51 protein-coding genes, 3 tRNA genes and 1 pseudogene (2 of these 55 running past the window's edge) are annotated in these 56,270 nt (G+C 70.3%); 18 read left to right on the top strand and 37 right to left on the bottom strand.

Going from position 1 to position 56,270, the window contains the following annotated elements; all coding sequences use genetic code 11:
* From ACQEWB_RS15860 to ACQEWB_RS15845, 4 genes are all read right to left on the bottom strand, one after another.
* Positions 1–810, bottom strand: partial view of an ABC transporter ATP-binding protein gene (locus ACQEWB_RS15860; protein WP_432831338.1) — the 5' end (the start) only. 1,122 nt of this gene lie to the left of the window's left edge; 810 of the gene's 1,932 nt are visible here — the first part of the coding sequence; the start codon lies at positions 808–810; the stop codon falls past the left edge of the window.
* The gene (locus ACQEWB_RS15855) at positions 810–2,543 is read right to left on the bottom strand and encodes an ABC transporter ATP-binding protein (RefSeq protein WP_432831336.1); all 1,734 of its coding nucleotides are present in this window, start codon (positions 2,541–2,543) and stop codon (positions 810–812) included. Before ACQEWB_RS15855 ends, ACQEWB_RS15860 begins: the two co-directional genes overlap by 1 nt.
* Before the next feature lie 164 nt (positions 2,544–2,707).
* The gene (locus ACQEWB_RS15850) at positions 2,708–4,159 is read right to left on the bottom strand and encodes an FGGY family carbohydrate kinase (protein ID WP_432831334.1); all 1,452 of its coding nucleotides are present in this window, start codon (positions 4,157–4,159) and stop codon (positions 2,708–2,710) included.
* Positions 4,160–4,221: 62 nt separating this feature from the next.
* Positions 4,222–4,527, bottom strand: a complete 306-nt coding sequence (locus tag ACQEWB_RS15845; RefSeq protein ID WP_432831332.1) for a YtxH domain-containing protein — start codon at positions 4,525–4,527, stop codon at positions 4,222–4,224.
* Between the two features lie 143 nt (positions 4,528–4,670).
* On the opposite strand from ACQEWB_RS15845, the gene ACQEWB_RS15840 reads away from it, so the two are divergent.
* The 3 genes from ACQEWB_RS15840 (at position 4,671) to ACQEWB_RS15830 (ending at position 5,074) form a co-directional block, all read left to right on the top strand.
* Positions 4,671–4,743: transfer RNA gene (locus ACQEWB_RS15840), tRNA-Asn, on the top strand.
* Between the two features lie 5 nt (positions 4,744–4,748).
* Positions 4,749–4,821: transfer RNA gene (locus tag ACQEWB_RS15835), tRNA-Asn, on the top strand.
* Between the two features lie 179 nt (positions 4,822–5,000).
* Positions 5,001–5,074 (top strand) — tRNA-Ile (locus ACQEWB_RS15830).
* A 640-nt stretch (positions 5,075–5,714) separates the two neighbouring features.
* Here the strand turns inward: ACQEWB_RS15830 and ACQEWB_RS15825 are convergent.
* From ACQEWB_RS15825 to ACQEWB_RS15810, 4 genes are all read right to left on the bottom strand, one after another.
* The gene (locus ACQEWB_RS15825; protein ID WP_432831330.1) at positions 5,715–6,806 is read right to left on the bottom strand and encodes an FAD-binding oxidoreductase; all 1,092 of its coding nucleotides are present in this window, start codon (positions 6,804–6,806) and stop codon (positions 5,715–5,717) included.
* Complete coding sequence (locus ACQEWB_RS15820) at positions 6,803–8,056, bottom strand: aromatic ring-hydroxylating oxygenase subunit alpha (protein WP_432831328.1); 1,254 nt, start codon at positions 8,054–8,056, stop codon at positions 6,803–6,805. Before ACQEWB_RS15820 ends, ACQEWB_RS15825 begins: the two co-directional genes overlap by 4 nt.
* 64 nt (positions 8,057–8,120) lie before the next feature.
* Positions 8,121–10,175 (bottom strand): FAD-dependent oxidoreductase, encoded by a 2,055-nt coding sequence (locus ACQEWB_RS15815; RefSeq protein ID WP_432831326.1) that lies wholly within the window; start codon positions 10,173–10,175, stop codon positions 8,121–8,123.
* 168 nt (positions 10,176–10,343) lie between these two features.
* Positions 10,344–11,126 (bottom strand): IclR family transcriptional regulator, encoded by a 783-nt coding sequence (locus ACQEWB_RS15810; protein ID WP_432831324.1) that lies wholly within the window; start codon positions 11,124–11,126, stop codon positions 10,344–10,346.
* 210 nt (positions 11,127–11,336) lie between these two features.
* Between ACQEWB_RS15810 and ACQEWB_RS15805 the strand changes: the two genes are divergently transcribed.
* From ACQEWB_RS15805 to ACQEWB_RS15780, 6 genes are read left to right on the top strand one after another with little or no spacing between them, the layout of a single operon-like run.
* The gene (locus ACQEWB_RS15805; RefSeq protein ID WP_432831322.1) at positions 11,337–12,920 is read left to right on the top strand and encodes an ABC transporter substrate-binding protein; all 1,584 of its coding nucleotides are present in this window, start codon (positions 11,337–11,339) and stop codon (positions 12,918–12,920) included.
* A gap of 2 nt (positions 12,921–12,922) precedes the next feature.
* Positions 12,923–13,876: an ABC transporter permease gene (locus tag ACQEWB_RS15800; protein ID WP_432831320.1), complete on the top strand. Its 954-nt coding sequence runs from the start codon at positions 12,923–12,925 to the stop codon at positions 13,874–13,876.
* Positions 13,876–14,766 carry an ABC transporter permease gene (locus ACQEWB_RS15795; protein WP_432831318.1) on the top strand — a complete coding sequence of 297 codons (891 nt, stop codon included), beginning with the start codon at positions 13,876–13,878 and terminating at the stop codon, positions 14,764–14,766. Before ACQEWB_RS15800 ends, ACQEWB_RS15795 begins: the two co-directional genes overlap by 1 nt.
* Positions 14,766–16,508, top strand: coding sequence for a dipeptide ABC transporter ATP-binding protein (locus ACQEWB_RS15790; protein ID WP_432831316.1), 1,743 nt, complete (start codon positions 14,766–14,768; stop codon positions 16,506–16,508). Before ACQEWB_RS15795 ends, ACQEWB_RS15790 begins: the two co-directional genes overlap by 1 nt.
* Positions 16,505–18,523, top strand: coding sequence for a CocE/NonD family hydrolase (locus tag ACQEWB_RS15785; protein ID WP_432831314.1), 2,019 nt, complete (start codon positions 16,505–16,507; stop codon positions 18,521–18,523). The genes ACQEWB_RS15790 and ACQEWB_RS15785 overlap by 4 nt, the downstream gene beginning before the upstream one ends.
* Positions 18,520–19,167, top strand: a complete 648-nt coding sequence (locus tag ACQEWB_RS15780; RefSeq protein WP_432831312.1) for a TetR/AcrR family transcriptional regulator — start codon at positions 18,520–18,522, stop codon at positions 19,165–19,167. The genes ACQEWB_RS15785 and ACQEWB_RS15780 overlap by 4 nt, the downstream gene beginning before the upstream one ends.
* A gap of 81 nt (positions 19,168–19,248) precedes the next feature.
* On the opposite strand, the gene ACQEWB_RS15775 is transcribed toward ACQEWB_RS15780, so the two are convergent.
* From ACQEWB_RS15775 to ACQEWB_RS15745, 7 genes are all read right to left on the bottom strand, one after another.
* A complete protein-coding gene (locus ACQEWB_RS15775) occupies positions 19,249–19,863 on the bottom strand; it encodes a nucleoside deaminase (protein WP_432831310.1) in 615 nt (204 codons plus the stop codon).
* 32 nt (positions 19,864–19,895) lie between these two features.
* Positions 19,896–20,729, bottom strand: a complete 834-nt coding sequence (locus tag ACQEWB_RS15770) for an ABC transporter permease (RefSeq protein WP_432831308.1) — start codon at positions 20,727–20,729, stop codon at positions 19,896–19,898.
* Complete coding sequence (locus ACQEWB_RS15765; protein WP_432831306.1) at positions 20,726–21,505, bottom strand: ABC transporter permease; 780 nt, start codon at positions 21,503–21,505, stop codon at positions 20,726–20,728. The genes ACQEWB_RS15770 and ACQEWB_RS15765 overlap by 4 nt, the downstream gene beginning before the upstream one ends.
* Positions 21,502–22,362, bottom strand: coding sequence for an ABC transporter ATP-binding protein (locus ACQEWB_RS15760; RefSeq protein ID WP_432831304.1), 861 nt, complete (start codon positions 22,360–22,362; stop codon positions 21,502–21,504). Before ACQEWB_RS15760 ends, ACQEWB_RS15765 begins: the two co-directional genes overlap by 4 nt.
* A gap of 82 nt (positions 22,363–22,444) precedes the next feature.
* Complete coding sequence (locus tag ACQEWB_RS15755) at positions 22,445–23,551, bottom strand: ABC transporter substrate-binding protein (protein WP_432831302.1); 1,107 nt, start codon at positions 23,549–23,551, stop codon at positions 22,445–22,447.
* A 133-nt stretch (positions 23,552–23,684) separates the two neighbouring features.
* Positions 23,685–24,686: a PDR/VanB family oxidoreductase gene (locus ACQEWB_RS15750; protein ID WP_432831300.1), complete on the bottom strand. Its 1,002-nt coding sequence runs from the start codon at positions 24,684–24,686 to the stop codon at positions 23,685–23,687.
* A 10-nt stretch (positions 24,687–24,696) separates the two neighbouring features.
* Positions 24,697–25,737, bottom strand: a complete 1,041-nt coding sequence (locus ACQEWB_RS15745; protein ID WP_432831298.1) for a Rieske 2Fe-2S domain-containing protein — start codon at positions 25,735–25,737, stop codon at positions 24,697–24,699.
* A gap of 619 nt (positions 25,738–26,356) precedes the next feature.
* Between ACQEWB_RS15745 and ACQEWB_RS15740 the strand changes: the two genes are divergently transcribed.
* Positions 26,357–26,962, top strand: a complete 606-nt coding sequence (locus tag ACQEWB_RS15740) for a TetR/AcrR family transcriptional regulator (RefSeq protein WP_432831296.1) — start codon at positions 26,357–26,359, stop codon at positions 26,960–26,962.
* 33 nt (positions 26,963–26,995) lie between these two features.
* Here the strand turns inward: ACQEWB_RS15740 and ACQEWB_RS15735 are convergent, their stop codons facing one another.
* The 3 genes from ACQEWB_RS15735 to ACQEWB_RS15725 all read right to left on the bottom strand — a co-directional run bounded on the left by ACQEWB_RS15735 (position 26,996) and on the right by ACQEWB_RS15725 (position 30,437).
* Positions 26,996–27,832: a TauD/TfdA family dioxygenase gene (locus tag ACQEWB_RS15735; protein WP_432831294.1), complete on the bottom strand. Its 837-nt coding sequence runs from the start codon at positions 27,830–27,832 to the stop codon at positions 26,996–26,998.
* A 573-nt stretch (positions 27,833–28,405) separates the two neighbouring features.
* Entirely contained in the window at positions 28,406–29,374 is a 969-nt protein-coding gene (locus ACQEWB_RS15730; RefSeq protein WP_432831292.1) for an NAD(P)-dependent alcohol dehydrogenase, read from the bottom strand.
* 319 nt (positions 29,375–29,693) lie between these two features.
* Positions 29,694–30,437, bottom strand: coding sequence for an SDR family NAD(P)-dependent oxidoreductase (locus ACQEWB_RS15725; RefSeq protein ID WP_432831290.1), 744 nt, complete (start codon positions 30,435–30,437; stop codon positions 29,694–29,696).
* 96 nt (positions 30,438–30,533) lie between these two features.
* Here ACQEWB_RS15725 and ACQEWB_RS15720 point away from each other — a divergent pair, with 96 nt between their 5' ends.
* Together ACQEWB_RS15720 and ACQEWB_RS15715 are read left to right on the top strand one after the other, a co-directional pair.
* Positions 30,534–31,160: a TetR/AcrR family transcriptional regulator gene (locus ACQEWB_RS15720; protein ID WP_432831288.1), complete on the top strand. Its 627-nt coding sequence runs from the start codon at positions 30,534–30,536 to the stop codon at positions 31,158–31,160.
* A 309-nt stretch (positions 31,161–31,469) separates the two neighbouring features.
* On the top strand, positions 31,470–31,871 hold the full coding sequence (locus tag ACQEWB_RS15715) for a hypothetical protein (protein WP_432831286.1): 402 nt from the start codon (positions 31,470–31,472) through the stop codon (positions 31,869–31,871).
* Here ACQEWB_RS15715 and ACQEWB_RS15710 read toward each other — a convergent pair.
* The 7 genes from ACQEWB_RS15710 to ACQEWB_RS15680 all read right to left on the bottom strand — a co-directional run bounded on the left by ACQEWB_RS15710 (position 31,817) and on the right by ACQEWB_RS15680 (position 36,501).
* On the bottom strand, positions 31,817–32,458 hold the full coding sequence (locus ACQEWB_RS15710; RefSeq protein WP_432831284.1) for an O-methyltransferase: 642 nt from the start codon (positions 32,456–32,458) through the stop codon (positions 31,817–31,819). The genes ACQEWB_RS15715 and ACQEWB_RS15710 overlap by 55 nt on opposite strands.
* A 6-nt stretch (positions 32,459–32,464) precedes the next feature.
* Entirely contained in the window at positions 32,465–33,259 is a 795-nt protein-coding gene (locus ACQEWB_RS15705; RefSeq protein ID WP_432831282.1) for a siderophore-interacting protein, read from the bottom strand.
* Positions 33,260–33,327: 68 nt separating this feature from the next.
* Positions 33,328–34,041 (bottom strand): class II aldolase/adducin family protein, encoded by a 714-nt coding sequence (locus ACQEWB_RS15700; RefSeq protein ID WP_432831280.1) that lies wholly within the window; start codon positions 34,039–34,041, stop codon positions 33,328–33,330.
* 92 nt (positions 34,042–34,133) lie between these two features.
* Positions 34,134–34,925, bottom strand: a complete 792-nt coding sequence (locus tag ACQEWB_RS15695; protein ID WP_432831278.1) for an alpha/beta fold hydrolase — start codon at positions 34,923–34,925, stop codon at positions 34,134–34,136.
* A gap of 4 nt (positions 34,926–34,929) precedes the next feature.
* Positions 34,930–35,361, bottom strand: a complete 432-nt coding sequence (locus ACQEWB_RS15690) for a VOC family protein (protein WP_432831276.1) — start codon at positions 35,359–35,361, stop codon at positions 34,930–34,932.
* A 37-nt stretch (positions 35,362–35,398) separates the two neighbouring features.
* Positions 35,399–35,881 carry a pyridoxamine 5'-phosphate oxidase family protein gene (locus ACQEWB_RS15685; protein ID WP_432831274.1) on the bottom strand — a complete coding sequence of 161 codons (483 nt, stop codon included), beginning with the start codon at positions 35,879–35,881 and terminating at the stop codon, positions 35,399–35,401.
* Between the two features lie 41 nt (positions 35,882–35,922).
* Complete coding sequence (locus ACQEWB_RS15680; protein ID WP_432831272.1) at positions 35,923–36,501, bottom strand: hypothetical protein; 579 nt, start codon at positions 36,499–36,501, stop codon at positions 35,923–35,925.
* Positions 36,502–36,764: 263 nt separating this feature from the next.
* On the opposite strand from ACQEWB_RS15680, the gene ACQEWB_RS15675 reads away from it, so the two are divergent.
* Both ACQEWB_RS15675 and ACQEWB_RS15670 read left to right on the top strand, forming a co-directional pair.
* Positions 36,765–37,211, top strand: a complete 447-nt coding sequence (locus ACQEWB_RS15675; RefSeq protein WP_432831270.1) for a PadR family transcriptional regulator — start codon at positions 36,765–36,767, stop codon at positions 37,209–37,211.
* A gap of 189 nt (positions 37,212–37,400) precedes the next feature.
* The gene (locus tag ACQEWB_RS15670) at positions 37,401–39,932 is read left to right on the top strand and encodes a DUF6273 domain-containing protein (protein WP_432831268.1); all 2,532 of its coding nucleotides are present in this window, start codon (positions 37,401–37,403) and stop codon (positions 39,930–39,932) included.
* A 70-nt stretch (positions 39,933–40,002) separates the two neighbouring features.
* Here ACQEWB_RS15670 and ACQEWB_RS15665 read toward each other — a convergent pair whose 3' ends face one another.
* From ACQEWB_RS15665 to ACQEWB_RS15625, 9 genes are all read right to left on the bottom strand, one after another.
* Positions 40,003–41,019 (bottom strand): ABC transporter ATP-binding protein, encoded by a 1,017-nt coding sequence (locus tag ACQEWB_RS15665; RefSeq protein ID WP_432831266.1) that lies wholly within the window; start codon positions 41,017–41,019, stop codon positions 40,003–40,005.
* Positions 41,009–42,028, bottom strand: a complete 1,020-nt coding sequence (locus tag ACQEWB_RS15660) for an ABC transporter ATP-binding protein (protein ID WP_432831264.1) — start codon at positions 42,026–42,028, stop codon at positions 41,009–41,011. The genes ACQEWB_RS15665 and ACQEWB_RS15660 overlap by 11 nt, the downstream gene beginning before the upstream one ends.
* A gap of 17 nt (positions 42,029–42,045) precedes the next feature.
* Complete coding sequence (locus ACQEWB_RS15655; RefSeq protein ID WP_432831262.1) at positions 42,046–42,942, bottom strand: ABC transporter permease; 897 nt, start codon at positions 42,940–42,942, stop codon at positions 42,046–42,048.
* The gene (locus tag ACQEWB_RS15650) at positions 42,939–43,928 is read right to left on the bottom strand and encodes an ABC transporter permease (RefSeq protein ID WP_432831260.1); all 990 of its coding nucleotides are present in this window, start codon (positions 43,926–43,928) and stop codon (positions 42,939–42,941) included. The genes ACQEWB_RS15655 and ACQEWB_RS15650 overlap by 4 nt, the downstream gene beginning before the upstream one ends.
* Before the next feature lie 10 nt (positions 43,929–43,938).
* Entirely contained in the window at positions 43,939–45,498 is a 1,560-nt protein-coding gene (locus ACQEWB_RS15645; RefSeq protein WP_432831258.1) for an ABC transporter substrate-binding protein, read from the bottom strand.
* 516 nt (positions 45,499–46,014) lie between these two features.
* Positions 46,015–46,833, bottom strand: coding sequence for an ABC transporter ATP-binding protein (locus tag ACQEWB_RS15640; protein WP_432831256.1), 819 nt, complete (start codon positions 46,831–46,833; stop codon positions 46,015–46,017).
* Positions 46,834–46,846: 13 nt separating this feature from the next.
* Positions 46,847–47,629 carry an ABC transporter permease gene (locus tag ACQEWB_RS15635; RefSeq protein ID WP_432831254.1) on the bottom strand — a complete coding sequence of 261 codons (783 nt, stop codon included), beginning with the start codon at positions 47,627–47,629 and terminating at the stop codon, positions 46,847–46,849.
* A gap of 4 nt (positions 47,630–47,633) precedes the next feature.
* Complete coding sequence (locus ACQEWB_RS15630; protein ID WP_432843839.1) at positions 47,634–48,383, bottom strand: ABC transporter permease; 750 nt, start codon at positions 48,381–48,383, stop codon at positions 47,634–47,636.
* Positions 48,384–48,481: 98 nt separating this feature from the next.
* Positions 48,482–49,453, bottom strand: a complete 972-nt coding sequence (locus ACQEWB_RS15625) for an ABC transporter substrate-binding protein (protein ID WP_432831252.1) — start codon at positions 49,451–49,453, stop codon at positions 48,482–48,484.
* 233 nt (positions 49,454–49,686) lie between these two features.
* Between ACQEWB_RS15625 and ACQEWB_RS15620 the strand changes: the two genes are divergently transcribed.
* On the top strand, positions 49,687–51,066 hold the full coding sequence (locus tag ACQEWB_RS15620) for an alpha/beta hydrolase family protein (RefSeq protein WP_432843837.1): 1,380 nt from the start codon (positions 49,687–49,689) through the stop codon (positions 51,064–51,066).
* A gap of 130 nt (positions 51,067–51,196) precedes the next feature.
* Positions 51,197–52,000: a PaaX family transcriptional regulator gene (locus ACQEWB_RS15615; protein ID WP_432843835.1), complete on the top strand. Its 804-nt coding sequence runs from the start codon at positions 51,197–51,199 to the stop codon at positions 51,998–52,000.
* A gap of 7 nt (positions 52,001–52,007) precedes the next feature.
* Here the strand turns inward: ACQEWB_RS15615 and ACQEWB_RS15610 are convergent, their stop codons facing one another.
* Entirely contained in the window at positions 52,008–52,856 is an 849-nt protein-coding gene (locus ACQEWB_RS15610) for a PaaX family transcriptional regulator (protein WP_432831250.1), read from the bottom strand.
* A 116-nt stretch (positions 52,857–52,972) separates the two neighbouring features.
* Between ACQEWB_RS15610 and ACQEWB_RS15605 the strand changes: the two genes are divergently transcribed.
* Both ACQEWB_RS15605 and ACQEWB_RS15600 read left to right on the top strand, forming a co-directional pair.
* On the top strand, positions 52,973–54,121 hold the full coding sequence (locus tag ACQEWB_RS15605) for an acyl-CoA dehydrogenase family protein (protein WP_432831248.1): 1,149 nt from the start codon (positions 52,973–52,975) through the stop codon (positions 54,119–54,121).
* A gap of 50 nt (positions 54,122–54,171) precedes the next feature.
* A pseudogene (locus ACQEWB_RS15600) lies at positions 54,172–54,624 on the top strand (AbfB domain-containing protein); the annotation flags it as partial.
* 19 nt (positions 54,625–54,643) lie between these two features.
* On the opposite strand, the gene ACQEWB_RS15595 reads toward ACQEWB_RS15600, so the two are convergent.
* Both ACQEWB_RS15595 and ACQEWB_RS15590 read right to left on the bottom strand, forming a co-directional pair.
* Positions 54,644–55,675: a formylglycine-generating enzyme family protein gene (locus ACQEWB_RS15595; RefSeq protein WP_432831246.1), complete on the bottom strand. Its 1,032-nt coding sequence runs from the start codon at positions 55,673–55,675 to the stop codon at positions 54,644–54,646.
* 151 nt (positions 55,676–55,826) lie between these two features.
* Positions 55,827–56,270: the end of an FG-GAP repeat domain-containing protein gene (locus ACQEWB_RS15590; protein ID WP_432831244.1), read on the bottom strand. 720 nt of this gene lie beyond the right edge of the window; the window shows 444 of its 1,164 coding nt (coding positions 721–1,164); its start codon lies off the right edge, out of view; the stop codon is at positions 55,827–55,829.

Genomic DNA, 56,270 nt, shown 5'->3' with positions numbered 1-56,270 from the left:
CAGGGTGTGCCCGGTGTACATCTCCTCGATGTGGGCGTTCAGCTTGCCGGTGGAGCGCCACTGCTGCACGAAGTGCGGCTGCGAGCGCTTGCCGATCCGGGTGGCGACGACGAACGACAGCGGCACGGTCACCAGCGCCACGAGCGCCAGCAGCCACGACACCCAGAACATCACCGCGAGCACACCGATGATGGTCAGCACCGAGTTGATGAGCTGGCCCATCGACTGCTGGAGCGTCTGCCCGATGTTGTCGATGTCGTTGGTCGCGCGGGACAGCACCTCGCCGCGCTGGCGCTTGTCGAAGTAGGAGAGGGGGAGCCGCGAGAGCTTCGTCTGCACCTCTTCGCGCAGGCGGTACATCGTGCGGTTGACGGCCCGGTTGACCAGCCGGGTCGCCACCGCCATCAGCAGACCGGCGATCAGGAAGGTACAGAGCGCCAGCAGCAGTACGCGGCCCACCGCGTCGAAGTCGATGCCCTTGCCCGGCGTGAAGTCGGTGGAGCGCAGCATGTCGGCGACGCTGCCCTGCCCGTGCTCCCGCATGGAGGCGAGGACCTCGTCCTTGGTCTCCCCGGCCGGCATCTGCCGTCCGACGATCCCGGCGAACACCAGGTCGGTGGCCCTGCCGAGGATCTTCGGTCCGATCACGTTCAGGCCGACGCTGACGACCACGCAGAACAGCAGCGTGTAGATCGTCAGCCGTTCCGGCTTGAACTGGCCGATCAGCCGCTTGCCCGACACCTTGAAGTCCATCGAACGGCTGTCGGGGCCGCCGCCCTGGCCCATCATCCGCGCCATCGGCCCGGCCATCAGGCAGCCTCCGCTTCCGTCAGCTGGGAGAGCACGATCTCCCGGTAGGTCTCGTTCTCCGCCATCAGCTCGTGGTGCCGGCCCGTGCCGACCACCCGGCCCTCGTCGAGTACGACGATCCGGTCGGCGTCCCGGATGGTCGCCACCCGCTGGGCGACGATCACGACCGTCGCCTCCGAGGTCTCCTGTCCGAGCGCGGCCCGCAGCGCCGCGTCCGTCGCGTAGTCGAGCGCGGAGAAGGAGTCGTCGAAGAGGTAGATCTCGGGGCGCTGCACCAGCGTCCTCGCGATCGCGAGCCGCTGCCGCTGACCGCCGGAGACGTTCGTACCGCCCTGTGCGATGGGCGCGTTCAGCCCACCCTCCAGCCTGGTCACGAAGTCCTTGGCCTGCGCGACCTCCAGCGCGTGCCACAGCTCCTCGTCCGTGGCGTCCGGATTGCCGTAGCGCAGGTTGGTCGCGACGGTCCCCGCGAAGAGGTACGGCTTCTGCGGCACGAGGCTGACCGTCCTGGCGAGCAGCCTCGGCTCCAGCGTCGACACGTCCGTGCCGTCGACGAGCACCTCGCCGTCGGTCGCGTCGAACAGCCGCGGGACCAGCCCGAGCAGCGTCGACTTGCCGCTGCCGGTCGAGCCGATCACGGCGGTCACCTCACCGGGCCGGGCGACCAGGTCGATCGCCTTGAGCACCGGCTCCTCGGCACCGGGGTAGCGGAAGCCGGCGCCCCGGATCTCCAGATGCCCGTGCCGGCGCAGCTCGGTGACCGGTGCCACCGGCGGCACCACGCTGGAGGAGGTGTCCAGGACCTCCTCGATGCGCTCGGCGCAGACCTCCGCGCGCGGCACCATCATGAACATGAAGGTGGCCATCATCACGGACATCACGATCTGCATGAGGTAGGCGAGGAAGGCGGTCAGATCGCCGATCTGCATCCCGCCGCTGTCGATCCGGTGGGCGCCGAACCACACCACCGCGATCGACGACAGGTTCACGGTCGTCATCACCACGGGGAACATCAGGGCGAGCAGGTTGCCGGTCTTCAGCGACATCTCGGTGAGGTCGGCGTTGGACTTCGCGAACCGGCCCTGCTCGTACTCGTCCCGGACGAAGGCCCTGATCACACGGTTGCCGGAGATCTGCTCGCGCAGCACCCGGTTCACCGTGTCCAGCCGGGTCTGCATGGACCGGAACAGCGGCCGCAGCCGCCGTACGATCAAGGTCACGCAGATGCCCAGCGTCGGGACCACGGCCACCAGGACGCCCGACAGGGGCACGTCCAGGCCGAGCGCCAGGACGATGCCGCCCACGCACATGATCGGCGCCGACACCATCAGCGTGAACGTCATCAGGGCCAGCATCTGGACCTGCTGGACGTCGTTGGTGGTCCGGGTGATCAGCGAGGGCGCACCGAAGTGGCCCACCTCACGCGACGAGAACGACTGCACCCGGTCGAAGACGGCCGCCCGCACGTCCCGGCCGAGCGCGGCGGCGGTCCGGGCGCCGTAGTAGACGGCCCCGATGTTGCACACGACCTGGACCAGCGAGATGCCGATCATCAGGGCGCCGAAGGAGAGGATGTAGCCGGTGTCGCCCTTGACGACACCTTCGTCGATGATGTGCGCGTTCAGTGTGGGCAGGTAGAGGGTGGCGCAGGTCTGCAGGAACTGCAGCAGCACCAGCAGGGCGATCGGTTTCTTGTAGGGCCTGAGATAGGTCCGCAGAAGTCGTATGAGCACGCTACGTCTCTCGGAGTCGGCGGTAGGGCGGGGTTTCGTTGCCCCTGGCCCCTATCGTCGAACATTCCCCCCGCGTTACCTCAACCGATTAAGCCGAGAGCAGGCCTTCGTACGACCTTACGGGTGCCGCTCCTACCGGATCCTTACCTTCCGCAACAGCGTCTTTACGGCCGGAACGCCCCGGGATGCGTCTGCTCCCGTACCGACACGTACTGCTGCCGTACCGCCTGACCCACCGCCAGCTCCTCGCCGGGCTCCAGCACCTGCGCGGCCGCGCCCTGCCAGGCCGGCGGGGTGCGCGGGTCGAGCGTGCCCTGCGACGCACCGAGCGCCCAGGCCGCCTGGCGCGCCGCCCCGATCGCCGCGTAGTCCGCCGGCTGCGGCACGACGACCTGGACCCCGAACAGCGCCGGCGCCACCGCCTGCACGGCGGACAGCTCGGCGGCCGCCCCCAGCAGGAAGATCCGCCGCACGTCGACACCCCGGCCGCGCAGCACGTCCAGCGCGTCCCCGAGCCCGCACAGCATGCCCTCGAACGCGGCCCGCGCCAGATGCTCGGCCTTCATCGACTCCCGGCGCAGCCCGGCGATCGTCCCCGCGGTGTGCGGCAGATTCGGCGTCCGCTCACCCTCCAGATAGGGCAGCATCACCAGCCCGTGCGCCCCCGGCGTCGACTTCATCGCCAGATCCGACAGACTCTCCAGATCGGGCAGCCCGAGCAGCTCGGCGGTCCCACGCAGGGTCCGTACGGCATTCAGAGTCGTTACGACGGGCAGGTGCATGCCGGTCGCGTCGGCGAGGGACGTGATCATCCCGGAGCTGTCCACGAGCGCCTCGGGATGTACGGCCATCACGGACCCGGAGGCGCCGAGCGACACCACGGCATCGCCCAGGCCGATCCCGAGCCCGAAGGCGGCGGCCATGGTCTCGCCGGTCCCGGCGGAGATCAGCAGCCCCTCCGGGGTCGTACCGGCGGCCTCGGCCGGCCCGATCACCTCGGGCAGCATGGCCTGGTGACCGAGTGCCAGCTCGACGAGGTCGGAACGGTAGGCGCCGGTGGCCGCCGACCAGTACCCGGTGCCGGAGGCGCCGCCCCGGTCGGTGGTCCTTCTCACCGGCCGCCCGAGCAACTGCCACACCAGCCAGTCGTGGGCCTGCATGAGGATCGCGGCGCGCAGGGCGGCGTCCGGTTCGTTCTTCGCGAGCCAGCGCAGCTTGGTCACGGGCTGGGCGGCCTGCGGCACGCACCCCACGGCCTGTGCCCAGGCTTCCCTCCCGCCGAGCGCGTCGATCAGATCGGCCGCGGCGACCTGCGTCCGCTTGTCGCCGCCGACCATCGCCGGGCGCACGGTGCCGCCCTGGGCGTCCAGCGGCACCACGGCGTTCTGCTGCGCCGACACGCCGATGGCCTGCACGCCTTCGAGCAGGCCGCCGCCGGCCGCCTCGCCGAGGGACAGCAGCCAGGCCTGTGGATCGATGTCGGTGGGGCGGCCACCGTCCGGCGAGTCCACCGGATGGGGGGCGTACCCCTGCCTGAGCACGGCCCCTGTGTCCGCGTCACAGACGACGATGCGAGTGAAATCGGGCGCACTGTCCAGCCCGGCGACTATCCCCATGGCGAAAATTCTATGGGCGTAGCGCGGCAGCGGTGCGAGCGGTTCCGTCTGGTTCCGTCGGCCTAGGTGTTGCTCGTGCCCCAGTCGTCCTCGCCGGTGCCGTTCGTGTTGCGGTCCCGCAGGGAGCGGACCCGCTGGGCCACCGAGTCGGGGACCCGGTCGCCGACCTTGTCGCTCACCGCGTGGTACGCCTTGCCGGCGAACTGGCGGCCCTGCTGGGCGGCCGACTCGGCGGTGTTGCGGACCGCGGGGTTCTGGGCGACCTGGCGTGCGGACTTCTTCAGCTGCTCGTAGCGTTCGCGTCCGGCACGCGTGCCCAGCACGTAACCCAGTGCCAGTCCGACGACGAACGTGAGCTTGTAGCGCATGGAGGCCACCCTTCCCTCGTGTAGGCCGACGCCGGGGGAACCGATTGGCGGAGCACCCCCCTGCTTGCGCTAATGTATGTGTCGCAGCGAGCGCCCGCCCCCTGGCGAATACCCAGGTAGGTACGTTCGATGCAACGAGGCATTCCTCCGTAGCTCAATTGGCAGAGCAGCCGGCTGTTAACCGGCAGGTTACTGGTTCGAGTCCAGTCGGGGGAGCTCGGTCCTCCGTAGCTCAATTGGCAGAGCAGCCGGCTGTTAACCGGCAGGTTACTGGTTCGAGTCCAGTCGGGGGAGCATGCTGAACGAGGACCCCGATGGGGTCCTTTTTCATGTCCGCCCCCGGTGCGAGGGAACCGTGCAGGTCACGGCGGAGTCCTCAAGGGCGTGCGAAGTCGACCATACGAAGCAGGAGATCGTATGAGCGGCTATGCTGCGGCAGACGGCGCGCACACATGTACGCGACACGCCGCTATGGGGCGGTAGCTCAGCCGGTTAGAGCAGCGGACTCATAATCCGTCGGCCGTGGGTTCGAGTCCCACCCGCCCCACCTGTGCAGGTCCGTGACCTGCGGAAACGTTCATTTTTGGGTGTCGGAGCGTCAACTTTGCCTGAACGGACTGGATCCGCTGCTCGTAGATTTGGAGTCCGGCGATACTCGGGGGAGCTCCAACCCCTCTGACCTGCGGCGAAGCAGACGATCGACGTTGTTGCTCGCTGTCCGGGCGACTGGCCTGAGGCTCGATGCCAGGATTCAGGGGCCGTGCAGGGGCCAGGGTGGCGAAGACGGGTCCAGCTGAGGGTGTCTCCGGGCCGGTTCGTTGTCCGTACGTCTGGTGCGCAGGCCGGGGCGAGGAAACGGCCCGAAGAGGAAACGGTCCTACGGAGGCACGCCGCGCTCTCGTGGGGCGCCCCATGGTTCGGTTACGTAGGACGAGTCGGTGGGAGAACGAGCCCTGCGACGGCGATCATGGCCGGTCTTTGCTGGGATCCTGATCGCGGCCGCTGCCCGGTTCGACGACGAGTGAGGGCCGCTGCGCGGATCTGCTCCACGAGGTACAGCAGCGGATCCGGGGCTGCGGCCCAGCTGTCACCGGGCGGGACGGGGGCAGTGGGCTGGAGAGTCCGTTCCAGTCGCGCCAGGAGCTGTCCGTCTTCGGTCCGCACAGTGTTGCCCTCGTTCGGCGCCGTCAGGCGTCGACCACGAGATCCTCCCGTGGCTTGGCGCAGCACAGCAGGATCTTGTTCTGGGCGATCTCACGCGGCCGGATGCCCCCGTTGTGCCGCATGTCGACGGACCCGGACAGCAGGGTCGTCTTGCAGGTACCGCACATTCCCTGCGCGCAGGACGCCGGGAGGCTCAGGCCCGCTCGGGAGGCCGCCGCGAGGAGGGAGGTCTCCGCGTCGCAGGTGAGGGTGCGCCGGCTGCGGGTGAACTCGACGGTGTACGACAGGTTTTCGGCGGTGTCCGTCGGGTCGGCCGGGGGTTCGTCGGCCTGGGGCGGTTCGAAGCTGAAACTCTCCTCGTGGTGGTGGTCCATGGGGAACCCGGCCGCCGAGAGCAGGTCGCGCACCGCCGCCATGTAGCCGGCCGGGCCGCAGGTGAAGATCTCCCGGTGGCGGAAGTCGGGGGCGATCTGGCGGAGCATGTCGAGGGTCAGCCGACCACGGTGGCCGCCCCAGGGTTCGGTGGGGCCGTCCTCCTCGCAGACGTGCACCACCCGGGTGGTGGGCGCGGTGGCGGCGATGAGGTCGAGTTCGCGGCGGAAGAGGATGTCGTCGGGGGTGCGGGCGCTGTGCACGAACACCACGTCGGCCGGGTGCGCGAGGTCGTACAGGGTCCTGGTCATGGCCATCATGGGCGTCGCACCGCTGCCGCCGGACAGGAAGAGGTACTTCGGCGCGGGGTGCCGGGTGAGGGAGAAGTCCCCGAGCGGGCCCCGCGCCCGTACCGTGCGGCCGGGACGCAGATGGTCGTGGAGCCAGTTGGAGACCAGCCCGCCGGGCACCCGCTTCACGGTGATCGTGACCGAGTGGGGGCGGGTCGGTGGCGAGGAGACGGTGTAGAACCGCTCGACGGACCGGCCGTCGATGTCGACGCCGAGGGTGAGGAACTGCCCGGGGTCGTGGCGGAAGAGCCGGGGCTGCGGGGACTGGAGGACGAAGGTCCTGACGTCGGGGGTGAGGACGTGGACCTGTTTGCAGACGAGGAGCCCGTCGGTGGCCTCGTCGGTCCAGGGCAGGGCGTCGGTCCAGGCCGGGAGGGTGTGGGTGTCGGTCATCGTGCGAGGTGCGCCTTCAGTCGGGTCACGTACCAGTTGACGAACGCCTCGACCTGGTACTCGGTGGGGTTGTACGGCCCCGGGAGATAGGCGGGGCTGGAGATGCCCTGCTGGGCGCGGGCGACGAGGAGCGCGTCCTGGTCGTTGGTGGCCGTCCACACCCGGGTCAGGCCGTCGAGGTCGTAGTCGACGCCCTCCACCGCGTCGGCGTGCACCAGCCAGGTGGTGCGGACCAGGGTGCGGTCCGGGGCGAGCGGGATCACCGAGAAGGTGATGGCGTGGTCGGAGAGGAAGTGGAACCAGGCGTTGGGCTGCATGTGCATGGACAGGCGGCCCAGACGGGGCGTGGTGAAGTCGGACAGGAGTTTGCTACAGGCGGCCGTGCCGTCCTCGGTGAAGGACTCGCCCGCGCCGTCCAGCGGTTCGCGCTGGATGCGGAAACCCGTGGCGCGGGTGTCCAGTTCCTCGACCGCGGCGTACGGCAGGCCCAGCGACTCGTACGTCGTCCGGGATTCGGCGTCGGCCTGGAGGTAGCGGTCGTACGCCGGGCGCAGTACCGGCGGCACGTCCTCCTCCGCGTAGCCGTAGACGGGGAAGAGGGAGCACTGGAGCTCCGGGTGGCCGCCGCAGTGGTAGCACTCCCGGTTGTTCTCCATGGTGAGCTTCCAGTTGCCGTTCTCCACCAGGTCGATCTGCGTGGCCACCTTCGCCCGGCTCAGGCCGTGCGGCGCGATGTACGGCTCGATGCGGGCGGCCACCTCGTCGAAGTCGGCGGGCGGTTGATCGGCGAGGCAGATGAACACCAGGCCGGCGACGGCACGGGCGTGCACGGCGCGCAGCCCGAAGCAGGATCGGTCGAAGTCGGGCGGCAGCGACTCCGCGTGCAGCAGACGGCCGTCCACGCCGTACGTCCAACGGTGGTAACCGCAGACGATGTTGCCCACCGAGCCGCGCTTCTCGTCGAGGATGCGGGCGCCGCGGTGACGGCAGACGTTGTGGAAGGCCCGTACCTCCTCGTCGTCGTCGCGGAGCAGGATCATCGAGTACGGGCCGAGGGTCACGGTCACGTAGTCGCCGGGCTCGGGGAGTTCGGCCTCGGCGGCGACGAACAGCCAGCTCCGGGCGAAGACCGCCTCGATGTCGAGGTCGAAGAACTCCTGGCCGGTGTAGAAGGGGGCTTCGAGGCTCAGGCCGGGGGCGCGGCGGGCCACCAGGGCGGCCGGGTCCGAGACGGAGGTCACGGGGGTCACGGGGGCGAATGTCGTCAACTTCGTTTCTCCAGACGGTTGGTGACGGCCAGATGGTCGGTGACGGTCAGACCGGCAGGCACAGGCGCAGCGCGTCATAGACGGCAGCGTGGATGTTGCGGCTCGCGACCGCGTCGCCGATGCGGAACAGCTGGTAGCGGCCGGTGTCGTCGCGGACCACCGTCTGCGGTCGGTGGGCGAGCAGGGCGCGGTGGTCCACCTCGCCCAGGTTGCTGGATCCGGACAGGAGTTCGCGGTACAGCTCGTCCGCCGGGAGGGTGCCGTGTTCCACGATCACGTGGTCGACGGCGAGTTCGGTGCAGGTGTCGGCGTCGGTGTAGTCGCTGCTCAGGGCCGCGACCAGGCGGCCGTCCGGGGCGCGGCGCACGGCGCGCAGGCGGCGGGCGAGGGTGGTCGTGACGTCGTGTTCCGCGAAGACCCGGAGGTAGGCGGGGGAGTTCATGCTGCCGACGTCGGGGGCGAGGACGCGTTCCGGTGTCACGTAGTGCAGGCGGGCGCCGGAGGCGGCGAGCACCTCGACGGCGTCGAGGGCGGGGTAGCCGCCGTGGTCGTCGTAGACCAGCACCTCGCCCTTCGGGCGCAGCGAGCCGGTCAGTACGTCCCAGGTGTCGGCGACCAGGTCCGCGCCCACGTCCAGGAAGGTGCTGTTGGGCATGCCGCCGGTGGCGACGACGACCAGGTCGGGGTGCTCGGCGAGTACGTCGGCCGCCTCGGCGTATGTGCCCAGACGCAGGTCGACGCCGTGGTGCTTGCACTCGGCGACCCGCCAGTCGACGATGCCGAGCAGGTCGCGGCGGCGGGGGTTGGAGGCCGCGAGCCGGATCTGGCCGCCGGGCAGGTCCCCCGCCTCGAACAGCACCACGTCATGGCCGCGTTCGCCCAGGACGCGGGCGGCCTCCAGCCCTGCCGGACCGGCGCCGACGACAACTGCCTTCCTGCGGCGGCCCGTTGTGGCCGGGATGGTGTGGGGCAGGTGGAGCTCCCGCCCGGTCGACGGGTTGTGGACGCATTTCGTGTCGCCCGAGTCGTAGATCGCGTCGAGGCAGTAACTCGCGCCCACGCAGGGGCGGATACGGTCCTCCTGGCCCGCGGCGACCTTGGCGACCAGATGCGGGTCGGCGATCTGGGCGCGGGTCATGCCGACCAGGTCGAGCAGTCCCTCGCGCAGGGCGTACCGCGCGGTGGCGGGATCCGCGATGCGGGCCGCGTGCATCACCGGCACCCGCAGCCGGCGCCGGACCTCGCCGGTGAACTCCAGGAACGGTCCCAGCGGAGTGCCGATCGGCGGGATGGCACGTACCAGCGACGCGTCGCTCTCGATGGAGCCGCGGATGGTGCTGACGAAGTCGATGCCGTCCTCGGTGAAGCGCTCCGCGGCCACCAGCGCGTCGTCGAAGGTCAGCCCGCCGGGCCGGACCTCGTCCAGCATCAGCCGGATACCGACCACGAAGTCCGGGCCGACCGCCTCCCGCACCGCCCGGACCACCCGGCGCGGGAACGCCATGCGGTACGCCAGGCCGCCGCCGAACTCGTCGTCGCGGTGGTTGGTGGTGGGGGAGAGGAAGCTGTCGAGGAAGTGGCCGTACGCCTCCAACTCGATGCCGTCCAGGCCGCCTTCGTGGCAGCGCAGCGCGGCCGAGACGTAGTCGGCGGTGATCCGGTCGAGGTCCCACGGCTCGGCGGCCTTGGGGAACGCCCGGTGCGCGGGCTCGCGCAGCGGGGAGGCGGAGAGCACCGGCAGCCAGTCGCCGGTGTAGTTGCTGGTACGGCGGCCGAGATGGGTGACCTGGCACATCACCGCGGCCCCGGCCTCGTGCACCTCGTCGGTGAGCCGGCGCAGCCACGGCACGATGTCGTCCCGGTACAGCAGCAGGTTGCCGAAGGCGGGCGGGCTGTCCGGCGAGACCACGGCGGAGCCGCCGATCATGGTCAGGCCGACACCGCCGCGCGCCTTCTCGACGTGGTAGGCGCGGTAACGGTCCTTGGGCAGGCCGTTCTCGCCGAAGGCTGGTTCGTGGGAGGTGCTGACCACCCTGTTGCGCAGGGTGAGGTGTTTGAGGCGGAAGGGCTGGAGCAGGGGATCGAGGCTCTGGGAAGGCACAACCACTCCTCGGGAAGTGGGAGGCCGGCCGCTGCGTGAGGGCGCCGATGTCGCCACGCAACGAGCGCCGGTTGTCTCGTATTGCGAAACAAAATCGCGATGCGAGACAAATGGTGAAGGCGGCCGGCCGTAGCCGTCAAGAGGCGACCGGGATGCGGAAGAACCCTGTCAGACCTGCGGACGATGTCCCCGGCGCACGGAAATCCGCTCGCCCGCCTGCCTGACCTGCTCCGCGAGAGTCGGCACGGTCTCCTCGTCCACGCGGAAGGTCGGCCCGGAAACGGTGACGGCGGCGACGATCCGGCCGTCCGGGTCGTGGATCGGCGCGGCGATGGCGGCCAGCCCGATCTCGTGCTCCTGCGAGGTGGTGGCGTACCCGCGTTCGCGTACCGTCCGCAGCTCGGCCTTCAGCAGCGCCGGTTCGGTGATCGTGTGCGGGGTGTACCGCACGAGCCCGCGCCCCAGCACCTCGTCGGCCTGCTCCTCGGGCATGTATGCGAGGAAGAGCTTGCCGGCCGCGGTGGCGTGCAGGGGGCTGCGCTTGCCGACCCAGTCGACGCTGGAGATGGTCGCGCCCCCCATCTCCTGGTCGATGGTGATCACTTCGAGCCCGTCGTGGATCGCGAGGTTCACCGTCTCGCCCACCTCGGCGGCCAGCTCCCGGCAGACCGGGCGGCTCAGCAGAGACAGATCGCTCTGCCGTCCGGCGCCGGCGGCCAGCTGGACCATGCCGAAGCCGAGGCGGTAGCGACCGCGCTCGGCGTCCTGCTCGACCAGACCGCGCGACTCCAGGGTGGCCAGGAGCCGGAAGACCGTCGCCTTGTGCAGCCCCAGCGCCTCGGCGAGTTCGGTGACTCCGGACGGCCCGCGCCGGGACAGCGACTGGAGGATCGAGACGGCGCGGTCCACGGACTGCACCGAGGTGTCACGGGGCCTTCCGGTGCTGGTCATGGCGGAAAGGATAGCCAGCCGGGCGGCTACCACCGCTGCCGCCATCACTGTCGCCACCGCGGCCCCCATGGCCCGCCCCGCCGGTTACGGGTCCGTTTCGGCGGTTAATTCTCCGCGCCCGAGGGTTGGCGGGAAACCGTCCGCTGGCTATCGTTCACGCACTCCACTCAATCGTTCCGCTGAACGAATAGCGAGAAGGACGGTCGGCCCATGCCCGACACCCACCACCCAGGACGGCGGTCGTTCCTCACCGCTGGTGCCGCGGGCGCCGCCTGCCTCGGTGCGTCCTGGCTGCTGTCCGGATGCTCGGGCGCGGACGCCGGCACGGTGCTGCCGGCCGCGGCGCCCAAGGGCACCCCGGACCGCGGCGGCACCCTCCGCATCGCCCGGCCGCCCGCCTCGGACGCCGAGACCCTCGACCCGGCGAGCTCCCTGTCGGTGTACGAATACCTCGGAGCCCTCTACAACCGCCTCGTCCGGGTCGGCAGCGACGGCGAGCTCGCCCCCGACCTCGCCGAGTCCTGGGAGACCGACGCCAAGGCCCGCACCTGGACCTTCCGGCTCCGCAAGGGCGTCACCTTCCACGACGGCCGGGCCTTCACCTCGGCCGACGCCGCCTACACGCTGCGCCACATCATCGACAAGGCGACCGCGTCCCCGCAGGCCGCCGTACTCGCCCCGCTCGTCGACGCGAAGACGCTGCGCACCCCCGACGCCCACACGCTCGTCGTCCCGCTGAAGTCCCCGAACGCCGAGTTCCCGAGCCTGCTCACGCACTACAACTGCTACGTCGTCCCGGACGGCAGCGCGAAGTCCATCGGCCGCACCGGCATCGGCACCGGCCCCTTCAAGCTGGAGTCCTTCGCGCCCGCCGGCCCCGGCCGCGTCACCGCCTACGCCGACCACTGGGCCGGCCGCCCCGTCCTCGACGCGATCTCCTTCTACTCGGTCGCCGACATGTCGGCCCGCGCCAACGCCCTGCTGGCCGGCCAGGTCGACCTGCTCTCGCAGACCAACCTCGACTTCGCGACGGCCCGCGTGGTCGCCGCCTCCGACCGCGCGACCGTCGCCCGCGTGAAGAACGCCCAGTGGTACGTCCTCCCGATGCTCACCACCGACAAGCCCTTCACCGACGTACGCGTACGCCAGGCGATGAAGCTCGCCTACGACCCCGAGCACGTGGTGAAGGTCGCCCTGCAGGGCGCCGGCACCGCGGGCTGGGACAACCCGGTCCCGCCGGACGACCCGCTGCACATCGCCGCACATCCCGAGCACGACCCGGAGCGGGCGAAGTACCTGCTCAAGCAGGCGGGACAGGAAGGGCTGGCGATCGACCTCTACACCTCCGCCTACGACCCGCTGCTCACGCCGATGGCGCTCGCCTACCAGGAGTCCGCCAAGCGGGCCGGCATTCGCATCCGGGTCAAGACGGCCGCCGCGGACTCGTATTACACACAGATCTGGATGAAGAAGCCGCTGATGGCGACCTACTGGTACACGGGCCGGCCCGTCGACCAGCTCTTCACGCAGATCTTCCGCAGCGGCTCCTCGTACAACGAGACCGCCTGGTCCGACAAGGCCTTCGACACGCTCCTCGACCGCGCCCGCGCCGAGACCGATGACGCGTTGCGCCGCGAACTCTACGGTCAGGCGCAGACGATGGTGATCGAGAAGGGCGGGGCGATGACCCCGATGTTCGCCGACCGGCTCGTGGGGATCTCCCGCAAGGTGCGCGGATACGCCGAGCACGGCTTCGAGTTCGACTACCTCGGCATCGGCCTGAAGGGAGCCTGAGCATGCTCGTGTTCGCCGCCCGCCGACTGGCAGCCGCCCTCGGCACGCTGCTCCTCTCCTCCGTGCTGGTCTTCCTCGCCCTGCAGGCCCTGCCCGGTGACGTCGCCACCCAGGTCCTCGGCAAGGACGCCACCCCCGACGCCGTGGCCGCCCTGCGCAAGCAGCTGGGGCTCGACCAGCCCGCCTGGGAACGCTACTTCGACTGGATCAAGGGCGCCCTGCACGGCGACTTCGGTACGTCGCTGGTCTCCGGCAAGCCGGTGGGGAGCGAGGTCGCGCAGTACCTGGGCAACTCCGCGCTCATCGCCGTCGTCACCATCGTCTTCGCGGTGACCGGGTCCCTGGTGCTGGGCATCCTCGCCGGCCTGTACCGCGACCGCTGGGCCGACCACGTGATCTCGACCGCCAGCCTGGTCGGCATGAGCGTCCCGGAGTTCGTGGTCGCCACCGTGCTGGTGCTGTGCTTCTCGGTCGCGCTGCCGTGGTTCCCGGCGGTCGTCCTGTACGGCCCCGACGCGAGCGTCGGCCAACTCCTGCCCGCCGTATGGCTTCCCGCGCTCGCGCTCGCCATCGTGATGGCCGCCTACATCATCCGCATGGCCCGTACGTCGGTCATCGACGTCATGGCGAGCGAGTACGTCACCACGGCCCGGCTCAAGGGCCTGTCCACCTGGCACGTGGTCACCCGGCACGCCCTGCCGAGCGCGCTGCTGCCCACCCTGCACGTCATCGCCCTGAACGTGGCCTGGCTGGTGGGCGGTGTCGCCGTCGTCGAGAACGTCTTCAACTACCCCGGCATCGGCAAGCTGATGCTCAGCTCCGTGCAGAACCGGGACCTGCCCGTCGTCCAGGCCGTCGCCCTGATCAGCGCCGTCGTGTACGTCGTCTGCAACCTCGCCGCCGACCTCGGCGCCATGGCCCTCAACCCCAAGCTCCGTACGCGCGGGAGGACTTGATGACCACCCTCGACACCCCACCGGTGAGCGTGGCGACGGCGCCGGGGCGCGCAGCCCGCACCTGGCGCACCCTGCGCTCGTCCCGGACGGCCCTCGTCGGCCTCGCGATCGTCGGCGTCCACATGCTGATCGCCCTCCTCGCCCCCCTGCTCACCTCCTACGACCCCACCGCCAACGACCCCTCCCAGGCCCTTCTCGGATCGAGCTGGTCGCACTGGGCCGGCACCGACCAGTACGGCCGGGACGTCCTCACCCGGGTGCTGTACGGCGGCCGTTACGCGCTCGGCGTCTCCGTCGTCGCCACCGTCATCGCCCTCGCCCTCGGCACGGTCGTCGGCTGTGCGGCGGCGCTGCGCGGCGGCTGGTTCGACGACGTGCTGGGCCGGATCCTCGACGCGGTGCTGTCCGTGCCGTCCATCCTCGCGCTGCTCGTCGTCGTGACCGCGCTCGGCACCGGCCCGGTGGTCATCGTGATCGCCGTCGCCGTGGTGTTCGTGCCCCAGGTCGTGCGGGTGGTGCGCGGCGCGGCGCTGGCCGTCGTACCCGCCGACTACGTGACCGCGGCCCGCGCCCGCGGCGAGCGCACCTGGTCGATCCTGTGGCGGGAGGTCCTGCCGAACATCGCCGACGTGGTGTGCGTGGAGTTCGCCATGCGGGCCTCCTGGGTGGTCCTGCTGATCTCCTCGCTGTCCTTCCTCGGCTTCGGCGCCGACCCGCCGACCCCCGACTGGGGGCTCATGGTCGCCGAGAACCGCACCGCCATCACCGTCGTCCCGATGGCGAGCCTCGCGCCGATCATCGCCCTGGCCACGCTCGTGGTCGGGCTCAACCTCGCGGCCGACGGCCTGTCCAAGGCGTGGGGCGTGGACCGGATCAGGGAGGGCTCGTGATGACCTCTACCGCCGTGGTTTCCGTCGACTCCCTTCACGTGTCCTACCGTTCGGGCGGGCGTGACGTGCCCGTCGTGCACGACGTGTCCTTCGAGGTCGCCGAGGGCCGCACGCTCGCCCTCGTCGGCGAGTCCGGCAGCGGCAAGTCGACCGTCGCGGCAACTCTGCTCGGCCATCTGCGACACGGCTCGCGCCTGGACGGCGGGAGCGTGCGGGTGGACGGCAAGGACGTGTTCGCCCTGCCCGAGAAGGAGTTGCGGCGGCTGCGCGGCGGGACGGTGGCGATGGTCGGCCAGAACGCCGGGCACGCCCTCACCCCGTCCATGCGCGTCGGACGGCAGATCGCCGAGGCCGGCGGCGAGGTCCCGGTCCTCGACCTCCTCGAACAGGTACGGCTGCCCCGCCCCGCCGACCTCGCGCGCCGCTACCCGCACGAGCTCTCCGGCGGCCAGCAGCAGCGCGTCGCCATCGCCATGGCGCTCGCGGCCCGCCCCAAGGTCCTCGTCCTCGACGAGCCCACGACCGGCCTCGACGTCGTCACCCAGCGCGGCATCCTCGACCTCGTCACCGCCCTGCGCGACGAACTCGGCCTGGCCGCCGTGCTGGTGAGCCACGATCTCGGGGTGGTCGCGCGGATGGCCGACGAGGTGAGCGTGCTGCGGTCGGGCCGGGTCGTGGAGTCGGCAGCCACCCGTACCCTCTTCGCCGGAGCCCAGCACGCGTACACCAAGCGTCTGTTGGCGAGCGTGCCGCGCCTGACCGACGACGGGCTCGCCCTCGTCGGGGAGAACGGTGAGCGGGAGGTGCGGGCGAAGGCGGTGGTGGACGCGGACGCCCCGGTCGCGGTGTCGGCGACGGACGTCACCGTCGACTACGGCTCGTCGCGTGCCGTGCACGGCGTCTCCTTCGACGTCCGGCGCGGTGAGATCGTCGCCCTGGTCGGGGAGTCGGGCAGCGGGAAGTCCACGCTCGCCTGGTCCCTCGCCGGACTGCGCGCCCCCTCGGGCGGCACGATGACCCACGGCTCCGGCGACCTGGCCAAGCCCGCCCGAGGCCGCCCCACCGCGCTGCGGCGCCTGGTCCAGCTGGTGTTCCAGAACGCCGACACCTCCCTCAACCCGCGCCGCACGGTCGGCGACGCGATCCGCCGCCCGCTCCGCTTCTTCGGCACCGCCCCCGACCGGCGGCAGGCCTCCACCAGGGCCCTCGACCTCATCCGGGACGTACGCCTGGACCCGGCGCTCGCCGACCGGCTGCCCGCCCAGCTGTCCGGCGGCCAGCGCCAGCGCATCGGCATCGCACGGGCGTTGGCGGGCGAGCCGGACGTGCTGATCGCCGACGAGATCACCACCGCGCTGGACGTATCGGTCCAGGCCGAGGTGCTGCGCCTGCTCGACGACCTGCGCCGGGAACGGCAGTTGGCCTGCCTGTTCATCAGCCACGACCTGGCCGTCGTACGGGGCATCGCCGACCGCGTGCTGGTCCTGCGCCAGGGCGTGGTGGTCGAGGAGGGCCCGACCGAGGCCGTCTTCGCCGACCCGGCCCACCCCTACACCCGGGAACTGATGGCGGCGGCCCTCGAACCCGACCCCGACGCCGAGCCGTTCGTCACGGAGGCGCCGGACTGGCTCGACGCGGCGGAGCCGGGAGACGTGTGGACCGACCAAGGCGGTGGTCACCGCGTCCGCCGCTGGCGCCCGGCCGGCACCCCCCTCACCTCTGTCAGCGAAGGAGTTTCGTGAAGTACCGCGAGCGGTTCGAGCGCCAGGTCGTGCGCGAGGACGTCTGGATCCCCACCCGCGACGGCAGGGTCCGGCTGCACGCCCGTATCTGGCGCCCGGCCGACGCGGAGGCCGACCCGGTGCCCGCGCTGCTCGAATACCTCCCGTACCGCAAGAGCGACTGGACCGCCCCGCGCGACGCCCAGCGCCACCCCTGGTACGCGGGTCACGGCTACGCATCCGTCCGCGTCGACATCCGCGGCCACGGCGACAGCGAGGGCCTGCCTGGCGACGAGTACGACGCGCAGGAGCTGGCGGACGGCGTCGACGTCGTCAACTGGCTTGCCCGGCAGCCCTGGTGCACCGGCAAGGTCGGCATGTTCGGCATCTCCTGGGGCGGCTTCAACTCCCTCCAGATCGCCGCCCTCGCCCCCGAGCCCCTCAAGGCGATCGTCACCGTCTGCTCCACCGACGACCGCTACGACAACGACGTCCACTACATGGGCGGCGCGGTCCTCGGCATCGACATGCTCGCCTGGGCCGGCACCATGCTCGCCTTCGCCGCCCGCCCGCCGGACCCGGCGAACGTCGGCGCCGACCGCTGGCTGCCGATGTGGCGCGAACGTCTCGATGCCCTCGACCCGTTCCTGCACACGTGGCTCGCCCACCAGCAGCGGGACGAGTACTGGCGGCACGGGAGCGTGTGCGAGGACTACGGCGCGGTGCAGGCCGCGGTGTTGGCGGTGGGCGGTTGGAACGACCCCTACCGCGACACGGTGTTGCGGCTGGTCGAGCACCTCCCGGCCGACCGTGTCCGGGGGTTGATCGGCCCCTGGTCCCACCAGTACCCGGACCGCGGACTGCCCCCCGGCCCGGCGATCGGCTTCCTCCAGGAGACCCTGCGCTGGTGGGACCAGCACCTCAAGGACATCGACACGGGGGCCATGGAGGAGCCGCTGCTGCGCGCCTGGGTCAACGACCCGGTCCCGCCCGCGACTTCGTACGACGTGATGCCGGGACGGTGGGTCGGCGACAGGGAGTGGCCGTCGTCGCGCCTCACTTGGCAGGAGCGCCCGCTGGGCGTGGACGGCACCCCGCCCGTCCTCGTCCGCTCCCCTCACCACACCGGCATCGACGCGGGCCGCTTCTTCCCGTTCGGAAACGCGAGCGATCTGGCGCCCGACCAGCGGGAGGAGGACGGCCGTTCGGTCTGCCTGGACTCGGCGCCGCTGACCGAACGCGTCGAGATCCTCGGCCGCCCGCGCGTCCGACTCCGCCTGGACAGCGCCACTCCGCGCGCCCATGTGATCGCCCGGGTCTGCGACGTGGCCCCGGACGGCTCGTCGACCCTCGTCACCCGGGGCGTGCTCAACCTGCTTGCCCGGCACGGACGGGACAAGGCGGTGGAGTGGACGCCGGGCACGTGCGAGGACGTCGAGTTCGAGCTGAACGCGACCGGATACGCCTTCCCGCCCGGCCACCGCATCCGGGTCGCCGTATCGGACACGTACTGGCCGTGGGTGTGGCCGCACGGCGAGCGCGGCGAGCTGACCCTGCTGCCTGCGGACAGCGCCCTCCTGCTGCCGGTCCGTGCGGCCGGCGACGAGCCGCCGATCCGCTTCGAGGAGCCGGAACAGGCGCCCCCGCTCCCGGTGACGTACGACGTCGTGTCCGAGCCGCGCCCGGAACGCCTGGTCACCCATGACGTGGCGGCGGGGGAGTGGACCCTGGAGGTCGACCCGCGCTACGGCGGTTCCCGCACCTACCCCGACGGCCTGCGATACGAGGAGAACGCCCGGGAGACGTACCGTATCCGCAGCGACGACCCCCTCTCGGCCTCGGCCGTCTCCGAGTGGACGATCCGGCTGACCCGCGGCGAGGACGGGGACGAATGGGACGCCGAGGTCTTCGCACGGACGGAACTGCGGGCCACCGCGGCGGAGTTCGTCATGGACAGTCACCTCGAAGCACGGGCGAACGGAGAGACAGTGGCCAAGCGCGCATGGCACCGCACCACCCCGAGGACGTCGGGATGAAGGCCGAGAAGAGCCCGCGCCGCGCCGTCGCCGCCGCCGACCGCACCCGGCAGCCCACCGAGGTGCGTCGCAAGCTCATCGTCGAGGCGGCGGTCCCGCTGATCGCGGAGCGAGGCTACGCCTCGGTCGGGGTCCGGGACGTCGCCGCCGCGGCCGGGGTGTCCGTCGGCACGGTCACCTACCACTTCGGCAGCGTGCAGGAGATCCTCTCCGAGGCGATGGTGCTGCAGATCGAGCGGTACTACACGGGGCTGAGCGAGGCCGCGGACCGGGCCACCAGCGGGGCAGAGGGGCTGCGGCTGCTGGTCGACGCGCTGTTCACCGAGGACACCGACCGGCACTGGCGGATGTGGTTCGAGTACTGGAACGTCGGCGAGCACCACCCGGACCCGGCGTTCGCCCGCGGCCAGGACCGCCGCTACGAGAGCTGGCACCGGCAGATCCGAACCCTCGCCGAACGCGCCCTCGCCGAGGGCGACTTCTCCTCCGCCGATCTGGACGGCTTCACCGTCCGCTTTGCCGCCCTGGCCGACGGCCTGGCCCTGCAACGCCTGCGCCAGACACCGCCGTTGACGGTGGAGGACGCGCGGCGGCATCTGCGTCACTTCATCGAGACGGAGTTGGGCCGGGGACCGGGGTCCTGAGGTCGATCATGCGGACCGAGGTGCTTCCCCTTCGCGGTGAGCTGCTCCTGGTCTGCTGGTGGGGGACGCGATCCGGGCCGGCTACGAGGTGACGGTCACGGACCCGCGCGCGTTGTAGACGACGGCATCCTCGCGTTCGCCGTAGGCCCGGAAGACCTTGACTGCCTCGTCACGGAGCACGCCGGACACGACCTGGATGCCACGCTGCTCGAACTGCTCGGCCCAGTCCTCGCGCATGGGGCCCTCGTCGAAGCCGGTGAGGTGTTCGAGCTCGGGACCCTCTCCGGCGACGACCAGACGCCGGATTCCGGACCACATCGCGGCGCCGTAGCACATGGCGCAGGGGCGCCAGTTGACGACCAGCTCAAGGTCGGGGCCGCCCGGGGCGCCGAGGTCCCATGCGCCCAGACGGGTCTGCGCGAGGGAGAGGGCGACGACTTCGGCGTGGGTGGAGGAGAGCCCTGAGGACAGGACGAGGTTGACTCCGGCCGATACGAGCCGTCCGGTCCCCGTCTCCACGACGAGGGCGGCGAACGGCCCGCCGGTGTCCTCGCGGTGGTTGCGTTCAGCCAGACGGTTGGTGAGACGGACACGGTCTTCGTCGGTGGGCAGGGTCTCGGGCACGTCGGCCAGTTCGGTCAACACCCATGGGGGGAGTTGGGCGCCGAACGTGGTGGCGAAGGCGGAGGCATCCATCGAGCAGGTCTCCAGTTGCAGGCGGGACGGGGTCAGGCGCCCGGGCGGATGTTGGGCGCGAAGCGGGCCAGGGCGACCGTCTCGATGGCCGCGATGACGTTGTACGCCAGTGCGGACACGGCGGTGAGGACTGCGACCGAGGCCCAGAGGTGGTCGTAGTCGAAGGTGGAGGAGTCCTTGAGCATGGCGTAGCCGAGGCCTTGTCCGGTGGAGAGCCATTCGGCGAGCATCGCGCCGATCAGGGCTCCGGGGACGCCGACGCGGGCGCTGGCGAAGAACGCGGGGACCGCGCTGGGCAGCATGACCTTGCGGGCGATGGTCCAGCCTCCGGCGCCGTACGCGCGGCACAGGTCGGCGGCCTGGCGGGAGGCGGAGCGCAGGCCGAAGGTCATGGTGACCAGGGCGGGGAAGAAGACGATCAGGCCGCTGATGACGGTGGTGGCCATCAGGCCGCGGCCGAAGACGAGCGTGATGAGCGGGGTCATCGCCACCAGGGGCACGGAGCGTACGACGACCGCCATCGGCAGCAGGGCCTGCTCGACGCTCCGGAGGAGGACGAAGACGACCGCCACGCCCACCGCCGCCGCCAGCCCGGCGACGAAGCCGAACCCGGCGTCCAGCAGCGTGCGGCCCAGACCGGAGGAGACCAGGGAGCGGTGGGCGCCCGCGTCCGCGCCCGTGAACAGGTAGTGGAAGATGTCGACCGGCGACTTGGCCACCAGCGGGTCCAGGTCGTAGACCTGCAGGAAGACGATCCACAGGACGATGACGGCCGCCATCGTCACGACCACGTTCAGCAGCGGGCGCAGCACGCTCGCCGCGAAGCGCAGCGCGGGGGCCGTCTGCGTCTGGGGCGCGGTGCTCATGCGTGTCCGCCTTCCACTGTCGTCGTGCGCGACCATGGCAGGGCGTAGCGGGCGACGATCCCGACCGCGCCGTACGCGACGCCTGCCACCGCGCCCGAGACCAGGGCGATGCCCCAGGTGCGGGGCACGTCGAGCTGCTGCTGGGCGATGGTCATGGCGATGCCGAGGCCGCTGTCGACCCGGCCGAGGTACTCACCGATGATCGCGCCGAGCAGCGCCGCCGGTCCGGCGATCTTGAGCGCGGCGAGTGTGCTGGGCAGTGCGGCGATCAGGCGGACCCGCAGCATCTGCTGCCAGCGGCCGCCGCCGTAGGCGCGTACCAGGTCAAGGGTGGTGGGGTCGGCCGAGCGCAGCCCGAGCAGTGCGCCGATGAGGGTGGTGAAGAAGACCGACAGCCCGGCCATCGCGGACATCGGCTTGTCCCCGTCCAGGACGAGGGACAGGATCGGGCCGATCGCCACGATGGGCAGGCAGTAGGAGGCCACCGCGATCTGCGTGATCACCCGCTCCAGCACGGGCACCAGCAGCACCAGCACCGCCAGGCCCAGCGCCAGCCCGTTGCCGACCAGATACCCGGTCAGGGCCTCGCCCACGGTCTGCGTGACATGCGGGCTGTAGAAGGTCCAGCCGTCGTCGAACACGCTCGCCAGGACCGCCCATGGGGTGGGTACGCCGTCCCCGGTGCCGACGACCGTGGTGGACAGCAGCGCCCACGCTCCGATCAGAGCGGTGATGCCGATGGCCCCGCCGGTCCAGGCGGAACGCCGCGCACTCATGACACCACCGCCGCGGGACCGGGGGCGTCGGCGGCGGCGTCGGCACGGCCGAACAGGAGTTCCGACAACTGGTCGGCGTACGCGTGGAACTCGGGCGAGCGCATCATCTCCGGCGTGCGGGGACGGGGCAGGTCGATAGTGACCTTCTCCACGATCCGGCCCGGACGGGGCGACATGACCGCGACGGTGTCGCTCAGCAGCACGGCCTCGTTGATGGAGTGCGTGACGAGCAGGGTGGTCACCGCGCGGGCCTGCCAGATGCGCTGGAGTTCGAGGTTGAGCCGCTGCCGGGTCATGTCGTCCAGCGCACCGAACGGTTCGTCCAGCAGCAGTACTTTGGGGTCTACGACGAGGGAGCGGGCGATCGCGACGCGCTGCCGCATGCCGCCGGAGAGCTGGGCGGGGCGCGCCTTCTCGAAGCCTTCGAGGCCGACCAGCTTGATGAGGTCGGAGATCGCTGCCGGGTCGGGTTTGATGCCGCTGATCTCCAGCGGCAGCCGGATGTTGGCGGCGACCGAGCGCCACGGCAGCAGCGCGGCGTCCTGGAAGGCTATGCCCAGGTGGTGGCGTTTGCGGGCCGCCTCCGGGTCCTCCCCGTGTACGAGGGCCGTACCGGAGGTCGGGCTGTCGAGCCCGGCGAGGATCCGCAGAACGGTCGACTTGCCGCAGCCCGACGGCCCCAGCAGCGCGAGGAACTGGCCCTCGGCAGTGTCCAGATCGACGCCAGCCAGGGCGGGTACGCGCTGTCGGCCGAGCTTGAACTCCTTGCTCAGCCCGCGCAGGGACAGCCCGGTGCCGGTATCGGCTGATCCTCCGGAGTCGTCGGATGCCTCGGGAACGGCTGCTGCGTTACTCATCAGGTGACCTCTGTGTGCGGTGCGGGTACGGGGAGAGCCGGTACCGGCGGGCCGACATGGCCGCACCGGTACCGCCGGGGCCTCAGATCAGGCTGGGGTCTTCCTTGTAGACCTCTTCGAGGATCGAGAAGTCGAAGAGCTTGTCGGCGGTGATGTCGAGGCCGCCGTACTTCAGCGTCTTGAGGTTCTCGTCGATCAGCGTCTGCGTGACCGTGAACAGGCCGTTCTTCTTGGTGTCGGCGCTCACCATCAGCTCGCTCTCGTCCTTGGACTCGAGGGTCTGCTCCTTGGTCGTCAGCCCGAGCCCCTTGCCGTACGTCTCGGCCGCGAGCTTCGCGCCGAGCGCCGGGTCGGCGATGTTCGCCTTCCAGCCCTTGATCTCCGCGCGCAGGAACGCCTTGAGCAGGTCGCGCTGGTTGTCGATGGTGTCCTGGCGGACGCAGTACGTCTCCGAGACCAGCGGGTAGCCGGTGTCGGCGAGCAGCATCGTGGCGACCTTGAAGCCCTTCAGGCGCAGCGCGTTCGGCTCGTTCGTCACGAAGGAGAACCAGCCGTCGACGGTGCCCTGGGTCAGGGGCAGCGGGTCGAACTGCACCGGCACCTTCGTGATCTTCGACGCGTCCAGCCCGGTCGCCTTGATGTACGCCGCCCACACGGACTCGTTGCCCGCCTGGACGCCGATCTTCTTGCCGTACATGTCCTCCGGCTTGGCGATCGGGGCCTTGGCCATCGACATGATGCAGAACGGGTTCTTCTGGTATTGAGCACCGATGATCTTCAGCGGTGCGCCCTTGGCGACGGCCGCGCCGGTGATGTCGGGGGCGCTGATCGCCACGAGCGCCTTCTTGGTGACGACGTCCGTCTCCATCGGCGTCGCGGACGGGCCGCCGCCGATCAGCGTGACCTTCGAGAAGCCCTCGGCCTTGTAGTAGCCCTTGGTGTCGGCGATGTAGCTGCCCGCGAACTCGACGTTCTTGATCCAGGACAGCCGGAGCGTCAGCTCACCGAAACTCTTGGAACCGGAGGAGCTGGTGGAGGAGGCCGAGGACGACGAGTCGGAGTCGCCGCACGCGGCGAGCAGCGGGCCGCCGAGCAGCACGGCGCCGCCCAGCTGCAGTCCCCGCCTGAGGAAGAGACGGCGGTCGGTGGCGGCGAACGCTCTGCCGTCACTGTTCGTACTTCTGGTCATGGCGCGCTTTCCTTTCACTGACCGGTTGGGCACCGGCGCAGGGGGCGGATCTGAGGAACACGGGTGGGGCGTGGCCCGGACGGTGCCGGGCCGGTCTCCGGTCGAGCGGCGGCCCGGGATCAGGGATCCCGGGTCAGAGGTCGAGGAGGAGTTCGGGGGTGCGGGCGCGGGAGCAGCAGATGGTGATCCGGTCGCCCGCCGCGCGCTCGTCGGGGGTCTGGACCTCGTCGCGGTGGTCGGGTTCGCCGGCCAGGACGGGGGTGAGGCAGGCGCCGCAGATGCCCTGCTCGCAGGAGAGCTCGACCTCGACGCCGTGGGCGGTGAGGACCTCGGCGATGGTGCGGTCGGCGGGGACGGGATAGGCGGTGCCGGTGCTCGCGATCCGTACGGTGAACGCGGTGGCGACTTCGGCTTTCGCTCCGTCTCCCTCTCCGTCTCCCTCTCCGCCTCCGGTGGATGGTGGAGCCGCCGGGGCGAAGCGTTCGGTGTGAAGCTGGCCGGGCTGCCAGCCCGCAGCGGTCGCTTTGGCCACGACGTGGGTCATGAAGCCCTCGGGCCCGCAGACATAGACGGCCGTGTCCGGTTCCGGGACCAGGAGTTCGGCGGGCAGCCCCGCGCGGACGGTGTCCCCCTGGTCGCTGTGGTGGACCACTGTCCGCTCGCCGAGAGCGGAGGACTGGAGCCGCTCAAGGAGGGGGGCCTCCGCCGCGCTGGAGGTGTAGTGGTGCAGGACGAACGACGCTCCCCGAGCGGCCAGGGCTTCGGCCATCGACAGCAGGGGCGTGATGCCGATACCGCCCGCGACGAGCACATGATGCTCGGCCGCCACGAGTGGGAAGTGGTTGCGCGGGGGCGAGATCCGTAGCCGTCGGCCCACGGTGAGGTCACGGTGCAGGGTGCGGGAGCCGCCCCGGCCGGTGTCGTCGCGCCGTACGCAGATCAGGTAACGGCCTTTTTCCCGGGGGGAGTTGCACAGGGAGTACTGACGGACCAGGGAAGGCCCGAGATGAACGTCGATGTGGGCGCCGGCCTCGAAGGACGGCAGGGTCCCACCGTCCGCCGCCCGGAGTTCGTAACTGAGGCTGGTGCCGGAGGCGAGGGAGATCGTGTGGACGATGACGTCGAGTGTCTGCACGGTGGGGGCCCTACGCGGTGAAGAAGTGGCTCAGGCCCAGGTCGCACAGGCCGCGCCGGTAGGCGATGGAGCTGCGGTCGGCGGGGATGTGGACTTCGAGTTTCGGGTCGAGGGGGAGGTTCTCGGGTTTCTGGACCTCGACGATGGCGCGGTCCTCCTCGAAGACCGTGCGGTTGAAGTCGTATACGGCCTGGACGGGTTGGTCGGTGTCGAAGTTGCGCGCGATCGGGGCGAACATGCGGGTCTGGCGGGCGGAGACCGGGGAGGCCGCGTTCATGATGCTGAGCAGTCCGCCGTCCGGGAAGTGCACGACGAGGGTGGCAGTGAAGGGCAGGTGCACGTCGAAGCGGCGCAGCCACCGGTAGCCGGGCGGGGCCTGCTTGGTGCCGTGTGGGTAGTTGCTGACGGTGCTCCAGTAGTCGACGGAGTGGCCGTACTGGTGGCGGACGGGGGTGTAGTCGGGGACCTCGGTGTTGTCGGGGTCGCCGAAGGAGCCGAGGTGGACGAAGCCGAAGTGGGCGACGTCGAGGAAGCCCTCGACCTGGCGTCCGGCGAAGGCGGCGATGTCGATCCAGGGGCAGTTGATCTGCTGGAAGTCCTCCTCGTCCCAGTGGGCCATGGCCGGGATCACCGGGGCCGCGTCGGGCTCCGGGCGCAGGCAGGTCCACACCAGGCCGTACCGCTCGACGACCGGGTAGGTCCGCAGGTTCAGCCGGGACGGGATCTTCGACTCCGGATGAGCCGGCACCTGTACGCACCGGCCGCCCTCGCCGAACCGCAGCCCGTGATAGGCGCAGGTGATGCCGGTCCCGTCGCCGCCGCCGAGGCTCAGCGGCACCCCGCGGTGCGGGCAGATGTCGTGGGCCACGACCACGGTGCCCCGCGCTCGGTAGGCCACCAGGGTCTCGTCGAGCAGGCGCACGGCGGTCGGGGTGTCGCCGATCTCGCTCGACAGGGCGACCGGGTACCAGTGCTGGGCGAGGATCGCCCAGTCGTCGGCATCGAACGTGCAGTCCCGGGGCAGGACGGGCCGGGGCGGAGCAGTGGTCATGCACAAATCCTTCTGCGTAGCGCGGCTGGGAACGGCCGGACAGACACCTGTGAGGCACGCACGCCAGGACGACGGCGTGGGACAAGTGCGAGGCGAAAGAGTGCGGCGACAAGCCGATCCCGGGCCAGAGACACCGTGGAACCGCAGACCGGGCAGGGCACCGGCCGCGGTCGTCGGTATGAGGTCAGTTGTGAGAGCCCTCGGACTCCGGATGTGAACCGTGCGCCACGCGTCCGCGCGTCCAGGCCGACTGGTGGGCACGGCACCGGAGGTCTGTGCTGCACTCGCTGACAAAGCTCATCGCGCTTCCCTCCGTGCTCAGTGCCGACTGTCTGTTGCCGGACGACCAAGCCGAGACTGACGCACGGAGATTGCCCCGTCATTCCGTGTTTGTTACTTACGGATTCCATGCCCGGTTTTGGCTCGGGGCGCCGAAGCGAGCGCCCGCGCAGGAGACGGGCCGTCCATTCCGGGCAACCAGGTGAGCAAGCCGTGGGTGTATGTGATCAATCCCTGGCTGCCGGCCGAGGTGCTGCCGAAGACCGCCGTGTCCATGAACGTCCCGTCGAGCCCCGAGCCGCTCGGTCACGCCCGTTGAGCTGCGGGTAATGTGCCGGCCATGCCCGATACCCCGGCCCTGCCCGAGCGTGACCGCCTGCTGAGGCTGACCGCGGACTACGTCCTGGAGAACGGCGTCGCGGAGATGACCCTGCGCAAGCTCGGCAGTGCGATCGGCACCAACAATCGCATGCTGCTGTACTACTTCGGCTCCAAGGAGGAACTGATCACGGCTGCGCTGGCCGAGGCGAGCGGGCGCTTCCCGATCCTCGGCAAGGCGTTCGCGATCATGGACGACCAGCCGCGCCCGCTGCGCGAGCGGATCACCGCGGCCTGGGACGCAGTGGCGGCAGCCGAGAACCTGCCGTTCCACCGGACGTTCTTCGAGGTGTTGGGCCTGGCCGCGCATCAACGCGGCCGGTTCGACAGCTTCCTGGGGTCGGTAGGCAGGGACTGGCGCGAACAGCTCGCGGCCTCGCTGAGCGGCGGCGGCGTGCCGAAGGCCGCCGCGGACGATCTGGCCCGAGAACTGGTCGCGCTGTGGCGCGGCCTGCAACTGGACCTGATCACCTCGGGCGACCGGGCCGGGACCGATCGGGTGATCGCGTCCGCCGCCGAGTCGATCGCCCGGCGGGCGGCGACGGCCGCCGCCGCTCCTGGGTCCTGATGTCCCGTCACGTCTCCCTGGGCGATGGGGTCTTCAAGATGCCATCGGGATCCGGGGGACGACGATGTCCAGTGGGCCGTCCGGAACCGCGACCGCGTCCTGGCTCCAGCCCCAGATCGAACAGACCCTGCGCAGCGGGTCGCTGTACCCGTCCCTGCCGTGCAGCACCCGGTAGTTGTCGATACAGATCATCTCACCCGGGCCCACCCGGAACATCGGCCCGCTGTCACGGGCCGCGACGACCGCGTCCTGCCAGGCGCGCACATACGTCCAGTGCTCCGACTCCAACGGGCCCTCGATCGGCGCGAGATAGGGATGGTGACGGCCCTGGAAGCGGCCCGACGGGGTCCGCCGGACGATCGGCGAAAAGCCGCTCTGCGGGTAGTTGGGCTCGGAGTGGTCGATGTCGACAGTGCGGCAGAAGTCGGCAAGCGCGGTGCTGCCGGGATCGGTGGCCAGCAGGTCCAGCAGGCGGGCGGTGTCGATCAGGAAAGAGTCGCCGCCGCTGGCCGCGGGCCGCTCGCACCACAGGAACAGATGGTCGGGGGCGTAGTCACCGAAAGCGAAGCCGTCGTTGTGGGCGACCATCCGCTCCTCGGCCGGGCCGGCGTCGCGTTTGCGGCCACGCCTGTCGGCGGGCTGCGCCCTCATCTTCATCGCCTCGACCCGGCCGCTCTCCTTCGTCGCCTCGAACTGGGTGCCGCAACGCACAGCACGGTCCCCCATGATCGCGCGGCCCATCGCGACCGCCGTCTCCTCGTCCGGCAGCCCGGTCATGATGGCCGCGCCCTCGGCGGCGAGCACCGCTGCCGCCTCCTGCGGGCCGGCTACTTTGCGCGGGATGAAACCTGCGGTGCTGACGTCCAACACAGCGCCTCCTGAAGTCCGCGGAACCAAGCCCGATTGAACCAATCGGTTCAATCAGCGTAGAAGTCCCGTGTTTCACCGAAGTGACGCACCAGCGTGCTTTGGGTTGCCCATGCGGACCCTGGAGTCCATCCGGCCCTGGATGGTGTCCCGCCGAGTGGTGTAGCCGATCAAGCTGGCGGAATCCCCAGGTCGCGGCCCGAACCGCCCTCGCCGGAGAGCCTGTTGGACCCGGAGGATGCTGCACAGCCGCTGGATGCCGTACTCCGTATGGTGGTCGGAGATGAACCGCCGACGGCCGGTCATCGACCCATCTCCTTCGCGAAATACTGGGCTGCCTTGCGAAGGATTTCCTTCTCCAGCTCCAGTTCGCGGACCTGCCGGCGCAACCGCTTCAGCTCCTTGCGCTCCGACGGCGTCATCGCCGCACCGCCGGTGCCGGCCGAGGCTGCCTCGGCGGCCGGCCGGTGGAAGCCACCAACTCGACCGCGTCCCGTTCGGACTCCTCCGAATACCGGGCGGCACCCCTCCGGACACCTCCTCCGGCGCAGGCGGGGCGTTGGGTCGGCGCTCGGGTCATGCCGTCCGGATGACTCGTTTGCCGAAGCCTCCGCCGGTTTCGAGTGAGCGATGGGCGGCGACGATGTCGTCCATGGCGTAGATGCTCTCGATGACAGGGACGACCGCCCCGGTGTCGGCGAGCGTGGCCAGGTCCGTCAGCAGCCTGCGGGTGGGTGGCTGCTGGACGAATCTGACGCGGCGCGGACCGTGGACGGCGGAGGCGACAAGGTAGGCGGCCTGGCCGGCGCCTGCCACGATCATCGCGATCATGCGGCCGCCAGGCGTGAGCAGTCGGCGGTAGGAACGCAGGTCGCGTCCGACCGGGTCGAGAATGACGTCGAAACGGCCCAGGCCGTGCGGGTCGGTGGTGCGGTAGTCGAAGGCGTCGTCGGCTCCCAGTTCCCGGACGGCGTCCAGGTGCGGTGCGCGCGCCAGGGCCGTCACGTGGGCGCCCATGGCGTGAGCGATCTGGACGGCGGCCGTGCCGACGCCGCCGGCGGCTCCGCGGATGAGGACCCGGTGTCCGGGCCGCAGCCGGGCCGCGTCGCGCAACGCCCCGAGCGCGGCGGCGCCGACACCGGGCAGCGCGGCGGCGGTTACCGGGTCGAGGGTGTGAGGGCGGGCCGAGAGCCGTTCGGCGGGGGCCAGGACGTACTGGGCCGCGGCGGCGCAGGGGCGTGCCCTCAGCCCGTCGAGGAAGCCCCAGACCCCGTCGCCGACCGCGAAGCCGCCCGCACCGTCGCCGACACGGATGATGTCGCCGGTGAAGTCGAAGCCGGTCCCGCGGGGGAACGTCCGGCCACTGAGCAGTCTGAGCCCGCCGGACCGGACGGTGACGTCGGCCGCGTTGACGCTGGCGGCGGCAGCCCGTACCAGGACCTCGCCGGCCCGCACCTCGGGCAGGGGGACGGTCCGCACGCGCAGCACCTCCGGGGGGCCGTAGGTGTCGTACTGCACCGCACGCATACCAGGTGCTTCAGCCACGGTCGTCCGCCTTCTTCGCGGACTCGGTCGGCGCCGAGGTCCTGTTCATCTTCCTGCTCCTTCAAATCCTTCAAAGGTGAGCTGTTTCTGCGGAAACGCACTGGCCGAGGTGGCGGACCTGCCCCATGCCGTTCTCCTGTGACGTCCGAACCGGCCCCTGGCACGGGGATCGTGACGCCCGGGCGGTCCTGCTCGCGCCGCGGACGGCGGCGCCCGGGATCCCTGTCGCGGCGGACACCGAACTGTTGAGGGCGATCGGCCCGGCGCTCATCAGAGGGCCGTCACTTCCCGGGGCCGGTCTCGGCCGCTGCTGTGGTGGTTATGCGGCGGTGCGGCCCGCGTCGGCGGCGAGGGTCGCACCGGTGAGATAGGCGGAGCGGTCCGTGGCGAGGAAGAGGACCACCTCGGCGATCTCGCGCGGTGTGGCGAGGCGGCCCAGCAATGTGGTCTTGGCGATCTGCTGGGCGGCGTCCTCGCCCAGGGTGGAGAGGACCATGTTGGTACGGGTGGGGCCGGGCGCGACGGCGTTGACGCGGACGCCCGCCGGGCTGAACTCCGCCGCCCAGGTGCGGGTGAGTGATTCCAGGGCCGCCTTGGTGGCGCTGTAGACGGACAGGCCGGGCATGCCGATCCGGGCGGCCATGGTGCTGACGTTGACGATGCTGCCTGCTCCCTTGGCGACCATGCCCGGGGCGAGGACGGCGGTGAGCAGGTAGGGGGCGCGGATGTTGGCCGCGAGCGCCGCGTCGAAGGATTCCAGGTCCTGGGACACGGTGGGCGCGACCGGGAAGGCGGCGGCGTTGTTGACCAGGATGTCCACATGGCCGGCCTCCGTGGCCAGGCGGTGCAGTGAAGCCAGGTCGGTGAGGTCGGCCGCCACGAACCGGGCCCGGCCGCCACGGTCCGCGATGGCGCGGACCACGGCGGCTCCACGGTCGCTGTCGCGGCCGGTGACCACGACGTCGGCGCCGGCTTCGGCCAGCAGCCCGGCCGCCTCGGCGCCGATACCGGCAGTCGATCCGGTGATGAGGGCGGTCTTGCCGGTGAGTTCGCGGAGTGCCATGGGTGGGTCCTTCCAGGATCCATAAATGGGTTGCGCAGCCCAGAGTGCAGAGCAAAAAATGGGTTGTCCAATCCAGAAATTGCTATGCTGCTGCGCATGACCACCCACACAGGCCGCTCAACTGCGCGGAAGCTGACCAGCAAAGGGCAGGAAACCCGGCGCCGGATCGTGGCCGAGGCCGCGCAGCTCATGTACGAGCGGGGAATCTCGGAGACGACCCTGGAAGACGTCCGGGCCGCCGCCGGAGTGAGCGGCTCGCAGATCTACCACTACTTCGCCGACAAACAGGCCCTGCTGCTGGCCGTCATCGAGCACCAGACCGAAGCCGTGCTGGAACTGCAGGCGCCGCTTTTCGAGCGCCTCGACACCATGGCGGGCCTGCGCGAGTGGCGCGACGCCCTGGTGGATCACCAGCGACGCATTCAGTGCCGCGGAGGCTGCCCGATCGGCTCCCTCGGTGGCGAGGTCGCGGAAAGCAACCCGCACGCCCGGTTCGCCGTGGCCTCGGCCTTCCTGCGCTGGGAAGAGGCCATCCGCACCGGACTGCGCGCCATGAGCGACCGCGGGGAACTGGACGCGGATCCTGACGACCTCGCCCTCGCCGTCCTGGCCGCACTCCAGGGCGGACTACTGCTCACTCAGCTCCAGCGCCAGGTCAAGCCGCTGGAAGTCGCACTGGACGCCATGCTCGACCACATCCAGAGTCGCAGGAAGGACACCTGACGCATACCACGCGGTCAGCGCCCGGATACTGATGAGGCTCGTTGAACTGCACAGATCCCCATCGAGGCCCGACCCTTTCCGGCCCTGGCCACTGCATGGCCCGCGGCCCGCGGTTCAGGTCCAGGTCCATGCACGGTCCGACGGACGATCCCGCTTTCTTGACGTCGGGGACGCGGCCGCTTCTGGGGTGAGTGTCCGACTCGTAGACCCCCAGGGGCCATCGAGGGGCCGCAAGGACAGGAACGCATCGACGGGCACGGCTGAGGACTGACACGGATCAGCCGCGTCCGACCTGGGAAAACGGCCAGGATGGGCATTGATCGGCAAGGACCGCCAAGATCCCCGAAGGACTCACAATCCGTCGGCCGTGGGTTCGAGTCCCACCCGCCCCTGGAGGCCGAGCTGAGGCTGTGGGCCGAGCGGTACGGCAAGCTCATCGTCGTCACCGGGTGCGGCGCCGACACCTACGCCGGCGCGCACGGCACGGTGCCCGGTCCGTGGATCGAGGAGTACCAGGCCGACCTGCTCGACATGCACCACCGGGTCTTCGACCGGGTCGACGGCAACAAGAAGGGCGTCTTCACCCGCGAACGGCGTCCCAAGGCGTACCGGGGATGCAGGAACGTTTTCTTCCGCGGGAGCGCTGTCCCGTTCCGTCAACCGGTCGGTAGGGAGATTTCGACGCGGGTGCCGAAGGAGACGGAGACGTAGTGGGCGTGTTCGTCCAGGTAGGTGCGGTAGCCGCGGGCCTCCGCGTTGTCGGCGACGATCGCGGCGGTGGGGGAGAGGTCCGGTTCCAGGAGTTTCAGGACGTCCACGTAGAGGTGGCCGGGGCCGTCCAGGAAGAGCAGGTCGACGGGGCGTGGGCGGCGGGCCCGGAGGGTTTCGCGGGCGTCGCCCAGGAGGATCTCCACCTGGTCGTCCAGGCCGGCTTCCGTCAGGGTCCGCATGGCCTGCTCCGCCTTGGTCGGTTCGGTCTCCGTGGCGATGAGACGGCCGCCTCCGTTGTCCCGCAGGGCCGCGGCCAGATGGAGTGTGGAGACGCCGAAGGAGGTCCCGAACTCCACGATGGTGCGCGCCTCGCGGAGCCGGGCGAGGAGATAGAGCAGTTCCCCGGTCTCGGGGGTGATCGCCAGATGTGCCTTGCGGGCGGCCGCCGAGTACTCGGGCGAGCCTTGCTGGAAGCCCTGGGCGAGCAGGGCCCGCCGCTCCTCGTGGAACTGCCGCTGCGTGCGCTCCGCGTCGGAGAAGAGCCGGGTGAGGAGCTGCTGGAAGGCGGGGTCGGTGAGCGTGGACATGCGTGCTCAGTCGTCCTCTCCGGTGTCGTGGTCGGAGTGGTTGGCGGTGTCGAGCTTCCAGTACGCGCGGGTGTGCAGGGTGACCGCGGACGGGGACGAGGCAGACCTCGCCGTCCGGGCGCCTTGGGCCAGCAGGTGGCGGCGGATCTCCCGCATCACGCCCGCCTCGCAGCCGACCCAGACCTCCGTGGGCTCCTGCGGGTACGGCATGCTCCTGACGGCTGTCAGCAACTGCTCGCCGGGCCTGCCGGATTCGGTGGTCCAGGTGACGTCCGGCTGAGCGGGGCCGGAGACATCGATCCTGTCGTCGAGGGCGACGACCTCGACGACCGCCTCCGCGCGGATGCCCGCGGGCAGCGACTCCAGGATCGAGGACATCGCGGGCAGGGCGCAGTGGTCGCCGATGAGCAGGATCCTGGACGTGTCCCCGCGCGGGAAGAAGCCGCCTCTGGCCTGGCCGGAGATCTCCAGCGGGTCGCCGGGGGCGCCGGCGGAGGCCCAGCGGGTGGCCGGGCCGTCGGCGTGGATGCCGAACTCGAGTGTCAACTCACCCCGGTCCGGGGCGAATTCGCGCACGGTGTACGTGCGCATGGCGGTGCCGCCGTCGGAGGTCGGGACGAAGACCTTGAGGTGGGCGCCGGGGCCGTCCGCGGTCCAGCCGGTCAGGTCGCCCTCGGCGCGGACCCGGACGAGACGGGGCGTGACCCGGGTGACGTCGGCGACCGTCAGCCGGCGCCGCGGCAGCCGTCCTCCTCTGCCGCGCCCGCCCCTGGTCATGCCGGAGGTCTGGGGGGTGGTCATGTGATGCTCCTGGTGTTCGGTGACGGGTGTGCGAGGGGTCGGCTGCGTGGCGGCCGGGCGCCGGGACGTCACCCGGCGGCGTCGAGGCGCCGTACGAGGTAGTCCCAGGTCCGTAGGAGGTAGCCGTCGGACTCGGCGTGGACGTATCGCTTGCCGGGGTTGCGGAGTTCGGGGGTGATGCCGCCGGCCGAGGCGGCCAGGATCTGGAGGCGGCAGGCCCGTTCCAGCAGGATCGCGGTGGTGACGGCGGTGGCCACGGTGGAGCCGACGGCGATGATGCCGTGGCCGACGAGGAAGAGGGCGCGCGCGTCGCCGAGGCGGTCGGCCACCGCGGCGCCGAGTTCCGCGGTCTGGACGAGGCCGACCGGCTCCTCGTAGCGGGGCACACCGCCGGCGAAGGGACCGGCGCCGTTGGAGAACGCGTACAGCGGTTGGCCGGTGGCGGCCAGTGCGATGGAGTACGGCGGGTGGCAGTGCACCACGCTGTCGATGTCGGGCCGGGCGCGCAGGACCTCGGTGTGCAGCGGGTATTCGCGCGGGGGCGGTCCCGAACCCGCCACGAGGGCGCCGTCGTGGTCGACGAGCGCGATGTCCTCGTACGACACCTCGTCGAAGCCGCGGCCGCCGGACTTGAGCCAGACGCCGCGTCCTTCGGGGTCGCGTGCGGAGACGTGACCCCAGACGGGGTCGCCGTGGTCGTCCGTGCCCAGCACATGGCAGCCGGTGACGATGTCGGCGAACGGGGTCTTGGGCGGTCGGTTGTCGGTGGCCAGTGTTCTCACCTCGGGCTTCGTGTCGCTCGGTGGCCGGATGCGCGGCGGCCGGGAGCGGGCGCTCCCGGCCGCCGGGTGGAGTCCGCGGGGAGGGGACTCGTTCAGGTCGCCTCGTATGCGCGGTCGAGGATCTCGTCGACCACGGAGTTGAACCGCCCGGGGTTCTCCCAGTAGTCCGAGTGCGGCGCGCCCTCGACGAGTCGTACGTCGGCCTCCGGGAGGAGTTCGCGCAGGCGGGCGTAGGCCGGCTGGTAGACCATGACGTCGGCGCCGCCCTCCAGGACCGAGATGCTGACGCCCGCCTCGATGGCGTCGCGCATCTGCTGGATGGAGACGGATCCCTGGAGGGAGTTGGCGAGCCGGTTGGGCCGGCCGGGGCCGGTCTGGTTGAAGCTGCCGATCTGGAAGAACAGGTGCACGCGCTCCGGCTCCTTCTCCTGGAACTCCTTGGTGAGCAGGAAGTCGGCCACGGAGAGGTGGCGGACCTGCTCGCGGCCCTTGGCGTTGAGCTCGGAGATCTCGTCGCCGACCGGGCCGAGGGTGCTCGTCATGACGATCCCCGCGATGCGGTCGGTGTGGTGAACCGTGAAGGACAGGCCGCTGTAGCCGCCGAGCGACTGCGTGACCACGAAGGCGCGGTCGACCCCGGCGTGGTCGAGCACCGCCTCGATCGCGGCCGGGTGCAGGCCGGTGTCGAACTTCCCGGACTTGATCAGTGAGAGACCGAAGCCCGGCAGGTCGATGGTGATGACCCGGTAGCGCTGCTGGAAGTGCGGGACCTGCTGGTACCAGGCGGCGTGGTTGCCGCCGCCGCCGTGCAGCAGGACAAGGGCCGGGCCCTCGCCCTTGGACTCGTAGTAGACGTCGCCGTCGTCGGTGGAGGCGTAGGGCATGCGGTCACCACTCCCGGCCGGCGTGGTGGGTGATCTCGACGTGGTGGCCGTCGGGGTCGTGGATCGTGGTGGTGCTGGAGTTGTTCTGCGGCCGGGTGTACGGCTCGTCGTAGGGGACGCCGAGCTTGTCGAGGTGGCCCAGGAAGGCCTGGAAGTCCTCCACCTCTATCGCGAAGTGGTAGTGGATCTTGGGGTCCAGGTCGCTGATCGGCGAGAAGTGCAGGTCGAAGTTGCCGTGGGTCATCAACAGGGCCTGGATCTGCGGTGCGTTCGCCGAGCCGGAGCGGCCGCGCGGGATGATGCGCCGCATCCCGAAGACCTTGCCGTACCACTCCTCCGTCCTGGCGGGGTCCGTGATGGGGAAGTTGACGTGGTGGATGCTGTGCGCGTCCGTGCTGTTGTCGAGCTCGGGGGACTGGTTGAGGTCGGGGCTCATGGGTTTCCCTTCGCTGCCTGAATGTCGTGATGGGTCGTCAGCGCGCCATCTTGATGGGGCCGGTGCCGCCGAAGCCGATGACCGAGTCGACGTCGACGATGACGGCGACGCCCTGGCGCTCGGCGTCCCGTTCGCGCTCCACCTGGGGGATCCCGGCGTAGACGGTGTCGTCGAGCGACGGCTCCACGCGGGCCCGCCCCTTGATCACGATGCGCCGGGCGCCGACCGAGGGGTCCGGCCCCTGCTCGGGGTCGTAGTAGAGGATCGAGACCGCGGGGTTCTCGGCCACGTCGACGGCCAGCCCCTCGTCCTGCTTGCGCACCCAGATGGCGACCTGGTCGCGCGAGTGCACGTGGATGCTGCCCCGGAACGACACGGACGGGGTGCCGTCCACGGCGACCACGGCCACCACCGCGGGCCGGCCGCGTTCCATGGCGCTGTTGAGCGAGGTGGCGATGTGTCCGGTGAGGTCGATCTTCTCCGCGGGCTTGTCGGGGGCGCCCGGAGGCCTGCCTGCCATGTCGTCTCCCAGTGGGGATCGGGGCGTTGTCTGGTTTGCGGTCAGCGGGCGTCGTCCGCCAGCAGGCGGTACAGCCGCTTGCGGGTCTCGTCGAGCAGGCGCACCGCCTCCGCGGGAGCTTCGGCACCGCCGTCGAGGGCCACCTGCCGGGCGGCGGCCGACGTCGCGTGGATCGCCTGCTGGAGGGCGAGCGTGCCTTCGCCGGGGAGGCCCCAGGGGGCGGCGGGGTCGTTCAGGCGGTCCGTGAACGCCGTGCCGGATTCGGTCAGTTCGTACGTCCGGCCTGCCGCGTCGGCGCCGTCCGTGCCGCGGACCAGCGCCTCGCTCTCGAGCTGCCGCAGCATGTCGTGGACGAAGGCCGGGTCGGAGTACCGCGGGCCGTAGCCGCGGGTCTGCAACGCCTGAGCCAACTGGCCGCCGCTGCGCGGGCCTTCGGCCTTGAGCAGGGTCAGCAGTACGCGCCGGCCGCCGCCGTAGCGCCTGCCGAAGCCGGGCCATCCGCCGCCGGCGGGGCCGTAACGGCCGTACGGGAAGCGGCCGCCGCGACGGCCCCGGCGGCCACCGCCGCCGTATCCGCCGCGGAAGTATCCGTACGGCATCGGGAAGTCTTCGCTGTACACGTCATCTCCCTTCGGTGTGTCGATGATATATCGCTAACGATCGCTGTCAAGGTTGGCGATAGCGAGGGCAAGGCTTGCGGATTCAGCGTCGTAGCAGGTGTTGACGGTGGCGGCCGGAGGTTGTAGTCGCCGTGTTGCCGACGGTTTCCCTGCTGATACGATGCCGATATATCTATGGCCGAAGAGCGGCGAGCTCCTCGAGACTGTGATGAGGCGGAATGCGCAGCAGGGGAAGTCACGACCGTGGTGGTGAGGGTCGCCGCATGCGCCGGGGCAGAGTCCCCAGCCTTCTTCTCGCCGCGCTGCTCGACGGGCCGGCGCACGGCTACGAGCTGATGGACCGGCTCGAATCCTCCAGCGGCGGCACCTGGCGGCCGAGCCCCGGGTCCGTGTACCCGCTGCTCCAGTCCTTCGAGGACAGCGGGCTGGTCGAGGCCAGTGAAGTGCAGGGCCGCCGTATCTTCGCGCTGACGGAGGCGGGCCGGGAACAGGCCCTTCGGGGCCGGGACGGCGAGGGTGCCGAAGGCGGGCCGGCGTCCCACAACAGCGAACTGCACTCCTCCTCGCCGCTGCGCATGGAGATGGAGCGGCTGAAGAACGCCGCTCGCCAGGTGACCTCCGCCGGGGTCCCCCCTGAGCGCATGGACGAGGCGATCGCGGCCGTCCGCAACGCGCGGCAGACCCTGTACCGCATCCTGATGGACCAGTAAGTCCCTTTCCTTCCCTTCCTGTTCCCCTCTTGTTCCCCTTTGCTCCCTTTCCCGTGCCGGATTTCCCGTGCCGGAGCGAAGGCGTCCGCAACCGTTGACACACGTTTTCGCCAACACTACGTTGACGATCGCTCGCTAGCGTTAGTGATAGGTCGTGATAGTCGACAACCGCTCACCGAGAGGCGGGAAATGCCCAGAACAGTGCGAAGGTGTCCAGCCGTACTCACCACGCTGGCGCTCGCCGGGGCCCTGATGCTGCCCGGCGTGCAGGCATCGGCCGCGGATGCCCCGACCGCCACGTACAAGATCCAGTGGTTCAAGGGGACCAGGTCCGGGACGTACCCGGCGCAGGCCGTCTCCAGTGAGACGCGCACCGGCACGGCGGGGGAGAAGGTCCGGCTCACCCGCGACGACCTCGACGCCCCGCGCGGCTACGAGCTGGACAAGAGGAACACCACCGTCAGGTCGGTGACCGTCGCCGCCGACAACTCGACCACCATCTCCGTCTACTTCAACGCGGACGAGAAGGCGACCGATCTGTTCCAGCGGGGCAACCTCCTGTGGACGACGACCACTTCGGGCGACCCGAACAACGACGGGAAGTTCCTGAGCTCCACCACGGCCCGGAACAACCTGAAGGCCATGAAGTACTGGTACGAGTCGGCGAAGCTCGGCGACATCGGCGCCCTGGACGCGGTCGTCAACTACACCTACTACGAGCGCGGCGGATTCGTGCGGGACGACGAGTCCAACATCTACACGCCGTACTACGGCGAGAACATGGGCAACAACATCAAGGGTGAGTCGGGCTGGTCGGTCATCCGCCGCTTCGGGCTCAAGGCGGTCCACTCGGGCCTGGCCAACCTGAAGAGCCTCGACAACAGCGGCACCGCGCAGTCCGACATCTACCACGCCCTCGCCGAGTCGTACGCGAACGACGAGATGAAGGCCGTCTACCCCGAGATGATCGACTACAAGGCGTCGCTGCCGTACTACCTGGCGGCCGCGAACTCGGAGGGTGACTTCAAGGGCTGGCGGTATGTGGCCGAGCTCTACTGGTTCGGCCGTATCGCCCCCGACAGCGGGACGACCGCCGGCGAGGAGGCGCTCCAGTACATGGAGAAGGCGGCCACCGGCTACGACTCCACGAACTACCTGAAGAACGACGCCACCGCCAACGCCTATCTGGGCTTCTGGTATCTCAACGAGAGCGGCACCGGTCCCGACCTGCCCATCCCCGCGGGTGAGACGAAGGTGTCGATGGCGCTGAAGTACTTCACCCGGGCCGAGGACATCGCCGACCACGGCACCATCCGCAAGATGCAGGAAGCGCTCGAGAAGCTCGCGGAGATCTACGAGACCGGCGAGAACGAGGCCTCCGGCGGGCCGACCGCTGCGGATCTCGACAAGGCCCTCGCGGTGGACAACCACATGCTCGGCGCCGCGTACTACCCCGGCACGCAGAAGTACGTGGACGCGGCCGCCAGGGTCCGGGCGAAACTCGCGGCCATGGCTGAGGGCGGGAAGACCGCCGTCGTCCACAACGGCGCGCCCGTCACCCTCGACAGCCCCGCGACCGTGCAGGACGGCGAGGTCATGGTCCCGTCGACCGCACTCAAGTCGCTCGGCCTGACGACCGAGTACGACGAGGCGTCGCAGACACTGACCGCCACGAACGCCGACACGACGCTCAGGCTCACCGCGGGCAGCGACCGCGCGGTCGTCGTGCACACGGACGTCATGATGGACGCCGCCGCGCAGGTCGTCGACGGTGAACTGTTCGTCCCGCTCCTGTTCGTCGCCAAGACCGTCGGTCTCGACGCGAGCTACGACGCCGCGGTCAACACGGTCTCGCTGAGCGACCCGGCCGCGCCGGCGGTCAGCTCCGACTTCGACAACGGCGGCAACGCCGTCGTCACCTTCGGCGGACGCGACTGGATCGTCCTCGCGAAGAAGGACGACCGTCAGCTGATCGTCGCCGAGGACGACCTCACCGACGCCGCTTACAACAGCGCGTACAACCCGACCACGGGCCAGGCGCTGTACACGACTTGGGAGAACAGCGAGCTGCGTTCCTACCTGAACGGCACCTTCTACGACTCCTTGAGCGCCGACGACCAGGCGAAGATCATCGGCACCCGCATCGGCAACACACCGAACACCGACTACAAGACGCTGGGCGGAAGCGACACGACGGACAAGGTCTTCGTGCTGTCGCAGCAGGAGTACGAGACCTACGTCGGCGACGACCAGACGCTGGTGAGCACCCTGAACTCCGGTGGTTCGGGCTGGTGGTGGCTGCGGACGCCCGGCGTGGACCAGCGCTACGCCGCCTTCGTGAACTCCGCGGGCTTCCTCGCCTCGTACGGGCGCCTGGTGACCAACCCGCTCGGCGGCGTACGTCCCGCCCTGTGGATCAAGATCCCGGCGACCGACCCCGGCACCCACCCCACGATGACGGTCACCCGGACCGGTGCGCATCAGCTCACCGCGACCTTCGACCGGGCCCTGGACGCCGCGTCCGCGTCCTTCTCGATCGTGAAGGACGGATCGCCGCTGGACATCTCGTACTTCAAGTGGGCCGAGGACTCCAAGTCCGTGGTCTTCACGACGGCGGACGAGGTCACCGACGGCAGTTACACGGTCGACATGGCCAATGTCAGCAACGGAAGGACCCTGAGCGGAACGCTGGTGATCGGCGCCGCGGGTGCCGGTGGATGACGGAGGAAGAACCTGCTGAGGGGCTGTCCGGCCGATGCCGGACAGCCCCTCCTGGCTCGGGGACGAACGATCAGCTCCGGTCCGGTGCCGTGTCCGTCGCCGCCTCCGTCGTCAACGGGAAGTGGCAGGCCGCGAACCTGCCCGGCCGCACCTCGCGGATCTCGGGCTCCACCCGCGCGCAGAGCTCCTGGGCCAGCGGGCACCTGCCGCGGAACCGGCAGCCGCTGGGCGGTGCGAGCGGGGAGGGTACGTCGCCCTGCAGGGGGGAGCCGGCGAACGGCTCGTCCGGATCCGGCAGCGGTACGGACTCCAGCAGCGCCCGTGTGTAGGGGTGGGCCGGATCGTCGTAGACCTCGACGGAGTCGCCGAACTCGCAGACCTTGCCGAGGTACATGACCATCACGCGGTCGCTCACCGACCGTACGACCGCGAGGTCGTGGGCGATGAAGACGATCGTGAGGCCGAACTCGGGCTTCAGCTTCTCCATCAGGTTGAGGATCTGCGCCTGTACCGAGACGTCCAGCGCGGACACCGGTTCGTCGCAGATCAGCAGCTTCGGTTTCAGGGCCAGGGCGCGGGCGATGGACACGCGTTGGGCCTGGCCGCCGGAGAGCTGTCTGGGCAGGAGGTCGGAGAAGCGGTCGGGGTCCAGGCCGACTTCGGTGAGCATGTCCGCCACGAGCCTGTCCCGCTCGGCGGGTGGTGCCCCGGCGATGGCCAGGCCCTCGGCGACGATCTCCCGCACGTGCCGGCGGGGGTTCAGCGACCCCACCGAGTTCTGGAAGATCATCTGCATGTCGCGCCGCAGCGACCGCAGCTTCTTCCGGTCGGCGCGGTCGATGCGTTCGCCGGCGCAGGCGACCTCCCCGGAGGTCAGCTCGCCCAGTCTGAGGACGGCCCGGCCCATGCTCGACTTGCCGCACCCGGACTCGCCGACGATGCCCAGTGTCTCGCCCGGCAGGACGTCGAAGCTCACGTCGGAGACGGCCCGCACCGTGCCCCCGCGGGTGTGGTGCTCGACCACCAGGTTGCGCACGCTCAACAGGGCTTCGGCGCCCCGCAGATGTGCCGTTCCGCTACCGGCCATCGTGATCGTCCTTCGCTGTGGCAGGGGCCGCCACCGGGTTGGCGCACGCCACGTGCCGGCCATCGGCGATCTGGAGCATCCCGGGGCCCAACTCGTGGCAGCCGGCGGACGCGTGGGTGCAGCGGGCCGCGAAGCGGCAGCCCGGGGGCGGGTCGAACGGGCTCGGAAGGGAGCCCGGGATCAGTGGGAAGAGGCTGTGCCGTTCGTGCGCGATGGTGGGTGTGGCGGCCAGCAGGGCCTGCGTGTAGCGATGGCGGGGGGTCTCGAACACCTGCCGGGTGGAGCCGGTTTCGGCCAGGCGGCCCGCGTACATCACCGCGATGCGGTCGGTACGGCCCGCCACCAGGGGGAGGTTGTGGCTGATCAGGATCATCGACATGGCCCGGTCCCGCTGCACGCGGCGCAGCAGGTCCAGGATCTGGCGCTGGACGGTGACGTCGAGGGCGGTGGTCGGTTCGTCGGCGATCAGCAGCTCGGGCTCGCAGGCGAGTGCCACGGCGATCATCACCCGCTGGCACATCCCGCCCGACATCTCGTGCGGATAGGCGCGCAGCCTGCGCTCCGGATCGGATATGCCCACCTCGCGCAGGAGTCGAACGGCCCGGGCCCGGGCTTCGGACCTGCCCAGGCCGAGGTGCTTGCGCATGCCCTCGGTGAGCTGGCGTTCCACGGTGACCACCGGGTTGAGGGAACGGCTCGGGTCCTGGAAGACCATGGAGATCTGCGGGCCCCAGATCCCGCTCATCGCCTTGCGGGGCAGACCGATCAGCTCCTGTCCCTTGAATCGGACGGACCCGGACCGGTCGCCGCGGCGGGGCAGCAGACCCATGATCGCGCGGGACATGATGGACTTGCCCGAGCCGGACTCGCCGACCAGCCCCATGGCCTCGCCGTGGCCGAGCGAGAACGACACGTCGTCGACGGCCTTCACGACACCGCGTCGGGAGCTCAAGTACGCGCGCAGGTTGGTCACTTCGAGCAGCGGTTGGCTGTGCACGGCCTCCGTCACCCCTTTCCTTGCCGGACTCAATGCCCGACCGACTTGTCGAAGCGGTTCCTGAGGCCGTCGCCGATCTGGTTGAGGGCGAAGACGGTGAGGAAGATGGCGGTCGCCGGCACGAACACCAGGAAGGGCTGGTCGGCGATGGAGTCCTTGGCCGCGTTGATCATGCCGCCCCAGGAGGGGCGGGGGGCCGGGATGCCCAGCCCCAGGAAGCTGAGCGAGCCCTCCGCGACCACGACGTGTGAGAGCACGATCGGGAGGTAAGAGGCCAGCGGCGGCAGGACGTTGGGCAGGATCTCCCGGAACAGGATCCGGGTGTCGCTCGCGCCGAGCCCCTTCGCCGCCCGCACGAACTCCCGCGAGGACCAGGCCAGCGTGTGCGCGCGGGCCAGACGGAGGAACTGTGGGACGCCCATGACGCCCATGCCGACGACGAGGGTCCTGACGCTGGGGCCGTAGATGGAGGCCAGGGCCAGGAGCAGCACCAGGCCGGGGAAGGCGAGCATGACGTCGGAGAACAGCACCACGACGCCGTCGAACCACTTCCGGAAGTAGCCGGCGAGCATGCCGAGCACCGTGCCGACCACGAAGGCGATCAGACAGGCGGCGGCGCCGACCACGAGGGAGACGCGGGCCCCGTAGACCAGTCGCGAGAGCATCGACCGGCCGAGGCCGTCCGTGCCGAGCACCGTCGACAGGGAGCCGAAGTCCGGTGCCGTGTGCGGTGATCCGATCGGGATCGAGTACGACGGCAGCGGGAGCAGCGGCGCCAGGACGGCGAGGCCGATGATCAGCACGATCCAGGTTCCGCTGAGCCAGTTGAGGACCGACCTGCGCGCGGTCAGCGGGGTGACGTCCGGGAGGCGTGTGCCGTCGGCGGGCATCGGCGCGGCCTCCGTCCGGGGTTCCGTGGCCGTCATGCCGCCGCCACCCGCCTGACGCGGGGGTCGACCATGCCGTAACCGATGTCGGCGAGGGTGTTGACCGCGACGCAGACGATGCCGGTGAAGGCGACCATGCCCTGCACCATGATCACGTCACGGGTGCCGATGGAGCTGATCAGGAGCTGGCCCAGACCCGGCAGCGAGAACAGCGACTCCGCGACCGCCGTCGCGCCGACCAGTCTGCCGATGCTCAGGCCGACCATGGTGACCAGCGACAGGGACGAGGGCCGGAACGCGTGCCGGAACATGACGTACAGCGGGCTCATGCCGCGGGCGCGGGCCGCGTTGACGAAGTCCTCGCCGAGGGTGGTGATCAGGTCGGTGCGCAGCAGCCGGTGGAAGGCCGCGACCTCCACCAGGGCGATGGAGAGCGCGGGCATGACCGCCGACCGGAGGTTGGTGCCGAGGTCCTGGCCGATCGGGGTCCAGCCCATCACCGGGAACCAGCCCAGCCGTACCGAGAGGAAGTAGATCAGGACCGGACCGGCGATGAAGGCGGGCACGGAGAGGAACACCGAGGAGACCGCGGTGAGGGCGCGGTCGAGGAGGCTGCCCGGCCAGGCGGCGCACAGTACGGCGAACACCACCGCCAGCAGGAGGGCGAACAGCACTGCCAGCAGGGTGAGTTCGAGCGTCACCGGTATGCGGTCGGCGATCGCGCCGCCCACCGGCTGGTTGGTGAGCGGCGAGGTGCCGAGGTCTCCGCGGACCGCGTGGGCGAGCCAGTCGCCGTACTGTTGCAACACCGGCTTGTCCAGGCCGAGTTCGCTGTTGAGCGCCGCCACGTTCGCGGCCGTGGCGTTCTGGCCGAGGATCACCTCGGCGACCGAACCGGGGGCGCCGGCCATGAGGACGACGAGGGCGAAGGTCACCAGGAGCATCACCAGCACGCCCCGGCCGGCCTTCCGTACGACCGACCAGGCGGTACGGCTTCGTTTCGTCAGCTTTGTTCGGTTCGTCAACGTTCCTCGCTCACTTGGTCAGCCACAGTTCCGCGGGGAGCGGCGAACCGGACCCGTCGAGCACGACTCCGCCGACCTTCTTGGTCACCGCGGCCTGCGCGGTCCGGGCGATGAGGATGGCGGGGTCGAGGGCCGCGAGCCGCTCGGAGACCGTCCGGTACGCGGCGGCGCGGTCCTTCTCCGAGGTCGCCGAACTGCCCTTCTGGAGCGCCGCGTCGAGCTGGGCGTCCGCGATGAAGGACGCGTTGCGGGGCGACTTGCCGGAGAACGCGGCGGACAGCGCCGGCTCCGGGTCGAGGAAGAACGCGGTGGACGTCAGCATGTCGTACTGCTTCTGGCCGTAGACCTTGCCGGACTCCGACCAGTCCACCGTGTTGATCTTCACGGTGACGTTCTTGTACGCGCTGAGCTGCGCCTGCACGGCCTCGGCCAGGGCCTTGTCGGTCGGGAAGGTGGTGAAGGTGAAGGTGACCGGTTTGCCGTCGGCGGCGAGCTGGTCGAACAGCTTCTGGGCCGCCTGCTTGTTGTACGTGTGCAGGGCTATGTCGTTGTAGTAGGGGCTGTTCTTCGGGAAGAGTCCCGCCGCGGTCTCCGCCTTGCCTTCGTAGACGGCCGAGTTGAGCGCGTCCACGTCGAGCGCCTCGCTGACCGCCTGCCGGGCGCGTACGTCGTTGAAGGGCGCCCGCTTGGTGTTCAGCGTCAGGAAGCGGCCGCCGCCGGAGGGCACGGTGGTGACGGTGAGGCCCGCCGCCCGGTCCTTGCCGACCGCCTCCCAGTCGGTCTCGACCCCGAGGTCGGCGCCCCCGCTGGTCAGCGTGTTGACCCGCTGCTGGGCGTCGGTGGCGGTGGTCAGGGTGATGCCGTCGAGGTAGGGCTTCGGAGCGTCGTAGTACGACGGGTTCCTGACCAGGGAGAGGGCGCCGCCGCGCGTCCAGGACCGGAGGGTGAAGGGGCCCGCGCCGATCGGCCTGGCGTCGAAGGAGTTCTTGCCCTTCTTCAGCGCGGCGGGCGAGGCGATCCAGTTCATCGCGGTCGTGACGACCTGCTCCCCGTAGAGGGGGGTCGGCCTGTTGAGCGTGACTTCGAGGGTCGTCGCGTCGACCACCTTCGTCGACTTCACCACGGAGGCGTACGGCTGGGAGTCCGAGCCCAGGCCGGGGTCCTTGATGCGGTCCCAGTTGTACTTCACGGCGGCCGCGTCGAGCGCGGTGCCGTCGGAGAACTTCAGGCCCTTCCTGAGGGTGAGCGTGAAGGTCGTACCGCCGTCCTCGCTGGAGAAGCCCGTGGCCATCCGGTACTCGATGGCGCCGGTCTTCTGGTCGGTGACCATCAGGGTGCCGTAGAGCGCGTTGCCCAGGAACGCCGTGCCCTGGAGGGTGTTCTGGAGCAGGGCCGGATCGAGGTTGCGCGGTTCGCTGATCTCCACGGCCCGCAGGGTGCCGCCCGTCACCGGCTTTCCGGTCGCCGCCGAACTCCCGCTCTCCGTAGTCCCGTTGGACTCGCAGGCCGCCAACAAGAATGCGGTACAGCAGCCGGCGATCGCGATGCGGACTCTTTTGTTCCTGATCATGACTACCTCTCGAAGACGGGACGTCCGGAAGCTGAGGGCATGGGGAAGCGACGTCGGGTGCCGACTGCCTGCGCATCGCGGCCTGGCCGACGGCATGGCGTCGGCGGGCGGCGCGGCCGACTCCTGACCAGTCGGCGGCATCGAGGGAAAAGCACTGCGACGTGAAGCGGCTTGACGCCGGAAACAGTGACAACCCCGCCCGAGAGATGTCCAGGGTGCTGACAGACCTTCTTCGGGATGGGCGGCGCAAGCATAGCTTGCCTATCACGATAGGTCTCTAAATACGACACCGGCGGGGCGCGGAGGAAGCTGCTTCCTCCGTGCCCCGCCTGCTCGTTCTCATCTCGGCCCCGCCCCCTTGACGGGACGGGACAGCTGCTTAACGATACTTAGCGATAGTTCAGACCGACGCCTGGACGGCCCCTGACCGGACGCCCGGGCACCCGCACGCCGTGGGCGACGAAGCCCGCGAGCAAGGAGATGGCATGCCGGGACGGACCAACCGCGGCGCGGTGATCACGAGACGATCGAGTCCGCGATGCTCGGGACGGGTGCCTTGGTGTCGCCGCTGTGGTGCTTGGCACGCTGGATCTGTTCGTAGACGTGCGAGCGCAGTTCGCCGAAGCGGGTGCTCGAACGGGTGTGCAACTGGTCGCGCTCGTCGGGCAGATCGATGGTCAGGTCCTCCAGCACCACGGTCGGCGACTTCGACAGGATGATGGTCCGCTGGCCGAGGTAGACCGCTTCGTCGATGTCGTGGGTGACGAACAGGACGGTGACGCCCAGCTCGCGCCACAGCCGCCGGATCAGGTCCTCCAGATCCGCGCGGGTCTGCGCGTCGACCGCGGCGAACGGCTCGTCCATGAGCAGCACCTTCGGCTCGTAGGCGACCGCGCGGGCGATCGCCACGCGCTGCTGCATCCCGCCGGAGAGCTGCCAGGGGTAGGCCTGGTGGGCGTCGGCCAGGCCGACCACCTCCAGGGCGTGGTCGACGAGTTCACGCTCGCGCGCCCTGCCGAGCTTCTTGTGGCGCAGCGGGAGCCCGACGTTGTCGCGCACGTTCATCCAGGCGAACAGCGAGCGGCCGTACTCCTGGAAGACCACCGCCATGCCGGGCGGCGGGCCGGTGACCGGGCGGCCGTCCAGGCGTACTTCGCCGCCGGTGGGGGTGAGCAGTCCGGCCATGCACTTCAGCAGGGTCGTCTTGCCGCAGCCCGACGGGCCGACCAGACAGACCAGTTCGCCGGCATCGATGTGGAAGCTGAGACCACGCAGCGCCTCGACGGTGCGGTTGCGTCCGGAATACGTCTTCTGCAGATCGCGTACGTCGAGCATCGACGTCTCCTTCTCAGGTGTTGCGCTGTGCGTGGCGCAGGCCGTGGTACCAGGCCAGGACCCGGTTCTCGGCGAGGCGGAAGAGCAGCGAAAGGGCGAAGCCGAGCAGGCCGAGCAGCAGGATGCCGCTCCACATCTCGGGGATGGCGAAGGTGCGCTGGAACTGCACGATGGTGAAGCCCAGTCCGTTGCTGGCGGCGAACATCTCGCTGATGACCATGAGGATGATCCCGATCGACAGCGACTGCCGCATACCGGTGACGATCTGCGGGCTCGCCGAGCGCAGCACCAGATGCCACAGGCGGGCCGGGCCGGTGATGCCGTAGGAGCGGCAGGTGTCGCCGAGCACCTCGTCGACGGCGCGGACGCCCTCGACCGTGTTGAGCAGGATCGGCCAGACGCAGCCGCAGGCGATGACGATGACCTTCATGGTGTCGCCGATGCCCGCGAACAGCATGATCACGGGCACCAGCACCGGGGGCGGGACGGCGCGGAAGAGCTCGAGTACCGGCTCCAGTACGTCCCTTACGACGCGGTGCGTGCCGACCACGAGACCGAGTCCGACACCGACGACGACGGCTAGTAGGTAGCCCGCGGTGAGCCGCAGGAGGCTCGGCAGGACGTCGGCCCTCAGCCGCTCGCCCGTCCACACCTCCCCGAACTTCCGCAGGACGGCGGAGAGCGGTGGGACGTAGAAGTCGGTGCTGCCCGCGGTGGCGAACCACCACACGGCGAACAGGACCGCGGGCAGACCCAGAACGAGCAGGATCCGTCGGCCCGTCGCGAGAACGTTCATCGGGTCATCCCTCCGTGCGCCGCGACTGGTGCCAGTGCAGCGCTCGCCGCTCGACGGCCCGTGCCGCCAGGTTGATCGCGACCCCCAGCAGCCCGGTGACCAGCACCAGCGCGTACACGCGGGGCACGGCGCCGGAGGTCTGGGCGATCGCGATCTCGTGGCCCAGGCCGGGGGAGCCGATGACGAGTTCCGCGGTGATCGCGAGGACGAGTGCCACGGCGGCCGCCAGTCGGATGCCCGTCATGACATACGGCAGCGCGGTGGGCCACAGGACGTACCGGACCCGTCCCCAGCCGCCGAGTCGGTAGCTGCGGGCGGTGTCCTCCGCTACCGGGTCGACGTCGTGCGTGCCGGCCAGCACCTGGACGAGGACCTGCCAGAAGGAGGCGTACACCACCAGCAGCAGCGTGGACCGGAGGTCGGTGCCGTAGAGCAGCACCGCGATCGGGATCAGTGCCACCGAGGGGATGGGGCGCAGGAACTCGATGGTGGAGGCGGTCACGGCGCGCAGCACGGGGACCGAACCGATCACCACTCCGGCCGCCACACCGGCCACGACCGCGATGGCCAGGCCCAGGCCCCAGCCGGTGAGGGTGTCGCCGAGAGCCGTCCAGAACCCGCCCTCGCCGAGCAGTCGCCCGAGCGTGCGGCCGATCTCCGAGGCGGGCGGAAGGTAGTCGGCCGAGACCGCGCCGGTGTGGGGCAGCACCTCCAGGACCGCCACCAGACCGGCGAGCCCGGCGAGCCCGCGCAGGGCGGTGACGGTGCCCGGGCCGCGCCGGGCGGGGGGCCCGCCGGGACCGTCACCGGTCCCGGCGGGCTTCGTCTGCGGGGCTGCGATGGCCGAAGGGGTCACTGGAACAGCGCCGTCAGGTCGGGCTTCTTGTCGCCGAAGATGCCGTCCTGCTCGCCGAGCGAGGCCAGCTTCTCCAGGGAGGCCATGTCGTACTCGGCCGGCCAGGACGGCAGCGTCAGGTCCTTGAGCACCGTGGCGTCGATCTTGGTGTACGTGGTGATGGCCTGCCGTGCCTCGTCCGGGTGGGCGGTGGCGTACTTGAGCGACTCGGTCATCGCCGCGGCGAAGTTCTTCACCAGCGTGGGGTTGGACTTGGTCAGCTTCGTGGAGGTGAAGTACGCCGTCAGCGTGAGCTTCGGGTCGGTCTCGGCGAACGGCGAGGTGACGACCCGGTCGCCCTGGGCCTTGGCGATCGTGAGCGCGGGCTCGGCCATCCAGGCCGCGTCCACCTGGCCGCTGCTGACGGCGGCCGGCATCTGGTCGAAGGCCAGCTCCACGAACTTGACCTTGGAGGGGTCGCCGCCGTCCTTCCGTACGGCCTCACGGACGGTGGTGTCGCCGATGTTCTGGAGGGTGTTGACCGCCACCGTCCTGCCGGCGAGGTCCTTCGCGGACTTGATCGAGCTGTCCTTCTTGACCGCCACACCGCTGACGTCGGTCGTGGTGTTGCCCGTGGTGGCGTCCCCGTTGGCCACCGACGTCACCGGAACTCCCTTGGTCTGGGCGATCATCAGGGACGTCGTGTTGCTGAACCCGAACTGGAACTGCCCGCTCACCACACCGGGGATGATGGCGGCGCCGCCCTGGGCGCTCTCCATCTTCAGCTCGATGCCGCGGCTGCTGAAGAAGCCCTTCTGCTGACCCAGGTACAGCGGTGCCACATCCACGATCGGGACGATGCCCACCTTCACCTGGGTGGTCTTGCCCGAGGCCGATGAACCGCTGGTGTCCGCGGACGAGGATCCGCATCCTGCCGCACCGGCGGCCGTGACCACTGCTATCGCAAGCCCGAGAATGCGCCGTCGCATGGGGCTCCTCCTGACGGAAAGGGTGAATGAGGACGATTCGCCTGCGTAGTCGTGCGCTGAATCAGGCGAGTTGAGGGGGGTGACCCGTCGGGGCCGAGATGAGTCCGGGCGGCTGGTGGGCCGCGGCGACCGTCGATCTAGAAGTTGTGCATCTTCTTGACGGCCGCAATGTACACGCCTACCTTCGCGGTGTCATGCCCCCGGACAAAGGAGTCCGCTTCGTGAAGTCCCGCATGCGCAGACACTCACTCGTCGCCCTGGCGGCCCTCCTGCTCGCCGCACCGCTCGCCCCGGCGGCCGAGGCGGCGACGACCGACACCCATGTCGAAGGCACGCTGCCGTCCGGTGCGACCTATGTGATGGACCGGCCCGCCTCCTGGAACGGCACGGTCCTGCTCTACAGCCACGGCTACAACCCGGCCGGGGTGCCCAACCCCGCGCACGACGCCCCCGACGACACCACCAAGTCCCTTCTGCTGAAGGAGGGTTACGCCCTGATCGGCTCCTCGTACGCGAGCGACGGCTGGGCGGTGACCGAGGCGGTGCCGGACCAACTCGCCACCCTCGACGCCTACACCTCCCGCTTCGGCCCGGCCCGCCGCACCATCGCCTGGGGCACCTCCTACGGCGGGCTCGTGACCTCGGCCATCGCCGAACGGCACCCGGACCGGATCAACGGATCACTGTCCATGTGCGGCCTGCTCCAGGGCGGTGTGGCCAACTGGAACAACACCCTCGACCCGGTCTTCGCGCTCAAGACCCTGCTCGCCCCCGGCGCGGACATCCCCCTGACCGGCCTGGGGAGTCAGGCGGCGGCTGCCCGGGCGGCCGACACGCTGGCCACAGCGGTGACCGGCGCCCAGAACACGGCTGCCGGCCGGGCCCGGATCGCGCTGGCCTCCGCCCTCCAGGACATCCCCGGCTGGAACGACCCCTCGCAGACCCTGCCGGGGCCCACCGACTGGGACGCCCAGCAGGCCAACCAGTACCAGGCGCTCATGCTCCAGGTGAGGTTCCCGGCCTTCTCCTGGCGGCAGGAGGCCGAGAGCCGGGTCGGCGGCAACATGTCCTGGAACACCGGCGTCGACTACGCGGCCATGCTCCACCGCTCGCCCCTGTTCAAGGAGGTCGGCGAGCTCTACCGAGAGGCCGGCCTCTCCCTGAGGGCGGACCTCGGCACGCTGAACCACGCCCCGCGGATCGCCGCCGACGCCGGAGCCGTCGCCACGATGGCCCGCACCAGCTCCTTCACCGGCAAGCTGACCAAGCCCCAACTCACCATCCACACAACGGGAGACGGCCTGATCCCGGTACCGGCCGAGAGCGCCTACCGCCGAGCGGTCACCGCCGCCGGCTCCGGCCCCCTGCTGCGGCAGGCCTTCGTCGACAGCGCCGGCCACTGCAACTTCAGCAGCGCCGAGCAGGCCGCTGCCCTGCACACCCTGGAGGCCCGTATCGCCACCGGCCACTGGCAGGGCACCGACCCCGCCGACCTCAATGCCCGGGCCGCGCAGGAGGACTCCTCCGTGCCCGCGCGTTACGTGCCCTACCACCCGGCCCCCTACCCGCGCCCCTATGACCTCGCCCACCCGGCCGACCGGTACCGGCCCTGAGCCAGGGCCGCCCGCCGTGTCCACGGCGGGCGGCCGTACCCTTGCCGACGTGACGCTCTCCCAGGTCAACCCAGCCGACACGGACGCCGGGGACTCCGGCGCCGCCCCGGAATCGCCGGCCGGGCCGCAGCTGCGCCCGCAGTCGCTGCTGCTCGCCTTCTTCGGCGACCACGTCCTCGAAGAGGGGCCGCTGGGCGTGTACTCGGGCAGCGTCATCGACGTCCTCGGACGTGTCGGGGTGGGCGAGCAGGCCGTCCGCTCCACCCTCACCCGGATGGTCAACCGCGGCCTGCTGCAACGGCGTCGGCAAGGGCGCCGGATGTACTTCGGCCTGACCCCGCACGCGACGCAGATCCTCCACAACGGCCGCACCCGCGTCTGGCACACCAGCGCCGTCAACGACGACTGGGACGGCACCTGGACCCTGCTCGGCTTCTCGCTCCCCGAGGCCTGGCAGCGCCAGCGCCACGACCTGCGCTCCCGGCTCACCTGGTCCGGCTTCGGCCCCCTCTACAGCGGACTGTGGGTGGCCCCGGGCGACATCGACATCTCCGGGATCGTCGCCGAACTCGGCATCGCCGCCCACGTCAAGATCTTCCACGCGCACGCCGACGCGGCCACCGACGTCGACGTGATGATCCGGGACACCTGGGACCTGGAGACCATCGCCGCCCGCTACGCCGCCTTCGAGAAACGCTGGATCACCCACGTCGGCGACCACGCCGGCGACCCGCTGGCCGTCCATCTGCGCCTGGTCGCCGAGTGGTTGGGCACCATCCGCACGGACCCCCGGCTGCCCGCGCGGCACCTGCCGTCCGACTGGCCGGCCCGCTCGGCGGAGGCGACCTTCCGGTGCATCGCGCAGCAGACCGCGGAGCCGGCCCGCCGGGTGGCCGCCGAACTGCTGGAGACCACGCCGCTGGAGCCTTCCTGACGGTGTGTCACCGGCCGGCCGGGTCTCCGATCGTCGAGGCGACGTACTCGAAGGCCAAGTCCGCCAGCCGTTCCCGGAGTTCGTGCGCGAGCGCCTGTGCGGCCTCGCCGTGCCAGTCCGCCGGCAGGAGTTCCGTGGGCAGACCCGGATCCAGGTAGGGGAAGCGCATCCACTGCTCGAGGGCCAGTGTGTATACGGCGAAGGCGTCGCCGGGGTCGGAGACGCGGTCCGTCTCCCGCACGGCGGTCAGTACCGGCGACCACGAGCGCAGGTACCTGTCGTAGGAGGCGGCGAGTTCGTCGAGGTTCCAGGCGCGGCGGACGAGCGCCGCGGTGTCGCCGAGACCTTCGTGGTGGGCGGTGAAGGCGTCGACGTAACCCTCCAGGCCGAGCCTGCGCACCCACTTCAGGACGGTGGGGAGGACCCGCGCGGGAGCGAGCCACAGGCCGCTCTCGAGCTGGCCCATGCCGAGCCAGACCAGCCGTTTGCGCAGCGTGTAGCGCTTCTCCCGCTCGGCCTCGGGGACCGAGAAGGAGACGATGGCCCAGCCGTCCTCCGGCCGGGCCGGCTTCAGGGGGGCGTAGACGACCTCGTCGCCCTCCTCGAAGATCAGCCGCGCCTTGGCGGTCGCCGCGTATCCGCGGACCGTCCCGCGCCGCTCCGGGACCAGCAGGTCGCGGCGGGTCATCCGGGTCACCGCCGAGCGGGTCGCCTGGGCCGGTACGCCCAGCCGCTCGAGCAGCGTGATCAGGTCGGCCACCGAGGACCAGCCCCGCACCAGCCGTGAGTAGTGCCCGTAGACGGCCAGGATCAGCAGCTGGGTGCTGTTCTTCGCCTCGTCCTGCGGCAGGTCCACGCGCGGTCCCCTTACTCGCCTCTCGCCCTTCACGTCTCATTCTCGCCGGTGCCTCGCCCGGACAATTTTATGTCGGATCGCTTCCGGGCGGTCGCGATCCGACATACTCTGCTCGCATGAAGCGCGATCTCTACGACACCGACCACGAGGACTTCCGGGCCATGGCCCGCGCCTTCGTCGCCAAGGAGGTCAGCCCGTACCTCGCCGCCTGGGCGGCCGCGGGCGAGGTCGACCGGTCGCTGTACCGGGCGGCGGGGGCCGCGGGCCTGCTCGGGCTGGGGGTGGAGGAGGAGTACGGCGGCAGTGGCGTCGACGACTTCCGCTACAACGCGGTCCTCAACGAGGAGTTGTGCCGCGCGGGCGCCACCTCGGTCTCCATGAACCTCAACGGCTTCACCGACCTGATCGCCCCCTACTTCCGGGAACTGGCCACCCCCGAACAAAAGGCACGCTGGCTGCCCGGCCTCGCCGACGGCAGCCTGGTGGCGGCCATCGCCATGACCGAGCCCGCCGCCGGCAGCGATCTGCGGGGGATCCGCGCCCGGGCCGAACGGCGGGCGGACGGTTACCTGTTGAACGGCGCGAAGACCTTCATCAGCAACGGTTTGATCGCCGACCTCGTGATCGTGGTGGCCCGCACGACCGCCGAGGACGGGTCGGAGGGGCTCAGCCTCTTCGTGGTGGAGCGCGGGATGCCCGGCTTCGAACGCGGCCGCAGGCTCCACAAGCTCGGCCTGTCCGCCCAGGACACCGCCGAACTGTCCTTCACCGACGTGCCCGTACCGGCCGCGAACCTGCTCGGCGAGGAGGGGCGGGGCCTGGAGTACCTGAAGCGGAACCTGCCGCGGGAGCGGGTCAGCGTCGCCGTGACCGGGGCCGCCACCATGCGGCGGGTGCTGGACGACACGATCGCCTACACCCGCGACCGGACCGTCTTCGGAGGCCCGCTGTCCGAACTCCAGGCGACCCGGTTCACCCTGGCCGAGCTGGCGACCGAGACGGAGATCGCCCGGACCTTCACCGACCGCTGCGTGGCCGAACTGGTCGCCGGCCGGCTGACGGCCACCGAGGCGGCCATGGCCAAGTGGTGGGTGACCGAGCGCCAGCAGCGACTAGTCTCCCGGTGCCTCCAACTGCACGGCGGATACGGCTACATGACGGAGTACGCCATCGCCAGGGACTTCGTCGACACCAGGGCCGGCACCTTGTTCGCCGGCACCACCGAGATCATGAAGGAGATCATCGGCAAGTCGCTGGTGCGCTGACGCGAACCACGTCCGTCGCCTTCTCGCCTTTCTCTTGACATCGACACCCAGATCATCGAAGTGCCCTCGAGGGCAGCAACTCGATCCTCGGCACCTGGACCACCCTCGGCGACCTCTCCGGCATCGGCCTCACCGGCTCACAGGTCGAGGGCTCGATGTGGATGCGGTTCAACGGCACCGACAAGTGGGCCCTCTACCTGGACCAGTACGCCACCGGCGGCGGCTACATGCCGGTCCTCACCACCGACCCGTCCGATCCCGCCGCCTACCAGAAGCAGGCGGCCGGGAGTTACGGCATGGGCGGCACGAAGAAGCGCCACGGCTGGATCCTCGACCTCACGGCCGCCGAAGAGAACCGCGTGCCCGCCCGCCGGCCCAACACGGCGGTCAGCCGGCTCCAGTCGTACAACTATCCCGACCGGTACATCCGGCACTACGCCTACCAGCTGCGACTCGACCCGATCAGCACCGCGACCGGACGCGGTGACGCCACCTTCCGGGTGACGAGTTGACGGCCGCCGTTCAGGCGGAGGCGGCGACCCGGAAGCCCACGGTCGGGTAGCCGCCCGAGGGGTCGCGGCCCTCGCCCCGGTAGATCGCCGTGCAGCTGTTGAGGTTGGCGTACCAGGAGCCGCCGCGGATGGCGTTGACCTGCTGGCCCATCTCGCCGCCGTGAGTGGCGGTGATGACGGAGGTGGTCCACTCCCAGCAGTTGCCGGACAGGTCCCACACGCCGTCCGCGCTGACCCCGCCGGCGTAGGTGGTGACGGGTGTGGTGTAGCCGCCGGTGGCGGTCAGGGCGTCGTACACGTCGGTGTAGATGAAGCCGGTGCGGCTGGCGGTGACGTTCCAGCCGGCGACGGTTCCGGTGCTGCCGATGGAGAGGATCTCCGAGATCGGGAAGCTCTGGCCGTAGAGGTCGGAGCCGGTGGCGGTGTAGGTGGCCGACTCGTCGCCGTGCTCGGCGAGTTCGTAGGCGGCGCAGACCGAGTTGTAGTTGTAGTTGCTGGTCAGGACGGGGTCGGCGTAGGTGGTGCCGGCCGTGTCGCCCCACGGGTAGGTGAGGGAGTCGGGGCCCGAGGCGGCGAGTTCCCACTCGGCCTCGGTGGGCAGCCGGAAGGTCCAACTCGCGTCGTCCGCACGGTCGGTGAGCCAGGCGCAGTAGGCGGTGGCGGCGTCGAGGGAGACCTGGAGCACGGGGTGGTCGGCCTTGCCGTCGGGGTAGGTGCCGCCGTCCCAGTACCCGGGGGTGTCGGCGCCGGAGTCGTCGACGTACTCCAGGTACTGGGAGTTGGTGACCTCGTATGTGCCGAGCCAGTAGGCCGAGTCGACCGGCGAGGCCTCGCCCGAACCCGCCGTCCCGGACAGGTCGGTGGCGAAGACGAAGTCCGGGTCGGCGGCGATCGGGGTCAGGGACTGGCCCGCGACCGTGGTGCTCGCGCCGGTCGTCGCGGCGGTGGCTCCGGTCGGCCCCGCGAGGGCGGCCGTGCCGGTGAGGGCGAGGAGAGCGAGAAGGGTCCTTCTGCTGGGGCTCGGTGCGTCGCTCGCGTTCATGACGGCTCCTGGGAGTGATGGGCGTCGCGTGTCCCTTGCGCGTGCTGATGCTCCATCAACTTCCGCTCACTGTCGACACTTTGACCGTAACAACCGCCTGAGAGTGGGCTGTGTGCGGCGATGTGTCGGCACTACGAGCCTGTGTCGGGTGTCAGGCGCAGGTGCCGGTGAACACGTCCAGCTGATCGGCGCTGCTGCTCGCCACCACGAGGTCCTGCGTGCCGTCGGAGTCCAGGTCGGCGGCGGCGGCCTCGTAGGCACCGGCGGAGGTCAGCTCCGTCGGACCGGTCAACTCGCCCCCGGAGGTGCCCTGGTAGACGGAGACGGAGTTCCCGTTGAGGGAGGAGACGAGTACGTCCGTGACGTCGTCGCCGTCCAGGTCCGCCGCGTTGACCGCGACCGGGAGGGCCGAGGTGGCGTAGTCGGCGGGGTCGGCGAAGGTGCCGTCGCCGTTCCCGGCGTAGATCTCCAGGGTGTCGGAGCCGTTGCTGACGACGGCCAGGTCGGTGTTCCCGTCGCCGTCGAAGTCGCCGTCGGCGATGGAGTACAGCCGGTTGACGCTGGAGTACTCGGTGACGTCCCCGAAGGTGCCGTC

Origin of the sequence: Streptomyces sp. CA-249302, assembly GCF_050936785.1 — a bacterium.
Lineage (GTDB): Bacteria > Actinomycetota > Actinomycetes > Streptomycetales > Streptomycetaceae > Streptomyces.
Note: the sequence above shows the minus strand (reverse complement) of the source record. Positions and strands in the feature narration are given on the sequence as shown.

Coding starts and splice junctions, on each gene's coding strand:
- ACQEWB_RS15850 (WP_432831334.1), bottom strand. CDS start 4,159: ATGGGGATAGTCGCCGGGCTGGACAGTGCGCCCGATTTCACTCGCATC.
- ACQEWB_RS15845 (WP_432831332.1), bottom strand. CDS start 4,527: ATGCGCTACAAGCTCACGTTCGTCGTCGGACTGGCACTGGGTTACGTG.
- ACQEWB_RS15825 (WP_432831330.1), bottom strand. CDS start 6,806: ATGACCGACACCCACACCCTCCCGGCCTGGACCGACGCCCTGCCCTGG.
- ACQEWB_RS15810 (WP_432831324.1), bottom strand. CDS start 11,126: ATGACCAGCACCGGAAGGCCCCGTGACACCTCGGTGCAGTCCGTGGAC.
- ACQEWB_RS15805 (WP_432831322.1), top strand. CDS start 11,337: ATGCCCGACACCCACCACCCAGGACGGCGGTCGTTCCTCACCGCTGGT.
- ACQEWB_RS15800 (WP_432831320.1), top strand. CDS start 12,923: ATGCTCGTGTTCGCCGCCCGCCGACTGGCAGCCGCCCTCGGCACGCTG.
- ACQEWB_RS15795 (WP_432831318.1), top strand. CDS start 13,876: ATGACCACCCTCGACACCCCACCGGTGAGCGTGGCGACGGCGCCGGGG.
- ACQEWB_RS15790 (WP_432831316.1), top strand. CDS start 14,766: ATGACCTCTACCGCCGTGGTTTCCGTCGACTCCCTTCACGTGTCCTAC.
- ACQEWB_RS15780 (WP_432831312.1), top strand. CDS start 18,520: ATGAAGGCCGAGAAGAGCCCGCGCCGCGCCGTCGCCGCCGCCGACCGC.
- ACQEWB_RS15775 (WP_432831310.1), bottom strand. CDS start 19,863: ATGGATGCCTCCGCCTTCGCCACCACGTTCGGCGCCCAACTCCCCCCA.
- ACQEWB_RS15770 (WP_432831308.1), bottom strand. CDS start 20,729: ATGAGCACCGCGCCCCAGACGCAGACGGCCCCCGCGCTGCGCTTCGCG.
- ACQEWB_RS15765 (WP_432831306.1), bottom strand. CDS start 21,505: ATGAGTGCGCGGCGTTCCGCCTGGACCGGCGGGGCCATCGGCATCACC.
- ACQEWB_RS15760 (WP_432831304.1), bottom strand. CDS start 22,362: ATGAGTAACGCAGCAGCCGTTCCCGAGGCATCCGACGACTCCGGAGGA.
- ACQEWB_RS15755 (WP_432831302.1), bottom strand. CDS start 23,551: ATGACCAGAAGTACGAACAGTGACGGCAGAGCGTTCGCCGCCACCGAC.
- ACQEWB_RS15745 (WP_432831298.1), bottom strand. CDS start 25,737: ATGACCACTGCTCCGCCCCGGCCCGTCCTGCCCCGGGACTGCACGTTC.
- ACQEWB_RS15740 (WP_432831296.1), top strand. CDS start 26,357: ATGCCCGATACCCCGGCCCTGCCCGAGCGTGACCGCCTGCTGAGGCTG.
- ACQEWB_RS15725 (WP_432831290.1), bottom strand. CDS start 30,437: ATGGCACTCCGCGAACTCACCGGCAAGACCGCCCTCATCACCGGATCG.
- ACQEWB_RS15720 (WP_432831288.1), top strand. CDS start 30,534: ATGACCACCCACACAGGCCGCTCAACTGCGCGGAAGCTGACCAGCAAA.
- ACQEWB_RS15715 (WP_432831286.1), top strand. CDS start 31,470: ATGGGCATTGATCGGCAAGGACCGCCAAGATCCCCGAAGGACTCACAA.
- ACQEWB_RS15710 (WP_432831284.1), bottom strand. CDS start 32,458: ATGTCCACGCTCACCGACCCCGCCTTCCAGCAGCTCCTCACCCGGCTC.
- ACQEWB_RS15705 (WP_432831282.1), bottom strand. CDS start 33,259: ATGACCACCCCCCAGACCTCCGGCATGACCAGGGGCGGGCGCGGCAGA.
- ACQEWB_RS15695 (WP_432831278.1), bottom strand. CDS start 34,925: ATGCCCTACGCCTCCACCGACGACGGCGACGTCTACTACGAGTCCAAG.
- ACQEWB_RS15690 (WP_432831276.1), bottom strand. CDS start 35,361: ATGAGCCCCGACCTCAACCAGTCCCCCGAGCTCGACAACAGCACGGAC.
- ACQEWB_RS15685 (WP_432831274.1), bottom strand. CDS start 35,881: ATGGCAGGCAGGCCTCCGGGCGCCCCCGACAAGCCCGCGGAGAAGATC.
- ACQEWB_RS15675 (WP_432831270.1), top strand. CDS start 36,765: ATGCGCCGGGGCAGAGTCCCCAGCCTTCTTCTCGCCGCGCTGCTCGAC.
- ACQEWB_RS15670 (WP_432831268.1), top strand. CDS start 37,401: ATGCCCAGAACAGTGCGAAGGTGTCCAGCCGTACTCACCACGCTGGCG.
- ACQEWB_RS15665 (WP_432831266.1), bottom strand. CDS start 41,019: ATGGCCGGTAGCGGAACGGCACATCTGCGGGGCGCCGAAGCCCTGTTG.
- ACQEWB_RS15655 (WP_432831262.1), bottom strand. CDS start 42,942: ATGACGGCCACGGAACCCCGGACGGAGGCCGCGCCGATGCCCGCCGAC.
- ACQEWB_RS15645 (WP_432831258.1), bottom strand. CDS start 45,498: ATGATCAGGAACAAAAGAGTCCGCATCGCGATCGCCGGCTGCTGTACC.
- ACQEWB_RS15640 (WP_432831256.1), bottom strand. CDS start 46,833: ATGCTCGACGTACGCGATCTGCAGAAGACGTATTCCGGACGCAACCGC.
- ACQEWB_RS15635 (WP_432831254.1), bottom strand. CDS start 47,629: ATGAACGTTCTCGCGACGGGCCGACGGATCCTGCTCGTTCTGGGTCTG.
- ACQEWB_RS15625 (WP_432831252.1), bottom strand. CDS start 49,453: ATGCGACGGCGCATTCTCGGGCTTGCGATAGCAGTGGTCACGGCCGCC.
- ACQEWB_RS15620 (WP_432843837.1), top strand. CDS start 49,687: ATGCGCAGACACTCACTCGTCGCCCTGGCGGCCCTCCTGCTCGCCGCA.
- ACQEWB_RS15605 (WP_432831248.1), top strand. CDS start 52,973: ATGAAGCGCGATCTCTACGACACCGACCACGAGGACTTCCGGGCCATG.
- ACQEWB_RS15595 (WP_432831246.1), bottom strand. CDS start 55,675: ATGAACGCGAGCGACGCACCGAGCCCCAGCAGAAGGACCCTTCTCGCT.